Consider the following 57,671-nt stretch of genomic DNA (forward strand, 5'->3'; position numbering starts at 1 on the left):
CCATCAGCAAAAACCACGCAATGATCGTCATTGAAGACTTGAAGGTTGCCAACATGTCAAAGTCGGCAGCGGGTACGGTAAGCCAGCATGGGCGCAACGTCCGTGCAAAATCAGGCTTAAACCGTTCGATATTAGATCAGGGGTGGTACGAACTTCGCCGCCAGCTTGAGTACAAACAGCTCTGGCGCGGTGGTCAGGTTCTGGCAGTACCTCCGGCATATACCAGCCAGCGTTGCGCGTGCTGTGGTCATACAGCGAAAGAAAACCGCCAGTCACAAAGTCGGTTCGAGTGTCTGGAATGTGGATATACAGAGAACGCCGATATAAACGGCGCTCGCAATATTTTAGCGGCGGGGCACGCCGCGTTAGCCTGTGGAGAGATGGCAGCGTTAGGCCGCTCGATGAAGCAGGAACCCACCGAGGCGAGTCAGACTTCGGTCTGAACGCGGTAGGAATCCTCGCCCTTTAGGGCGGGGAGGATGTCAACGCAGATGATAACGCGCCACGCCGGGGTATAATCAGCGCAGGTTTCGGGGGCGGCGCGCGCGGCGCGGCGGCGGATCAATCGCGATGGCGGCGGAGAAAGGGCATGGAGCGGGTAGGCTATGGGCAGGGGCATAATATTGAAACCAAATGGCTGTACGATTTTTTAACGCTGGAGGAATGCCGAAATTTTTCCCAGGCCGCCATGCGGCGCAATGTCTCCCAGTCTGCGTTTAGCCGCCGTATTCAATCGTTGGAGCAGGCCTGTGGCGTCGTGCTGTTTGACCGCAGCATATCGCCGCTGCAGCTGACCGGGCAGGGGAAAATTTTTCATTCACAGGTGCGCAGCCTGCTGCAGCAGCTGGAGAGCAATCTGGCCGGGCTGCGATCGGGAGGGGATCCGGCCCAGCAGCGGATCGCGATCGCGGCGGCCCACTCCCTGTCGCTGGGGCTGCTGCCCTCGCTGGTGAAGCGGCTGCCGACGCCGTTCAGCTATACGGTCGAGGCTATCGACGTGGACAGGGCCGTCGATACGCTGCGCGAGGGAAAGAGCGATTTTATCTTTTCCTATCATGACGATAACCTGCTGCAGACGCCGTTTGCCCACATTCATCTCTTCTCCTCTCAGCTGTTTCCGGTATGCGCCGCCGATCGGCTCGGTCAGCCGCTATACCGGCTGGATCAGGCCGATGCGCCGCTGCTGAATTACACCGCCAACTCCTACATGGGGCGGCAGGTTAATCGGGTGCTGGCGCGCGATACGTCGCTGAACTTTCGTACCGTCTTCGTCTCGTCGATGAGTGAGCTGCTCAAGCAGGTGGCGCTGGATGGCTCGGGGATCGCCTGGCTGCCGGGCTACGGCATTCGTCAGGAGCTGGCGCAGGGGCGTCTGGTCGCCCTCGACAGTCAGGCTCTGCTGATCCCGATCGATGCCTATGCCTACCGCCTGGATACCCGGCTGAGCCAGAGCATGGAGCGTTTCTGGCAGCTGCTGGGTGAGCTGTTCAGCGCCCGGGCGGGGGAGATGGAATAGCTGCGCCCTGGGGCGGGGCAGACGCCGCGGGGCGTACCCAGCCCGCCGCACAGGCCGATGCCGACCCCCAAGAAGATTGCATTCAGCAACGATGATGTCTGGCCATACCATACGGGCTTTCAGAGGCAGTGCAATGCCCTTTAGTGGAGAGGGGGCGACGCTGCGGGTTATTGCGCCAGGAGGTCTGTCTGCCCGACGCGTTTTTCATACCAGCGGATACCGGCCCGTACCAGCGCCCCCGTCGATTCGATATAGCGCTCTGGCTGCTCTCTCAGCGCCTTGGCCAGGATCACCGGCACCTCGGTACAGCCCAGTACGATGATCTGCGCGCCGCGGGCGAACAGCGCGTCGGCCTGCCGCGCCATGAGCCGGCGGGCATGCCCGGCGTCGCCGGCCTTGAGGGCGTAGATGCTTTCCATGACCTGTTCCTGCCCCCCGCGATCGGGGGCGATGCAGCGCAGGCCGTGCGCCTCGATGGCCTGCTGATACAGTCCCATATACAGCGTGGCGTCGGTGGCCAGCAGGCCGATGTGGCGCTGACCGCTGGCGCACACCTCGTTCAGGGTCGCCCCGACGATGTTAAGCAGCTCGACGTGACAGGACTGGCGCAGCTCATCAAACCAAAAGTGGGCGGTATTGCAGGGGATCACGATACACTCGGCCCCGGCCTGCTCCAGACGCTGTAAATAGTCACGCATCGCCGGCAGCGGCGAATGGCCCTCCTGCATCAGCGCGGCGCTTCTGTCTGGAATATCCGGGATGGAGGAGATCAGTAGCGGAATGTGCTGCTGATCGCGGCGCGCGCTGGTAAAAGTGACGAACTTATTGAACATATCCACGGTGGCGGCTGGCCCCATGCCGCCCAATACGCCAATTAACCCTTTCACGCTGTTTCCCCCGCTTGACTGAATACGCTGTCTACGGCCAGGGCGTGCCGGGGCACGTCATGGCGTCTTGACAGAATAGTAGGCGTCGGAGTGCCTCCGGGGGAAATGCAATAAAACGCGTATCAATGCAAATTACACATATGATGGCTGGGTATGGATGGTGTCATAGTGGGCTGTCACCTATTACCATACGGTTTTGATAGGATTTTATTACTTGGTGTGGTGCGGCGGCATCATGCGAAAAAGGCTTGATATATGCAAACAACGCATAATTCGCGGCGCTTGCGCGGGCGCTGTAACCGGGTGCTACCCGGTTACAGCGGCGGGTGCGATAGTGGAGATCGGCATAAAATAATGCTTATGGCTCAGCAGGATGAATGCATTGCATTGTCTTGGGTGAGCTCTTACACTCATGACGGTCCGTTTACCATCTGCCCTTAATGTGAGGAGTCTGTCATGGATATTAAAATCAGTATCGCTGATACCTGCTTTGAACACCTTTCCGCCACGGAGTATGACGCCTACGTTGCAGAGCTGGGAGCGCGGGTGAAAGAGGTATACCCGGAGAGCAGTCTGCTGATCGTGCATGACGGCGATGAAACGACGTTTACCGCAGAGGGCTTTCACGATAACGAGGAAGTGCGCATCGTGCTCCATGAGCTGCAGCAGGATGTGCTGCAGCACGGCCACTGGCGCAGCTGATTGCCCGCGTGATCTCGTAGGGAGCGGCGCTACCGCTCCCCGCCCTTAATCTCTCCTTGCCACGCCGTCCTGTCCGTCTCCCGCCCCTGTCCCCATCTAAAAAGCCCGGTGTGATCACGTTGCCCGCCTTTGGCCGTTGTCGGAGTAGCGTCATATATTTATATATATAGCGATTGGATCGGCCGGGGAGGACGGAGTGAATATGAAATGGCGTGTAGGGTTAGGGATGGCGTTACTGTGGGGCTGGGGGGCACTGGCCGCCGCGGCAGAGCTGCATTTGTACGCCGGCGCCGGCCTGCGGGAGCCGGTAGAGGTGGTGGTCAGCGCCTTTGAGAAGCAGAGCGGCCACCGGGTGACGGTAGAGTACGGCGGATCGGGGCAGCTGCTGACGCGCATTAACCTGACGCGCGCCGGCGATCTGTTTCTGCCCGGTTCGGCCGACTATGTCGAGCGCCTGCGCGCTCAGGGAAGGGTGGCCTTCTCCGCGCCGCTGGTGCTGCATACGCCGGTGATGGTGGTGCGGCGGGATACCGGCGCCCAGGTGGAGACGCTGGCGCAGCTGGCGCAAAGCCCGCTGAGGATCGGGATGGGCGATCCGCACGCCATTGCGCTGGGGCGCAGCGGCGATGCGCTGCTGGAGGCCAGCGGATACGGTCAGGCGCTGCGCAGCAGGGTGGTGGTTCAGGCGACGACGATTAAACAGCTGCTGCTGTATGTGCTCAACGGCGACGTGGATGCCGCGGTGATCGGGCGGGCGGATGCCATGCGCCACCGCGATCGGCTGCGCCTGCTGCCGACGCCGCCCGGGGTGCCGCAGGAGGTGGCGACGATCGCGGTGCTGCAGGGCAGCGATCAGGCCCCGGCGGCCCGGGCGCTGGCGGAGTACTTCGCCTCGCCCCAGGGGATCCGCGCGTTCACCGATCGCGGCTATTTGCCGCTGGCGAAGTAGCGTCCGGTGCGCGCGCTGGCGCTGCTGCCCCTGTTGCTGCTGCTGGCGCTGATCGTCGGTTCGCTGGCCTCCCTGCTGGGGCAGATCGATCTTGCCATGCTGGCGGCGCTGCTGCGCGATCCAGAGATCCGCTTCGCGCTGGGGCTCTCTCTGTCGACGGCGCTGCTGTCGCTGGCGCTGGCCTGTCTGATTGCGCTGCCGGCGGCCTGGGCAATGGTACGGGTGCCGCTGCCGGGAAAACGCTGGCTTAATCTGCTGCTCGATTTGCCGATGGTGACGCCACCGCTGGTGACCGGCATCGGCCTGCTGCTGCTGCTGGGACATCAGGGGCCGCTGGGGGGCTGGCTGCCCGGGCTGGCGCAGCGGCTCTTTTCCCCACTGGGGATCGTGATCGCCCAGACCTATGTCGCCACGGCGATTTTGCTGCGCAGCGCCGGCGCCGCCCTGGCCAGCATCGATCGCGCCTGGCTGGAGACCGCCCATAATCTGGGGCTGGCGCCGCTGGCGACCTTTCTGCTGGTGGAGATCCCGCTGGTGTGGCGCGCCCTGGTCAGCGGGGCGGTGCTGGCCCTGTCGCGGGCGCTGGGGGAGTTTGGCGCCACACTGATGCTGGCGGGGGCGACGCGGATGAAAACGGAAACCCTGCCGATCGCCGTGTATCTGAATATCGCCGGCGGCGACTTCTCCGCCGCGGTCGGCTGCGCCCTGCTGCTGATCCTGCTGGCGTTTGCCCTGCTGCTACTGCTGCACGGCGTGCGCCCGCCGGAGGAAAAGGGGAAATATGCTGCATATTGATGCGCTGCACTGTGCGATCCTGCGCGGCGTCAGCCTGTCCGCCGCCGCCGCGGGCTGTACCGCCGTCTGCGGGGCCTCGGGCAGCGGCAAGAGCACCCTGCTGCGGGCGATCGCCGGCCATCTGCCGTACCGGGGCAGCGTGCGCGTGGCGGGACGCCCTATCGATGGGCTGCCGCCCTGGCGTCGCCCCTGCCGCCACCTGAATCAGCGGCTGTATCTATTTCCGTTTCTCAGCGTAGAGCAGAATCTGGCGCTGGCGCAGTTTGCGACCGGGCGACCGCGCTGCGCAGAGGATCGCCTGTCGCTGCTCCGGGAGCTGGAGGTGGACCATCTGGCGCAGCGCTATCCCCGGCAGCTGTCCGGCGGCGAGCAGCAGCGGGTCGCGCTGGCGCGCGCCCTGGTGAGCGCCCCGCCGCTGCTGCTGCTGGATGAGCCCTTCTCCAGCCTGGACTGGCCCCTGCGTCGGCGGCTGTGGGACTGTCTGCGCCGGGTGCAGCGCCAGCGCGCCATGACGCTGCTGTTGGTTAGCCACGAGCCGCGCGAGGTCGATGCCCTGGCCGATGCCTGCTATCAGCTACAGGCGGGGCAGCTGTGGCGCCTGACCTAGCGCGTCCGCGATGGCGTCCGGACGCCGATCGGCTATGCTGTGGACGGTGTGGACGGTGTGGACGGTGTGGACGGTGTGGACGGTGTGGACGGTGTGGACGGTGCGGTTGGTCTTGAGGGGGCGCGGGATGGATAATCGGATTCGGGTATTGCTGCTGCTGACGCTGGTCGGCGGGTTTGCCGATGCGGGCGCGTTTGTCCTGCTGGGCACCTTTACCGGCCATATCACCGGGAATGCGGTGCTGGCGATGATCTATCTGGCGCAGGGACGCTGGCTGACGCTGGGCTACTGCGCCGTGGCGCTGGTCTGCTTCCTGCTGGGCACCTATTGGGGGAGTCGCTGGCGCCTGCGTCGGATGACGGACAGCGATACGCGGCGCATTGCGCCGCTGCTGTCGGGACTCTGGCGCTGGGGCTGCAGAACGGCGTGATCCAGCGCCTGGATACTACCAAGGTGTACCCGACCTACATCACCGGAATGTCGACATCGCTGATCAACAGCCTGACGGCGGGGCGGGCGGCGCCGGATCGCCCGGCCCGTGCGACGCTGCTCTGCGGTATTTTGGGGTTTGTCGGCAGCGCATTGCTGGGGGGAACCCTGACCGACCGCTTTGGCGCGGTCGGTTTTAGCGCGCTTGGTATACTGCTGCTGGCGGCCGCCCTGCTGAGCCGCCGCATCGCCGGGACGCCGGGCGGCTGACGACGCGGGGGGTTACAGGAACTCGGCGGCGCGGAATTTGGCCAGCGCGTCGGCCTTTTGCTGGGTCGTCATCGGGCGCAGCGGACGGCGCGGATCGCCGACGTCGATGCCGTGCAGCTGCATGGCGACCTTGCCCGCGGCGACGCCGCCGTATTCGACCAGCACCCGGATGATGGCGATCACTTTATCCATGCACTGGGCGACATCCTGCATATCGCCGCGGCGGAAGCTCTCGATCAGGCGCAAGTAGAGCGGTGCGGCGTAGTTGTAGGTGCTGCCGACGGCGCTGGTGGCGCCGCAGGCAAGCCCGGCGGGCATAAACTCATCGACGCCGAACGGAATATCGAAGCGGCCGTTCTCTACCCGCAGGCAGCGCTGGTACTCATACATATCGCTGGCATTGAACTTCATGCCGCTCAGGTTGGGAATGCGCCCGGAGGCACTTTGCAGGAAGCGCTCCATGTCGATGCTCAGGCCGGACATGCTGGAGTGATAGTAATAAAAACCTTTATCCGGCGCGGCCCCGGCCACCAGACGACAGTATTCGACCAGGTCATCCACGCTGGCCGGTTTAAAGAAGCAGGGGCCGATCACGGAGGTCGCCATGATATCCAGGGTGTTGGCATGACGCGCCAGCGTCACGGCGTCGGCAATGCTCAGCGCCCCGGTATGCACGATCAGATCCAGCTTGCCCTGACTGGCGTCGACCCAGCGTTCGGCGATGCGCATACGCTCTTCCACCGAACACTGAATCCCCTCGCCGGTGGTGCCCAAAACATAGGCGCCGGTGACGCCATCAGCGATCAGGTGTTCGGCAATCCGGTCGATGACCGGGTAGTTAACGCTGCCGTCAGCTTTAAACGGGGTATGCGGTGCAGCGATCAAACCGGTTAGCTTTTTCATGCCAGCATCCTTTTGGAGTTGTCTTGTTTTTTGATTTAATTGTATGGAGTCTGGCTCCATTTTAGGGGGTGATCCGGCGGCCCGCAACCGCCGTGGCGCGTGACGAGGGGAGATTTTCGTTAAACTGTGAGCTGCTGCATTTTTTTGCCCGCCGGGTGCGGGCAGCCGCTCACGACAGCGATTTAGCGCTCTGCAGCGCATTCAGCGTCCGCAGCTTTTGCGCGGTAACGCGCTGCGGCTCCGCCTGAACCAGCAGGGTGTAGAGCAGATCCAGTACGAACAGCTGGGCGGTCTTGGTGCCGATGGAGTCCCCCTGCAGCTTCCCCTGCTTATTGCCGTTGATCAGGCTGATATCGGCATGGCGCATCAGCGCCGACCCCAGATTGTGGGTCAGGGCAATGGTGCACGCCCCGGCCTCCTGCGCCAGCTTGAGCGTGTGTACCGTCTCCGGTGAGGCACCGGAGTGGCTGATGGCGATAGCGACATCCCCCGGCTGCAGCAGCGAGGCCTGCATATACATAAAGTGGTTATTGCTGGTGCCGTTAACCCGGTAGCCGATGCGCATCAGCTTGTTTTTCATCTCTTCGGCGGTGATACCGGAGGAGCCGACGCCGCAGATAAACAGGTAGTTGGCCTGACGAATCGCATCGACCGCCGCCTGTACCTGGGCCATGTCCAGCAGGTTCAGGGTCTCTGACAGGACGCTGTTGATGGCGGACTGCAGCTTGCGGCCAATGGTCGGCACGTCGTCGCTGTCGAGGATTTCGGCATCGAGCAGCGGGGTCTCCCCTGCGTCGCTGCGGGCGAGTTCAATCGCCAGATCCAGCTTGAAATCCTGAAATCCTTTATAGCCGAGGGTGCGGCAGAAGCGGATCACCGTCGCCTCGCCGGATTGGGTGGCCTGAGCCAGCTGGGCGATAGAGAGCTGGGTGACCTGCGACGGGGTGCGCAGGATATAGTCGGCAATCCGTTGAGATACGCGGGTCAGACTGTTCTGCATGGCAGAGAGCGTGTCGAGGATTTTTCCGGGCTGTAAGCGAATCTGCTGAGAGTCCTTCATGAGAGGGCGCCTTGATTGATGAACTGCACCGTCCAGCGGCGCGGCGGCATGGGAGCTGGGGTATAGAACGCTAAGCCTAGCAAATAACCGCGTTTAAAAAAAGTCAGCCCGGCAAGGACCGGGCTGGGAGAGGGGCGCGTCAGGCGCGTTCGCGGTCCAGCGTCACCTGCTTGGCCGGTGCAAACAGCGGCGCGGCGAGCACGCCGACCACGACGACCGACATGGCGCCGACGACACCGTAGAAGAAGAAGTTGAGGTCAGAGGCGTAACGCGTCAGCAGTACGGCGACGATGCTGACCAGGATCCCGCAGAAGGCGCTGCCGGCGTTGGCGCGTTTAAAGAAGATCCCCAGCATAAACAGACCGGTCATCGGGCCGCCCATCAGGCCGATCAGGCTGTTGAAGGCATCCCAAATCTCTGACTCATTGGAGAGCACCAGCCAAATGGTGGCCAGGCTGCTCAGCAGACCGGCGAGGATAATCACCAGACGGGCGATCTTCATCTTCTGCGGCGCGCTGCGCTCCTGACGGCTGAGCCGCACATAGATATCGGAGTTAAAGCAGCTGGAGATGCTGTTCAGGCTGCTGGAGATGCTGGACTGGGCCGCGGCGAAAATGGCCGCGATGATCAGTCCGGCGATGCCGCCGGGCATTTCGGTGACCACGAACAGCGGCAGGATCCCGCCGGTGTTAAAGCCCTCCGGCAGCAGCTGCGGGTTCTGCTGATAGTAGACAAACAGCGCGGAGCCGATGGCGAAGAAGAAAATGGGGATAATCGCCACCAGCTTGGCGTTGGTGATCAGCGTCCGCTTGGTCTCCTCGATGGAGTCGGTCACGATGTAGCGCTGGACCACGTCCTGGCTGGCGGTAAATTGCTGAATATTGGCAAACAGAAAGCCTATCATCAGCACTGGAATGGTACTGTTGGTCCAGCTCCAGTGAAATTGGCTGTCGGGGAAGAATTTATCGGCGCCGGCGGTGACGCTGTAGATCTCGCCAATCCCGCCGTTCACCTTCCAACAGATCATGATGAAGATCAGCACGGCACCGCCGGAGAGCAGCAGCCCCTGGATCACGTCGGTCCAGATAACCCCCTCAATCCCCCCCATCCAGGTGTAGATGATGCACAGAATGCTGATCAGCAGCACCAGAACCACCGGATCGATGGCCAGGAAGGGACGCAGAGCCAGCACGGTCAGATAGGTGATGATGGCGATGCGGCCGATGTGGAACAGCATGAACGAGAGGCTGGCGAACAACCGGCTGCGGACGTCGAAGCGCGCCTCCAGATACTCGTAGGCCGAGGTGATCTTCAGCTTGCGGAAAAACGGAATGTAGAAGTAAAACACCAGCGGCAGAATGGCGATAGCCAGATACTGGCCGATGATGAATGTCCAGTCCGAGGTATAGGCCTTGGCCGGAATCGACATAAAGGTGATGGAGCTCAGGGTGGTGGCAAAGACGGAGACCCCGGCGGCCCAGCCGGGAACGCGGCCGCCGCCGCGGAAGTAGTCATCCGCCGTTTTCTGGCGCTTGGCAAAGTACACCCCCACCAGCATCATCGCCAGCAGGTAGCCGAATAGGACGGCATAGTTGAGGAATCCGAAGTCATGAGTCTGCATGTTTAATTCCTGCCATGGGTAAGGTAAGAGGGAGGGCGCTGACAGCGATAGCCCGGCGGGTGCGCGCGTTGCGGGGGGATACTGGATAGTGCATCACGCCGTCCTCCGTTAGGGTCGTTGCATCGGCTCTGTGTCCTGGGGCAAAGCCGTGCTTGTTGGTGTTTTGCTCCGTTATGATTATTTTTTCGGAGCGTTGCTTCATCAAGCGAAAAAATAGGGAAGTGTGAGGCGTCGCATAATGTGGTACAAAAATCGCGCTCTTATGTCGTCCAGCGCACACTTTCCCATTGATGAATTTAAATATTGCTGCCGTTCCACGCCGTGAACAGGGGGCGCAGAGGCGTTAAAAGTGGTACTGAAGCCCGACGCGATAGCGGGTCTGGCGCGCATCGCTGTTGCTGTTGACGGCGACGTTGCCGACTTCGACATAGGGGGTAAAGGACGGGTTTATCCGGTAAGAGAGGGCGACGTTGTGTTCATAATTGGTCTTTTTATTATTATATTTAAGCGCGTCGCTATACATTTGGGTATAATCATACTCAACGCGCCAATCATTAAAACGATAGCCAAGATAACCATCCAGACGGTTTGTCCGTTCGTCATCCCGCGTTTTTCGCACATAGCCAACACGGTAATACCCGGCGCTGTAAACCGGATATATTGCGTGGTTTTTGATTATTGATGGGCACAGCCCACCGTCGCCGCGCTAGAGGGGATCGCGGCTCGGGGGATCGTTATCGGCGTCGGCGCATCAGCGCCCGATGATCAGCCTGCCGGTGCGTCCTCACCGGCCTGCGGCCATCGCCGTGCAGGAGGGGGCGGTTTCCCCCGCCCGCCATGGCCCTGATGCCCTCATCGGCCGATCACCGCCCTGCATACTGTGATCCGTCAATGGATTACCTCTCCACCGCTCTGCAACAACGCAGGCGTCTCTGCTATCATAGCCCGGCATTAATTCCTTCACTCCGGACATACAGTCATGGCCAAAATGCCAACCAAAAACGCCAATAAAAACGCCAATAAGAAAGGCTTTGAAGAGACCCTGTGGGATACCGCCAACCAGCTGCGTGGCAGCGTTGAATCCTCCGAATACAAGCACGTGGTGCTCAGCCTGGTGTTCCTTAAATTTATCACCGATAAGTTTGAGGCTAAGCGGAAACAGCTGATGGCCAACGGGCAGGAAGCCTTTGTCGATATGGATGTGTTCTACCAGCAGGATAACGTGTTTTTCCTGCCGGAGGCGGCGCGCTGGTCCTATGTGAAGGCGCGCGCCAAGCAGGATGACATTGCGGTGATTATTGATAGCGCGCTTGCCACCATTGAAAAAAGCAACAGCGCGCTGACCGGCGCACTGCCGGATAACTACTTCTCCCGCCAGGGATTAGAAGTGAAGAAGCTGGCCTCGCTGATCGATACCATCGAGAATATCGATACGCTGGCCAGCGAATGCCAGCTAAGCGAAGAGGACCTGGTGGGCCGGGTGTATGAATACTTCCTCGGCCGCTTTGCCGCCAGCGAGGGAAAAGGCGGCGGTGAGTTCTACACGCCCAAGTCGGTGGTCACCCTGCTGGCGGAGATGCTGGAGCCCTATGAGGGCAAAATCTATGACCCCTGCTGCGGCTCCGGCGGCATGTTCGTGCAGTCGCTCAAGTTTGTCGAAAGCCATCAGGGCAAGAGCAAAGATATTGCCATCTATGGCCAGGAGCTGACCACCACCACCTACAAGCTGGCCAAGATGAACCTGGCGATCCGCGGGCTGATCGGTAATCTGGGGGAGCGCCCGGCGGATACCTTCTTTGCCGATCAGCACCCCGATCTGAAGGCCGATTTCATCATGGCCAACCCGCCGTTTAACCTCAAGGAGTGGCGCAGTGAATCTGAGCTCACCAATGATCCGCGCTTTGCCGGCTTTCGAACCCCGCCGACCGGCAATGCCAACTATGCCTGGATTTTGCACATGCTCGCCAAGCTGAGTGTTGACGGTACCGCCGGTTTTGTGCTGGCCAACGGCGCAATGAGCTCCAACACCAGCGGCGAAGGGGAAATCCGCCAAAAGCTGATTGAAGATGACCGCATTGAATGCATGATCGCCCTGCCGGGGCAGCTGTTCTACACCACCCAAATTCCGGTGTGCCTGTGGTTTATCAGCAAAAGCAAACAGGCCAACCCCCGCTACGGCTACCGTGCCCGCAGCGGAGAGACCCTGTTTATCGATGCCCGCGAGCTCGGCACCATGGTGAGCCGCACCAACAAAGAGCTGACCGCCGCCGATATCGCCCGTATTGCCGATACCTTCCATGCCTGGCGCTGCTCAGAAAGCGAACTGAAGCGTCGTGTTAAGGCGGGCGAAATCAGCATCAGCGAATACCAGGACCACGCCGGCTTTTGCAAGGTCGCCACCCTGGATGAGATAAAGGCCAATGACTTTGTGCTGACCCCGGGGCGCTATGTGGGCGCCGCCGAGGTGGCAGACGATGGCGTCGCCTTTGAAACCAAGATGCGAGAGCTGACGCAAACCCTGTATCGCCAGATAAACGAGGCGCAGGCACTGGATGCGGCGATCCGCGCCAATATGGAGGCGCTGGGTTATGGGGAGTAAGCTCGCAACAACGAAGCTAGCTGATTTGTGTGAGCTGGTAGTAGATTGTCCTCATTCTACGCCAGAGTGGACAGACTCTGGCTTTATAGTTCTTAGAAATCAAAATATCAGAAATGGTGTTTTAGATTTATCATCACCTAGTTTCACTAATAAAGACGGATTTTTAAACAGAATAAAAAGAGCCAAACCACAAGAGGGTGATCTAGTTATTACTAGGGAAGCACCTATGGGGGAAGTATGTTTGATACCTGCAGGGCTAGAGTGTTGCTTAGGTCAGCGGCAGGTATTATTACGGCCTAGGAAAGGTGTATCTGGTTATTATCTTTTTTGGGCTCTTCAATCTCCGTATGTACAACATCAAATATCATGGAATGAGGGCACTGGTACAACAGTAAGTAATATAAGAATCCCTATACTTAAAGAGCTTAATATTCCAAGGTTATTGGATAGTGAGGATGCTGTTGCTTCGTGTTTAAATAGTCTTGCGAACAAAATCACCCTCAACCGCCAAATCAACCAAACCCTTGAACAAATGGCGCAGGCGCTGTTTAAGTCATGGTTTGTCGATTTTGATCCGGTGGTAGATAACGCACTGGATGCCGGTTTCTTTGAGCAAAACAGCGAACTGTCCGAAGAGCTATTACGCCGCGCCGAGCAGCGCAAAGCCGTGCGCGAGCAGCCTGATTTCAAACCATTACCTGCCGAAACCCGGCAGTTATTCCCCGCCGCCTTTGAAGCGTGCGAAGAGCCATCATTAGGGCTTGGTGGATGGGTGCCGAAGGGGTGGAGCGGATCAAGCGTTGGTGCTGAATTTAATCTAACGATGGGTCAATCCCCAGCTAGCTCAACCTATAACGATATAGGCGATGGTATTCCTTTTTTTCAAGGCAAAACGGATTTTGGTTTTAGATTTCCATCTAATCGTATTTATTGTTCCTCACCAAAAAGGATGGCTAATAAACATGATACGTTGGTTAGTGTCAGGGCTCCGGTTGGTGATATAAATTTAGCTGCTGACAAGTGTGCCATTGGCCGAGGAGTGGCAGCAGCAAGACATGGTTCAGGAAGTGTTTCTTTTACGTACTACACACTAAAAAACCTTTCAAAATATTTCAGTGTTTTTAACGGGGAGGGAACAGTTTTTGGCTCTATTAATCAAAAGGACTTTAAATCTATTCCTGTGGTTTCGGTAACAACTAGATTGGTTGCCGAGTTTGATTTATTTTGCGCTCATTTAGATAGTCGTATTGAGGTTAATGAAAATGAGGTTATTGCATTATCTAACCTCCGCGACACGCTACTCCCTAAACTGATCTCCGGCGAACTGCGCCTTAACGATAAGGACACACTTGCCGACGGCGATACCGACTGTTAACCCTGTCAGACTGCCATCCCCAGCGTATGGCAGCCTTCTGACCTTACGATAGAAAGACAACGCCATGAGCCATATTTTCACGGAAGCAAAACTGGAACAGGCCATTATCGACCTGCTCGGCGAGCACCAGGATGCGCTGGGTAAGGCCTATTACCCGCATCACCTTGGTGAGACGGTGCCGCGCAGCAGCAAGAGAGAGGTACTGATTGAGGCCGACCTGCGCCACTATCTGGCCTGCCGCTATCAGGATGACGGCATCAGCGACAGCGAAATCACCCGCATCCTCAGGCAGCTTAAAAGCCTGTCGGCCAGTGACCTCTACGCCAGTAACAAAACCTTCTGCCAGTGGCTCAGCAATGGCTTTCTGTTCAAGCGCGATGACGCTGAACAAAAAGATCTCTATATCGAACTGCTGGATACCCGCGCGCTGGAGGCCGGGCTGGCGGCGCTGTTCTGCGGCGCCCCCCTGCCCCCCGCCGCCCCCCGCAACCGCTGCCGGCTGGTGAATCAGCTGGAGATTGAGGGCCAGAGCCGCGACGGCGGTGCCCAGACCCGCATCCCCGATGCGATCTTGTATATCAACGGGCTGCCGCTGGTGGTGTTCGAGTTTAAATCGGCGGTGCGTGAAGCGGCGGCCACCCCCCATGATGCGTGGCGGCAGCTGTGCGTACGCTACCGGCGCGATATCCCGCAGCTGTTTGTCTATAACGCCCTGTGTATTGTCAGTGACGGGGTGAACTCCAGGCTGGGTAACCTGTTTGCCCCGTATCCGTTTTTCTACGCCTGGCGCAAAATCAGCGGCAGCGAGTCGAACGAGAAGGAGGGGATTAACGCCCTGTACACCCTGATTCAGGGGCTGTTCCACCCCCTGCGCCTGCTGGATGTGCTGAAAAACTTTATCTTCTTCCCGGATACCACTAAGCGCGAGATTAAAATCTGCTGCCGCTATCCGCAGTATTACGCCGCCCGTAAGCTCTACTACAACATCAGAAAAGAGCGTAAGCAGCTCAATGAGCAAGGCATCAATCTCGGCGGCAGTGGTAAAGGCGGCACCTATTTTGGCGCCACCGGCTGTGGCAAGAGCTACACCATGCTGTTTTTATCGCGCCTGCTGATGAAAAGCGTCGAATTCTCAAGCCCCACCTTAATTCTGATCACCGATCGTACCGATCTGGATGATCAGTTGGCCAGGCAATTCTGCAACGCCAGCGGCTATATCGGTGATGCGCACATCGTGAAGGTGGCAAGCCGTCAGGATCTGCGCGAACAGCTGGCGGGGCGAGCCAGCGGCGGGGTCTTTCTCACCACCATTCATAAGTTTACCGAAGATATCCAACGGCTTTCTGAGCGTAGCAATATCATCTGTATCTCCGATGAGGCGCACCGTAGCCAGGTCAACCTTGATCAGAAAGTGAGTTTTGACCTCAACGCCAATACCTACAAAAAAAGCTACGGCTTTGCCAAATACCTGCACGACTCACTGCCCAATGCCACCTATGTGGGGTTCACCGGCACCCCGATTGATGCCACGCTGGAGGTGTTCGGCCCGGCTATCGACAGCTACACCATGAGCGAATCGGTCAATGATGGCATCACGGTGCGCATTGTCTATGAAGGGCGCGCCGCCAAAGTGGTGCTGGATAACAGCAAGCTGGAAGAGATAGAGCGTTACTACCAGGCGTGTGAGGCGCAGGGGGCCAGCGAGTACCAGATTGAGGAGAGCAAGAAGGCCACCGCCAGTATGCACGCCATTCTAGGCGATCCTGACCGGCTGGCGGCGCTGGCCAATGACTTTGTCGCCCACTACGAGGAGCGGGTGCGCGAAGGGGCCACCGTGACCGGCAAGGCGATGTTTGTCTGCGCCAGCCGGGAAATTGCCTATCACTTCTATCAATGCGTACAGGCGCTGCGCCCGGCGTGGTTTGAAGAGAGACAGGCCATGGACGGGGTTGAGCTTAGCGCCAAAGAGCGGGAAACGCTGCTGGCCTTGCCGATGGTCAACCTGGTGATGACCCGTGGCAAAGATGACGATGCGCCGATGTATAACCTGCTGGGCAGCAAAGAGTACCGCAAGGAGCTGGACAAGCAGTTCAAGAACCCAAAATCCAACTTTAAAATCGCCATTGTGGTGGATATGTGGCTCACCGGCTTTGACGTGCCGGAGCTCGATACCCTTTACATCGATAAACCGCTGCAAAAGCATAACCTGATCCAGACCATCTCACGGGTTAACCGCAAGTTTGAAGGGAAAGAGAAAGGGCTGGTGGTGGATTACATCGGGATTAAATCGCGCATGAACATGGCGCTGGCGATGTACGCGAAGGCGGATGAGGCCAATATCGAAGATATTGGGCAGTCTCTGATTGAAGTGCGTAACCACCTCGACCTGTTGGCCACGCTGTTTCACCCCTTTGATCGCCGCGATTACTTTAGCGGTGAGCCGACACGGCAGTTGGCTTGCCTTAACCGCGCGGCGGAGTTTGTGCTGCAAACCAAACAGCGGGAGCGGCGCTATATGGGGCTGGTGAAGCGCCTTAAAGCCGCTTATGACATTTGTGTCGGCAGTGAGTCGCTTAGCGCAGCGCAGCGTGACCATATTCACTTCTACATTGCGGTGCGCTCCATCGTCTACAAGCTCACCAAGGGCGATGCGCCGGACACCGCACAGATGAACCAGCGGGTACGCGCAATGATTGCCGAGGCGATCCGCGCCGATGGGGTAGCAGAGATTTTTGCCTTAGGGGAGGGTGATGCTGAGGCCATCGATATTTTTGATGACGACTATCTGGCGCGCATCGACAAAATCAAGCTGCCGAATACCAAAATGCAGCTGCTGCAAAAGATGCTGGGCAAGGCCATCAGCGAGTTCAAGAAGGTGAACCAGCTGCAGGGGATTAACTTCTCCAAACGCTTTACCGCGCTGGTGGAGCAGTACAATGAGCGCAAGGAAAATGATGTGCTCAATGGCGCAGAGTTTGATGACTTTACCCAGCAGGTCACCGATATGATCTATGACATTAAAACGGAAATGCTGTCATTTACCGATCTCGGCATCGATATGGAGGAGAAGGCCTTTCTCGATATCTTGAATCACATGTGTGAGAAGTATCAATTCACCTATGATGAAGCAAAGATGTTGGCGCTGGCCAAGGCCATGAAGGTCACCGTCGATGACGCTACCCGGTATCCGGACTGGAGCAACCGCGATGACATCAAAGCCAAGCTGAAGGTGGATTTGATCCTGCTGCTGCATAAGTTCGGCTTCCCGCCGGTGGCCAATGATGAGGTGTATAAAAGCGTGCTGGAGCAGGCGGAGAACTTTAAAAAATATCAGCAGGCGTGATGTGTTACAACGACAGTTATATATTGAGCGCGTAAAATGATAGATATGATCTTCATATTCAACCGCTAATCATCAATGATAGCTTTAAAGGATAAGAACGGTGTCAGCCTATTTATTAGCGTGGAATACAACACAGTCTCCGAAACAGAATGATGGCAGTCAGGACAGCTTGTTACACTGCCAGGTAGGCGATGAAATTCGCTGGCCTTGCCAGAGCAAACAGCCAACATCGGGGGACACGGTTTATGTAATGCGTTTAGGCGATGATCCCCAAGGGATCGTTGCTCAAGGGGTAGTGACGCAGTCAGCGTTGGTCGGCACAAATGAGAACGACGAAGCAAATTCCAGTACGTATATTCAATTCCAAGTACAAAGTATCCGAAAAACAGCCGCAGAGGGTATGTTACCGCTGTTATTACTGAATGCGGCGCTGCCGGAGCAGGAGTGGCACCCGCAATATTCAGGCATATTGATTAAGGCTGACCATGCCAGCACCTTGGCCAGTTTATGGCGTGACGGTGCCAATACACATGCATTGACACAGTTTATGCGCTGGGATCAGCAGCATGATTTTAATCAGCAGTGGTATCACCAGTATCAAGAGGTCTGCCAGTTAGCCGCTGAAATTAAGGGCGGCAAAACGATAACTGATGCTGATGTCAACCGGTTATGGCGCATGAAAGCCAACGGCGTAGCCAGTGCCGGGCAAGGAATCATGTATAATGATGAGTTCAACACCAACCTCGAATTTCTGAAAAAGTTAACACGCGAGATAGTTCTGTCACCTAGTGCCGAGACCTACCAGCATGTTTTTGATATTTGGAAAGTTGACGGAACATTTAAACGCTTTCTGAAAGTGGTCATTAACCGTGTATTTGGCGCCGCCGATCCCGAGCACTATACCAGTATTGCAGATGGTTCTTGCCTGCCCTCCCTGTGCCGCTGTTTACAATCACAGTTTCAACTTGATGTTCAGACAACAGAGCACTGGTTGCATGATAATCAGAATATCCTCAAGGCCGTGAAGCCTCTGATAGCGCCAGAATGGGATGTATTTACCCGTAATATTCTGCTATGGAATTTATACGAGTGGTCTGTGGAAATACCACAGCAGGTTACGCATACCATGAATCAAGTTAATGAAGATGGCGCTGAATATCAGGCCACACCAGCGTCTCAAAACGAGAAGCCAAAACGGACCCCGCGCCCCCAAAATATTATTTTCTATGGCCCGCCGGGCACCGGCAAAACCTATACACTGCAAGCATTACAGAAGCAATATACCAGTACACCGGCACATTCTGATAAGTTGCTGTGGCTGCAGGAAAAAATAGCCCCCCTGAACTGGATGCAGGTGTTGGTGCTGTCATTACTCGACCTTGGCAAGCAGGCCAAGGTCGCAGACATTGTGAATAGCCAATACTTCCAGACAAAAGCCACAATCAATAAACGCGAAGGTAATCTTAGCCAAACCGCTTGGAGCTATTTGCAGAAGTTCACCGTGCCTGAGTCTGAAACGGTCAATTATAAAGGGCGTAGTGAGCCGGCGGTTTTCGACAAAACGGCCGATTCTGTATGGATTTTACTCGATGATAAGTTAGAGCTGGTGGACGATCTGGTTCAACTGTATGCCGAGCTGGAGCGCGGCCCACAATCGGGGATGCAGGTTAAGCGTTACAGCACGGTAACCTTCCATCAGTCATATGGCTATGAAGAGTTTATCGAGGGTTTAAAGGCGGCGACGGATGATGAGGGTAATGTCCATTACTCGCTAGAGGCCGGGGCGTTTTTAACGCTGTGCCGCCGGGCAGAGCAAGATCCAGAGCATCAGTACGCTATCTTCATTGATGAAATTAACCGGGGCAATATCGCCAAAATTTTTGGTGAGCTGATCTCGCTGATTGAGATTGATAAACGGGCACAGGGCAAATACCCGATGGCCATTAATCTGGCCTACAGTAAGCAATCATTCAGCGTGCCATCGAATGTCGATATTATCGGCACGATGAATACCGCCGATCGTTCGTTGGCGCTGATGGATACCGCGCTACGCCGCCGTTTTGAGTTTATCGAGATGATGCCCGACCCCGCGCTGTTCGCCGAATATAGCATTACGTGCAGCAACGGCGTGACGATCAATCTGCAGCAACTGCTCGCCACACTAAACGCACGGATTGCGGCGCTGTATGACCGGGAGCACACCCTGGGCCACGCCTTCTTCTTTCCGGCATATCATGCAGCGCAAAGCGGCGATTATGCTCAGGCGTTCCACGCGCTAAAGGCGGCATTCCAGACCAAAATTTTACCCTTGCTGCAGGAGTACTTCTATGACGATTGGAGCAAGATCCATCTGGTGCTGGGGGATAATCAAAAACCGGAGGCGCTGCAGTTTATCCACCAGCAGAAAGTGGATTATCACGCGTTATTCGGCAGCCATTATCAGGCGGATGACGTTACCCATGAAGGGCAATACGTACTGATGGATAACGCCGCCGCCGTGTGGGATAACGCGCTGGCGTATCTGGCCATCTATACCGCGCAGGAGGCAAAACAACATAGCCAGCAGCCATTCCCCGCCAACCGCAGCCAAACGGATACAGATCAGAGTGAACCGGCCAGTGTATAAAGATATTACGCTGTTTGAGTACGCCCATTTAGTCAGCGAAGAGCATGCTATTACGCCGACCCCGCATCAGGTCGCCGTGATATCAGCGGCGGCCTTTGCCTATTTGAAGAAAATGGCGCTCAGCCCGACAAAAGAGCGCCGATTATTTCGCTTATGCTCAAAAGATGGCGTAGAAGCCCTGCAGACGCAGAACTACGCCGGGGTGATTTTTACCCCTGACGGCACGCAGATTGAAGTGCTGCCCAAGCTGGGTCGCCCCTCGTCCACCGGCGCATCGCCCAACGGTACGTTGGATCACGCCTCCGGCGACAAGGCGGGCTATGCTGATGCGCGTAATGCCCTGCTGATCATGCTGCGGGCCTTAAAAGCGTTTGCGCATATTCAGACTGACTCGGCCAATATCCGCCGTCAGAAGATGCCGTTGCTCGATGTGTTTATCAGCCAGTTTCTGGACTCGGTCAATACGCTGGTCAAAAAGGGGATCCGCAGCGATTACCTGTGCCGCGAAGATAACATTAACTACTTAAAGGGTAAGCTCAACACTACCCAGCACCTGCGCAAAAACATCATCCATAAACAGCGTTTCTTCTGCGAATATGATGCGTTTCTGACCGACAGACCGGCGAATCGTTTGCTGCATTCGGCGCTCAATCGCGTAGTGAGGATCACGCGGCATGCCGCGAATCAAAAGCGCCTGCAAGAGCTACTCCATTTTTTCGACAGTGTGCCACTGAGCCTCGATTACAACAGCGATTTCTCGCGTTTGCGTATTGATAGAGGTATGAACCACTATCAGGCGCCGTTAGCATGGGCAAAGCTGATTTTAGATGGCTTTTCACCCCAAACCATGAAAGGCGATAACCGGGCCTTCTCACTGTTGTTTCCCATGGAGAGGGTATTTGAAAACTACGTGGCGAAGACCCTGCGTGAGCAGTATGCGCCGCAGGTCGCGGTTCACGCGCAGGTGCAGGGCAAGAGCCTGGTCACCCATGCTGATGCGCAGTGGTTCAGGCTTAAACCCGACATGGTGATGATACAGGATAAGCAGGTGATCGCCGTACTGGATACCAAGTGGAAGCTGCTTGATCCCACCCTGGCCAATGGCACTGATAAATATGCGCTACAACAGGGCGATTTCTATCAGATGTTTGCCTATGGTCATCACTATTTTGATCAGCAGATTACTGTGCGGGAGATGTTTCTGGTCTACCCGGCACATGCCAATTTTAGCGCCCCCATCGCACAGCACTTTGCGTTCCCTACGCCAGGTAAACAGCCGTTACGTTTATGGGTGGTCCCTTTTGTGATTGACCGGGAGAAGCCACGTTTAGCATTACCTGAGGCGAGCCGGTTGTATCAGTGCGTTGCCTTGGGGCATTGAGCGAAGTCATGGAGAGCCGGGTGAGAGTGTGATTTGGCAAGGGGGAAATGATTAGCCGTTGTTTATCAAACACTCAGTGGCTTGAATCTGCGATCTACTTAATGCTGGGCCGATCATTCAGCTACCGGAAGGCGATGCATATCAAATACGGTGATAAATAAAGCTCCCAAGCAAATATAATATGTGCTGAGAGCTTTATGAAATTGTTACATGTTCAGGTATGCTTCCCAGTTTTTCTTTGCGCGGCATTCCGCTTTACTAAAAATTTTACTTGTGTTTTTTGCATTCAGATGAAAAAAGGCGACCTTTTTATTGTTGGTGTACACGGTAATTTCTTTGGTGTCTTTTAATGATGTGAAAAAATTTTCCCAAGTGACAGCATCATCGTTTGTGGTGTACGTGTCGGTAGGTATATCAAAAGGGACGTCATCCATGACCAAAGTAAGCTCTTTGCCGATGCTTTTCGAACCCTTAGCTAATTCTACGGAGTTATCTGAACTGCCATAGCCTTCAGCACAGGTGATCGTCAGTGTTAAACCTTGCTGGTCGGTTATTTTATAGACATCAAATCCTTTGGTTGAAAATAAATACCAGTAGTTTGGCGCTGCTGCGTGAGCTGAGGTGGCTAAAGTTAATACAGATGCTAATCCGAGCGATAGGATGTTTCGCATTTTAATTCCATTCATTTCATTTGAGCGATGATTGACATCTATTATCTTATCCTATTGTTAGGATTATACCATCATCAAAATGTTAGTTTTAATGATGAGGTATAGGGAAATAACTTTTATAATGCTTGAAGCAAGGTTGATTTGTATTATGTATGCTGTGATTTTACGGAGGTGTTATGTACAAGGTGATTACGCTAATAGTTGTGTTAGGGCTATGTAATAAGCTTTTCCCAAATGCTGTCAGATTACTACCTGCTGCTGCCATTGATTATAAAGTTGTTGCCCGTCTTGAGAACAGTCCTTTTTATTTCATCGCAGATATCACCAAGGCACATAGAGAAATGTTAGCGTGCCCTAAAAATAAAGGTAGTGAGAGTGAAAATTGTCTAGGTAGGATAGGTTTTACTTACGCAAATAAGCTGTTTTATGTGAATGGGTACTCCTATGTTAAAACGATGATAGATTACTTTGATGTTCTGATTAATTTCAAAAAGAGGGGGGCGGATATGAATATGTTAAATAGGGAGCAGCGCAAAACAATCCGGGCATTCCAAGATGTCAGTGTTAGCCTGGTTATGTGCCTGAAGAGTGAGCCTTGTACGAGTTGGTTGAAAAGTAAGGGGTATGCTACTGCGGCTCAAATTCAACAACTCAATGAGCAGTTTAGCGTTTTAAATTAAAATAGTATGTTACTGGTAGCTCACCACTAAAATATCAGAGCACGACGTGGTATAGCACGGACTCAGGTATTCGCGCTTTATCATCATGTGTGCGAAAAAGAGAGCTGGATTAAACGTTGAGCAAGATGTGTATATCTGCCCTATAGCGTGTTTGTTGTTGGGCCCCTTGCTAAAAGCAGGTGTTCAACAAGGGATGATTATATAATAACAAATTGATTTTAATGATGTTACAGGCTTAATTCGAACCGGTGGCCTTCCCCTTAGAGGTAGCTGGCGCACCTGACGCATACGCTGTTGCATATGAGCGGACTGCCCGGCGCCTATCCTAACCGCTGTGACCGTGATCTGGCCGGGGTGATCCGGCGTTTATATCCTGCCCCGAGTCAGCGGAGGATGACAGCGGATGGGGGACGACTACGCCAGATACCGGCTGCCAGGGCAAACAGCGTGTTGTTCCTGAGGTAAAAAACAGCGGATAAACCGCTGCAGATTGGCTTTTTCGCCGACAGGCATTACCGGCAGGCAGGGGCATCGCTGATGCGCCTGTCGCATCGGGCATCTTTGGTGTTTTTTCGGGCTGCGTTTTACCGTTGCGTAAGGTGCACTGCCCATTCTGTGGCACAATAGCCTGCGGTTTTGCGTCAGGATACGCTGGTTGCAGGGAGCGTTGTCTGCGTATTGCGTCAAACGGGGTCAGGCGGGCGTGTGATGATCATCGCCTCTTTGCCTTCGTATGCCGCGGCGTGGGCGCGCAGGTGGAGTCGGGTGAAAAGTGAGCGACATGAAATACAGTTGGATTTTATTTGATGCGGATGAAACGCTGTTCCGCTTTGATGCCTATCAAGGACTGCGGCTGATGTTTTCCCGCTTTAATATCGATTTCAGCGTAGAGGATTATCAGATCTATGAGGCGGTGAATCAGCCGCTATGGGTGGATTATCAGGAGGGACGGATCACTTCGCGCCAGCTGCAGGAGGTTCGGTTTGAGAGCTGGGCCCGGCGCCTCAATATGACAGCCTGTGCCATCAATGATGCCTTTGTGCAGGCGATGACGGAGATCTGCGAGCCGCTGCCGGGCGCCCGCGAGCTGGTACTCTCCCTGCGTGGACGGGTACGGATGGGTATCATAACCAACGGCTTTACCGCCATGCAGAATGAGCGTCTGCAGCGTACCGGCCTGAGCGATGCCTTTGCTGCCCTGGTGGTATCGGAGGAGGTCGGGGTTGCCAAGCCGGACGTGGCGATTTTTGAGCATGCCTTTACCTTAATGGATAATCCCCCGCGCGAGCAGATCCTGATGGTGGGGGATAACCCACACTCCGATATTCTGGGTGGTATCAATGCCGGTATTGATACCTGCTGGCTGAATACCCGCGATGTGCCGGCTCCGCAGGGGATCACGCCCAGCTATCAGGTCGGGTCGCTGCGCGAGCTGCAGCAGATTTTGCTGGCCTGATCGTGGCTACGGCGCCGTCCCTTGCGGGAGGCGGCGAGCCATGGTCCCGCTCTGACGTGCGGCAATAAGCAATAGCCGATCGCGTGCGTATGGCACGGAGAGTCCCAAACGGATAGGTGTACAGGCAGCCTGCCGAATGATGCCGCAGGTCAGTGAAGCGGGCGCCGCGATGGGTATCGTCGGCGTTGTGCGCAGGAAGAGGGGGCTAGCGCTGGCGCTGGGATTTGGCCCACTGTACTTTTTGCCAGTCTTCGCAGCAGTCGCTGTCGCAGAAGTTTCCTGTCTGGATCGGTGCGTGACAGTTGTAGCAATACCCGGTAGGCGCCATGCTGGGTTTGTGACGGTTGGCCAGCGCCAGATCGCGTTCCAGTTCTTCCAGTGCGCTGGCGTTGTCAAATTCGTCTGCCATAGAAATACCTCGTGTTGATGGATTGGTGATAGACCGGCGCCGATTATACCGATTTCTTGGCGCAGCGTGGAGTAGCGATAGCAGTATTCTCTGCTCCTTTTCGGGTATGGCATCCAATCCTTTACTCGTTGTATATTCTTGTATATACCGAATGGTCGTGCGGACTGGAGGAGAGTATGGGAAAGAACCACTTTGGCGATGGGGTAATGGACGGCGTAAAGTGCTACGAGCCCTGTGGCGCCGGTGAGATGCGGCGGCGCTGCTTTGACTATCGGCGTGGCTATGTGTGCGGATTTTCCTACAGCTTTGCCAGGCGCATCGATAATCGCTATATGGCCGCCTGTCGTGCCGGTGAGCGGGCCCGCCTGTATGGTCTGGAGCGCGACGCCATCGCCGGGTTTTTTCTCAGCGGTGAGGATAGCCAGCTGCAGCGCTATTACTACACCGGTTATGAGCGAATCTGATCCAGATCGTAATCTACTGCAATGAGGACGCACTGATACCGGTGACTCTGTTAGGCTATACCGACATTCATTCTCGGTATTCACGATCTGATAGGAGAAAAAAATGACCGTATCTGCCCGCAATCAGTTGCAGGGAACCATTTCAGCCTTGGCGGAAGGGGCGGTGAATGATGAGGTTGAGCTGACGCTGAGCGGTGGGGAAAAGCTGGTGGCGGTCGTCACCTGCAGCAGCCGCGACGCCATGGGGCTGGCGCAGGGTAAAGAAGCCATTGCGCTGATCAAGGCGCCTTGGGTGATGCTGGCCTCTGAAACCTGCGGTCTGAGGTTTTCGGCGCGTAACCAGTTCCCCTGCGAGGTCATGGCACTGCAGCACGGCGCGGTGAATACCACTGTCGAGCTGAAGAGCGACAGCGGTCTGACGCTGGTCTCTATCGTGACCAACGAGAGTGCGGACAGCATGGATCTGCGCGCCGGTAGCCGGGTTATTGCGCTGGTGAAGGCCTCCAGTGTGCTGCTGGCGGTACGTCAGTAGCGACGCGGTTGCCGTGAGATAAAAAAAGCGCCCCGGGGGCGCTTTTTTACGTTTTACGCAGTGGCTGCGGAGGTAACAGGCTTTACTGTGCGGTCTCTGCATCCTGATACTGCGGTGGCGGCTGACGGAAGCGGCGGGTCAGTACGGCCAGATAGCCAAGGCCGATGGCCGCCCATACCAGGCCCAGCGTCATGGAGCTGGCCTCAAGATTCATCCACAGCACCCCGACGGTTGCCGCGCCGATCAGCGGCAGGATCAGGTAGGCAAAGGTCTCCTTCAGCGTGCGGTTGCGGCGTTCACGGATATAGAACTGCGAGATAACCGACAGGTTGACGAAGGTAAAGGCCACCAGCGCGCCGAAGTTAATCAGTGCGGTGGCCGTGACCAGGTCAAAGGAGACCGCAGACAGCGCGATGGCCCCGACCAGCAGGACGTTAAAGGCCGGTGTACGCCATTTGGGATGAATGTAGCCGAAGAAACGCTCCGGGAATACCCCATCGCGGCCCATCACGTACATCAGGCGCGAGACCCCGGCGTGTGCCGCCATCCCTGAAGCCAATACGGTTACGCAGGAGAAGACCAGAATGATGGACTGGAAGAATTTACCGGCCACGTACAGCATGATCTCTGGCTGTGAGGCATCCGGATCTTTGAAGCGGGAGATATCCGGGAAGTACAGCTGCAGGAAATAAGAGACCACGATAAAGATGATGCCGCCGATCAGCGCCGTCAGGAAGATGGCTTTCGGGATAACGCGTCCGGCGTCCGGGGTCTCTTCCGACAGGGAGCTGATGCCGTCAAAGCCGAGGAACGAGAAGCAGAGTATGGTGGCACCGGTGATCATCGGGATCAGGTGGGCATCCTCTGAGACAAACGGACGGCTGCTGAGCAGGGTGCCGGCACCTTCGCCCTGGGTGATGCCGTGCACCACCAGACCGAGGAAGATAATCATGATAGCGACCTGCACGATCACGATGCCGGTGTTCAGGTTGGCGACCAGGTTAATGCCGCGCAGGTTGAACAGCGTCATCATGGTGACCAGTGCCAGCACGAAAATCCACGACGGCACGCCGGGGAAAATCGCTTCCAGGTAAATTTTGGCCAGCAGGATGTTGATCATCGGCATAAACAGATAATCAAGCAGGGAAGACCAGCCCACCATAAAGCCGACGTGCGGGCTGATCGCCTTCTGCGCGTAGGTATAGGCCGAGCCGGCGGACGGGAAGCGTTTAACCAGCTTTCCGTAACTGATCGCCGTAAACAGGATGGCAATCAGCGCAATAGCATAAGAGGTGGCAACGTGACCGTTGGTCAGTCCACTGACGATACCGAAGGTATCAAAGATGGTCATCGGCTGCAGGTATGCCAGGCCCATCATGACTACCTGTACCAGGGTCAGGGTCTTGCGCAGCTGAACGCGGTTTTGTGAAGCGGCGGAATTAGCAGCCATGACGCAGTCCTCCCATGCTCTCGACGTTTTGATTTGATGAAGCGCAAAGCGGAGAAGTCACAGGAAAACTTCGTGTGAAACGGGATGAAGGATATTCAAAGAGGGGACGGGATAAAGAAGCGCGTGCGGAAAACGGCGCGCCTGCCCCATAGTCGCTGCTGCTGCAGCGCATACCGGTGAAGCCCGGTGCGAAAGCGAATGATTGCCCCATCTAGATTTCCTCAGTCAACATGCGGGGGAACCGCATAAATAGATATTATAATGTCCGGTCGAAGGCCGGCCTCATTCATCTGCTTAATTTTTTGCACGACAAAAAAATAACCGACGTCCATTGGTCTTTACTTAATGACACAACGTAAAACATCGGCTATTCGCAGGGCGCGTATTCTGCCGTACTCCATCTGGGATGACAAGCGATGAATGTGCTTTATTAAATTTATTTTCCACCTGAAAGCTGGTTATTAAATTGTTGTTTTTTATTTAATTTATTTAATAGTATTCCGCTTTAGGTACAGATAGCCGGGTTTAATCGGTTTATCTGAAATAAATTGACATAAAACACTATTAACCTACCGGATTTCCGCCGCCGATATCGGCGGCGGGAAAGCGGTTAGCCGTAGCGCCGCTGCGCCGCGCGTGCCAGTCCGGCGGTCACCGAGCCAAAGTCGTCGCCGCCGGCCAGCGGGATGCCGGGCAGCTGCTGCGCCAGAGCGCGGCGGATCAGCGGGGAGCGGGCGCTGCCGCCGGTCAGATAGATGACGTCCGGGGTGATGGCACTGACCGCCAGCGCCGCGCTGACCTGCTCCTGAATCCGCGCCAGCGGCTGGGTAATGGCGGCCGCCAGCGCCTCGTCGTGCAGGGTCGTCTCCAGTCCCGACGCAATGAAATCCAGTGCGACGCGGCAGTGGGGCTGCTGCGACAGGGCGATTTTCCCCTCTTCGGCGCAGCGTACCAGCCGGTAGCTCAGGCGATCGCGATAGACCTGCAATAGGCGTTCTACCTGCTGCGGCTGGCTGGCATCGCGCACCAGCTCGCGCAGCAGCCGCCCATTGGCTGCGCTGTAAAAGTCGCTCTGCGCCGGAACATCGTTGATGGCGACGGCATTCCAGTAGGGCAGCGATGGCAGGGCGATCCCCTTGAGGGTACTGCTGCCGGCACCCAGCAGCGGCATCAGCTGACGAAAGGCCAGCATGATGTCGAGATCGTTACCGCCGATGCGGCAGCCGCTGTGGCCCAGCAGGCTTTGGCTGCGATCCTGCATGGCGCGCCAGCGTGGCCCCATCAGCAGGACAGAGCAGTCGGTGGTTCCGCCGCCGATATCGACAACCAGCACCCGCCGTTCATCGGTTAGGGTCGCCTCAAAGTCCAGTCCGGCGGCGACCGGCTCGAACTCAAACGCGATGTCGCGCAGTCCGGCGCGGCGCGCGGCGCGCTCCAGTATCCCCTGGGCCTGCGCGTTGGCCTCATCGCCGCCGCTGCCCTGGAAGTTGATCGGACGGCCGATGACGGCCTGCTCGATGGGCCGTTGCAGAGAGGCTTCACCCCGGCGGCGAATGTGCGCCATCATGGCGCAGACCAAATCCTCAAACAGGGCTATCTGCTGCTCTTTAAGCCCATTGGCGCCCAGAAATGACTTGGGCGACTTTACAAAGTACACGTCCTGCGGGTCGCGGTTGTAGCTGTGCAGCGCCTGTAGGCCAAACTGCAGGCTGTCTGCATCGACGTGAATATCCTCTTCGCGATTGGCGGCGACGGCGCGCTGCAGCAGACGCTGATTCTCATCGCTGCCGGTGGGGATGTGCCAGTGCCGGTGCAGGCATTCGCTGACCGCATCGCGCGTCGGTGCGCACAGCATTGATGGCAGGTAGGGTGAGTCCTGCTCCAGCGGCAGCATACGGATCTGCCCGCCGTCCATGACCGCCACAGAACAGTTGGCGGTGCCATAGTCAAAACCAATATACATCGTTGTTTCCCATGCCGGTGAAGGGCGGCGACTTTACTGCATTGTGGCGTTCCCGGCAATGGGGGCGCTGTCGTCGGCCGTCGCTCCACTGTCCAGATATGTCAGCAGCCGGGGCAGCGTGAGCGTGGGATGAACGCTGCTGCCAAACAGCAGATCGATACCCAGTAGGTTCAGGGTGGCCAGTGTGGCGGGCAGCTCGGCGGGGCCGGCGATGGTTTGCAGGCCGCAGCTGCGGGCCTGAGTGTGCAGCCGCGACAGCATGATCCCGTCCATATGGTTGGCGTGGGCAACCCGTTCGCTGCTGATCAGCAGGTACTCTACCGGGCTGTGCTCCAGACCGGCGATATTCTCCAGACGGTGCTCAAAGCCTTCGGCAATCAGCCGACAGCCACAGTGATGCAGGGCGCTCAGCGCCGGGGCGGTTTGAGCCTGATGTTCGATCAGTGCGCTCTCCTCCAGACGCAGCAGCAGCTGGCGGGCGGGCAGCGGGGAGCTGCGCAGCGTGTCGCACAGCCAGCTGACAAACGTTGGCTGACACAGGCTGGCGGTGGAGAGCGAAACGGCCAGCGCCAGCGGCTGTTGGCGTAAGGCGGGGGCGTGGCGGATCAGTAGCTGGCTGAACAGCCAGCGCTCGATATCCTGTTGGCGCTGGTGACGCAGGCAGGCCGTCGCCAGCGCAGGGGGGCTGAGCGGTGAGCCGTCCGGACGGCGCGCTTCGGGATCCAGCAGATAAAATAGGATCTGCCGGGGGGCACTGCGTGGGCAGACGGCGCGCAACAGCAGGGTAATGGGTTGCGCCGCCAACAGCGCGTTGAGCTGGGCGGCATCCGGCTCATGTACGCCGTGAGGAGGGTGGCGGAGAGTGTCGCCCTGGTGGCAGAAAGTCAGCCCACGCCCGCTGCGCTTGGCCATATAACAGGCGGCATCAGCCTGGTTGATAACCTCATCGGCGAGGACGTTGCGGTGCCACAGGAGGGTCAGCCCCGCGCTGGCACCAATGCGATACACTCCCCCCTGCCAGTAAAAGCGGTAGGCGGCGATCTTATGGATCAGCTGCTCGACCATGCGCTTTCCCTGGGCGATATCGCAGTCGTTGAGGATCATGGCAAACTCATCGCCCCCCAGGCGGGCCAGGGTGTCCTGGGGACGCAGCAGGGAGCGCATCATCTGGGCGATGTTTTGCAGCAGGGTATCGCCGGCGGCGTGGCCCACGCTGTCGTTGATGGCCTTAAAATAATCGAGGTCGAGGAAGACCAGGACGTGATGTCGTGGCGAATCGATGGCGGAGCGCAGCGCACGGCGCAGAGCCTGCTCGAAGCTGACCCGGTTTGGCAGGCCGGTCAGCGGATCGTGCTGCGCGCTATAGGAGAGTTGGCGCAGCAGGGTTCGCGTCTCGCTGACGTCCTGAAAAACCACGACATAGCCCAGCATCACGCCGTCGCTGTGGCGCAGTTCGGCAACCCGGCTCTGTATTTCGTAGCGTTGCCCTGTGCGGCTGATCAGGCGCACGCCGTCGCTCTCCGCGCCGCCGCTCCCTTCGTCCGCTGGGCGCAGTACCGGGAGGGCAGCGCCACTGACGCTGTCCTGCAGGGTAACGATCTGCCCCAGGGGCCGTCCGATCGCCCGGCTTTGTGCCCAGCCGGTCATCTTCTCTGCACTGGGGTTCATGAAACGGACTATCTGCTGGGGGTCGGTGCTGATCACCGCTTCGCCAATGGCGCTCAGCGTGATGTGTAAGCGCTCACGCTCTTGATGCAGGGTATCCAGTAGCCGCTGCTTTTGGCGCTCGTTATGCTTGATGTCGTTAATCTCTTTCATCTGCGCCACAAAGTAGAGCACCTCCGCCTGCGGCGGGCGCACCAGCGAGACGGTCAGCAGCGTCCAGATAATCCGCCCGCTGCGGTGCACGTAGCGCTTTTCCAGGGTATAGCTGTCGATATGGCCGGCCAGCAGATCGGCCAGCTGACGTTTATCGCTCAGCCTGTCCGGCGGGTAGATCAGGCTGCGATAGCGCAAACGTTGCAGGATAGCCGCATCGTAGCCCAGCATGCGGCACAGCGCCGGGTTGAACTGTATCCAGCGTCCGCGCAGGTCGATCAGGGCCGTACCGATAGCGGAATACTCCATGACGTTGCGCAGCCGGGTTTCGTTCTCCTCCAGACGCTGGCTCTCGCGGCGGTAGGCATGCGTCTGGATGGCGATGGCATGGGCCGGCAGCAGCACCAGCAGGATCGGTATATACAGCAGCAGGGGGGGGGTGCTGGTGATGGCGACGGCATGGCTGTTCATCTGGGCGCACAGCAGCAGTGCCGTGCAGCAAAAAATCAGGAACGCTGGCCATAGCGGCAGCGCGACGGCGGCCCACAACAGCGGCATAAGAATAAAGGTAAAGGGGTATGGCAGCAGCGGCAGCGCATAGTAACCACTTACCAATGTTATCAACAGAATAAGGATCGTCTTTAGCGGGGAGAGGCGCTTCAGGCCGCCCGCCGGCCTGGCCAGCAGTCCGAGCGGGGTGAGCGCCAGCATCCCCAGCGCGTCAGCCATAAAGGCGAATCCGGCACTGCCGGGGAAGGCATCCCGGTGCAGTAGCGTGGCGAGGCCCGCGGCCAGGGTGGCGCACAGCAGTGGAATGGCCAGCACGGCGATCAGGATAAAGTAAGCCCACTGGACCAGGTTGCCCAAGGGGGAGCTCCCGTGTAGGCAGCGACGCAGCGCCAGCGCACTGAGCAGTGCCTGCAGCTGATCGATCAGGGCGTGGGGGAGGCCATAGTGCAGCGGAGGAAAATAGGTGGGGTGCAGGAGCAGCGGGAGCAGGCTGGCGGGCAGGGCAATGCCCATCAGGAGGGGCCAGTCCCGTCGCCGACAGTGAAACAGGACAGCGGTGGTTGCCGCCGTCGGTAGCCACAGCGACGGCAGTGCCGCGTCACTGCGGATCAGCAACAGGCTTACCAGCGCCAGCAGATAGGTTACAGCGGCAAACAGCATCAGCTGCCACGGGGCGGGGTGTACCTCATCATGGATACACGGTGAATAGCTTGCCATATGACTGCCCCTGATGACCAAAAAGTGTATCCAACGCACGGCCCGTGGAGGTGTTGCCACTGAGGCCGTGAAATGATTTTCCTCAGTATAGTGTCGGGTTGTTGCGCCGACGTAAAATCCAGGCCTCAGCCGATTAAAATCGTACGCAATTTTCTGTTTTCCGCCGGGCTGTCGCCGCGTCGTTGGGCTACACGATGCCCCCTAAAAACAGCCAGGCCAGCAGCAGCAGCAGCAGGCAGGCGAGGCTGCCGCTCAGGGTGCCGATCAGCGCCATGCTGGGCTGTCGCTGTCGCCCCCCCAGCCAGGCCAGCAGGCGCGGCAGCTGAACCCCAAGCAGGGCGGACAGCATCATGGTCACAACGGTGATCAGTACCACCAGGCTGCCTATCTGTACATCCTGGTAGTAGAGTCCGCCGACAACGCCGAGCAGGCTGCCGATGAACAGTCCCTCCAGCAGCGCGACGCCCAGTTCACGCACCACGATCGGCGCCGCGTTGGCGCGCAGCAGGTGTCGCCGGTTTAGGGCGCGCTGGGCAACGGTGGCGCTTTGCCATGCGCCGTTGGCGCACAGGAGCATCAGCAGGGGCAGCAGCAGGGTCAGCATCGGCCACTGGCCCAGCAGTGGGCTGAGGCCGGCGCTGAGCAGGGCGGCGGGCAGCGCCAGCGCGCAGATCCCCGTCAGCGGGAGTGCACGGGCGCGCAGGCTGCGGGTTATCGGGGCGAACAGATCCTCATCGTGGCTCAGGCCAGCCAGGCGGAACAGGTGCTGCCCGTGATGACGCTGCAGGCACTGCGCCGCCTGGATCAGGTTAAACTGCCCCAGCAGCATACCCTTATCGTCGGTGACCGGGACGCAGGCGCGCCTCTCGCGTATCAGCATGGCGGCGGCGTCGGGCGCATTATCATCGGGATGCAGGCTCTGGGGCGGCGGTAGCATGATATCGGCGACGTGGCCATCTGGCGCGGCGGCCAGCAGGGTGGTCAGGGGCAGCTCGCCGCACAGGCGGCCATTGCCGTCAGTGACAAACAGCCGATCGCTGCCAGCGGGCAGTGGCGGTCGCTGGCGTAGCCACTGCAGCAGCAGCAGCAGGGCCATATCCTGACGCACGCTGTGGGCTTCCGTATCCAGCGTCATCTGGGCGCCGACGCTGTGCAGCGCGTAGCTCAGCAGGGTGCGCGCGCGATTACGCTGTTCGCCCTCCATCAGGGTGAGCATGCGCCCCATCAGTGGCTGCGGCAGCTGACGACCGAGTAGGATGCGCTGCTCCAGTGGCAGGGACTGCAGCGTTTGCAGCAGAGCCTTGTCGCTCAGGGTTGCCGTCAGCTCTGGCCATAGGCAGGGATCGCCATTGGCCAGCACCTGCGCCTGTTGGTCCTGGTTCAGCTGCGACCAGAGTGCCAGGCGTCGATCGCAGGGCAGGGCGCAGAGGATATCGCTGAGATCGTCGGCTGGCAGCGTGCGTGCTGCCTGTCGGATCTCGGCACTGGCATCCAGCAGCTGCGGATCGTTGAGCAGATGGGGATCGTCCAGACGGCCGAGCAGACCATCGCTAACGGCCTGTTCCGTCAGCAGGATCTGCAGAATACGCGTACGCGTCTGCGCACGCTGCTCTGCATTGAGGGTAACGGTGGCGGACATCGTGGCTCAATCCTTGTGATGGCTTATCAATGGGGTTAATGGGAGTCCGACGGACAGCGGTAATCTGCCATTATCAGTTCCACCGCCGGGGGATGCAACGGGGAGATCGCGGGGCGTGCGGGAACGTTCAGCGGCGGCTTTCGGTGTTGCTCTGGGTTACGGGTTGCGACTGTTCTACGGGGGAGTTCTGTTGGCTGCGGTGATGGTTCAGCGCACCGATAGAGGCATACAGCAGACGGCCAAACAGAATGATGAAGCTTATCAGCAATACGATCCGGGTCATGCGTATGTTGGTTCGTCGTTTCATCTTGTGGGTCATCATCATTAAAACGTAGGGTCTCTTATTCGGAGTTATAGGATGATTTAGGCACAGTAACGGGCAGGCGTCAATGGCCGACGATATCGGTATTATCTCCCGGTAACCGCGGCCTGAATATGATGAAGTGCTTTATTAGATAAAAATATTGATGATTATTGCGCTGGTGCGGTGAGTTTCGCTGTGGTCTCAAGGCGGTGGGCAGATTTTTCTGCCGTGCTTTTCATGATACCATCGCAGGGTGACTAAATAGAGCGATCGGGGTATGACAGGGCGCGCTATTCGCATCTGTCGGAGAGTAGCGATGAGCGATAAGGGCAGTGATTAAGCCGTTTCCATGAAAGCAGATAAGTGTCGCACCATATCGGGCTGGTCCCGCTGGGGAGAACCGTTGCTGTTCGCCCTGTTGGTTATTCCACTCAGTATTCTGTACTCACCGCGGGTGATCCTGCCAAACGGCCAGGCATACCTTATCGCCCTGCTGCCCGCTGCCGCGCTGGCGCTGAGTTTTCTGTTCGGTAGCCGTATTCTGGCGCCGATGATGATCGTGACGCTGGCGACGCTCTACCTCGCCTATGGTATGACACCGCTGTTGGCGGTTGGGCTGCCCTTCAGCCTGACGCTGCTGCTCTGCTGGTGGGGATATACCCAGCATGCCGGGCTCCGCTGGCGCGCCGGGCTGACCAAACCCCATCTGATGCTGCCGCGCCTGTTCTGGCTCGCGGGCATGTTTCCTCTGCTGTTCATTCTGTTGACCCAGATAGTGGTCACCATGGGGATGTTCTCCGGGCATCCCTTTTTCGCCGAACGGCTCCCCTTTTCGCTGAGTACGTTGACCAACTATCAGGGGATGGTGCTGGGTGCGCTGGTGGGTGCTCCGCTCTATTATCACCTGCTGCGTCTGCTGCGCCGCCCGCGCTACTGGCAGGTGATGCGCAGTCGCTGCCGACGGGAAAAAACGGGCGATGCCACGGGATGGGAGTTCTGTCTCTGGGGCGGTGTCGTTGCTGTGATGATCGCCCTGCTGTGCATCCGTGCGCAGGCGCAGGGCAGCATTCTGTTTACCGACTATACGTTGGCGCTGTTGCTGCCGGTGATGATTTTTGGCGCCATGCGCTATGGCTATCTGCTGAGTACGCAGGTCTGGTCGGTGGCGGTGATGATCCTGCTGTTCAACTATGAAGGCTATGTTGAGCCGGACGATCTGGGCCGCAATATCTGTTTTGTTACCGCCATGCTGATCGTGTTTACCCTGACGGTGATCCTGATGGCGGCGATCAATGGCAGGCAGCGTCGCCTGTACCGCTATATGCGCCGGGCGGCGATGATCGATCCGGTGGTGCAGCTGCCCAACGTCGGCTGCCTGGAGCAGGATCTTCAGCATTATGGCCGTTCGGTACTGTGTTTTATACGCATCTCCAGCCTGGATACCCTGTGCCGAACCTATGGTATGCAGCTGCGCCTGAGCTATAAGCAGCGCCTGGCGGCTGCGTTTCGGGCGGTGCTGCATGCCGATGAGCGGGTGTACCATCTGCCCGGCTATGACCTGTTGATCCGCCTTGAGCCCGGGCGTGCGCAGCAGACGCTGCGCCGTCTGGAGCAGGTGGCGCACGCCTTTCGCCTGCAGTGGAATGGGCTGCCGTTGCAGCGTCAGCTGGGGCTGAGCTACTGCAGCGTTCCGGGGACGGTTGAGGCGCTGTATAGCCTGATAGGTGAGCTGAGCGCCATGGCGGAGCAGTCGCTGGACAGCGGACGGCTGGAGAGTCTGGCGCTGAATCAGCGCCGCCTGCAGCAGGGGATTGACCGGAAGGCCAGCCTGCTGAGAACGCTGCAGCGCGCGTTGGAAAACGATCGCTTTATCCTGTCGGCCCAGCCCATCGAGGGCTTTCGCGGCGAGAGTTATCAGGAGATCCTGCTGAAGATGGTCGATGAGCAGGGGGGATACCTGAGCCCGGAGAGTTTTTTGCCCGTCGCCGAGGAGTTTGGTCTGACGGCCACCCTCGATCGCTGGATCTTGACCCATACGCTCGCCTTTATCGGGCAGCATCGGGCGCAGCTGCCCGGGATCCGGGTGGCCATTCCGCTCTCCTGCGCGGGCCTGAGTCCGCCGACGCTGCCGGCGCTGCTGGAGAGCGTGCTGGGACAGTACCGCATTGAGCCCTGGCAGCTGATCCTGACTTTTCGGGCAGAGCAGCTGGCGGCGCTGGCGCCTGCGCCGTCGGCGCTGAGCGCACTGCGCGCGCAGGGGTGCCACATCGCCCTGAACGGTATCGATTTCGTTCATGCCGGAGGGCAGCCGGAGAGCCTGGATGCCGATATTCTGCAAATGACGCCCGCGCTGAGCCGGCGTCTGGGGGCCCACAGCGCAGAGCAGTATATCGTGACGGCGCTGTGCCAGGTTGCCCATCTCAGGCGCCAGACGGTCGTGGCCCGGGCGGTGGATAGCGATGCCCAGCGCGCGCGCCTGAAGCAGCTGGGGGTGGACGCCATTCAGGGGCGTCTGGTCGGGGCGCCAGTACCGCTGAGTGCGCTATTGACAGCAACGGAGACAGCAAAAGAATAGCGGCTTATCACGCTATTTTATTTGCAATGAGGAAAAGTGCTGACTATTGACAGTTATCAATTTGATTCTTCTATTTTAATGTGTCGACTTTTTCACGATTTCATGGGGGTTGACCACGCTATATACCCCGCGGGGGTGTACAGATGAAAATGCTTTTCATCGGCGTTTTTTTACGCTAACCCCGGCAGGGTGCACCAGCGATGGGGGCAATTTATCTCTGGTCATACTCCAATAACTCCAAATCATTATCTAAGCTGGTGTATTTATCTGGAGAATGATTCCGCAGTTGAATTTAATCCTTGTCTTTTACCGGCGGTAACGTGTTTACTTATTACTGCTATCGCTATATTACGTCGGTCGTGCATGGGGATCGTGAATGCCGTTGCCGTCAGGGCGCGGCAGGGCTGGGCGGCTCTGTACCGGAGCACGTGCACGGTTTCCCCGCGGCGTAGTATGTGTGGATGTAAATGCGGTATAAGGACCTGGGCAATTGCCGTCCTGACGCAATTCTGAGGTAAGCTCCCCCAGAGTAGAGAGAGTACTCTCTGTTGCTATCCGCAAGGATTTTTCCCCCGCGATACCAAATAGTGACGCTTTCCAAGCGCTGCGTGCCACCGGGTCACCGCGCGCTGTGGACAGCGGATATATCCTAAGAATTAAGGCATCACGACATCATATTATGACGCATCGTTTAACCTCTAAAGATATCCTGGCGCTGGGTTTTATGACCTTTGCGCTGTTTGTCGGCGCTGGCAACATTATTTTCCCACCGATGGTGGGGCTGCAGTCCGGCGAACATGTCTGGATTGCTGCGCTGGGCTTCCTGATCACCGCCGTCGGTCTGCCGGTGGCGACCGTGGTGGCGCTGGCCAAGGTCGGGGGTGGCATTGACGCTCTCAGTTCACCGCTCGGCCGTCGTACCGGCTTACTGCTGGCGACAATCGCCTATCTGGCGGTCGGGCCGCTGTTCGCCATCCCGCGGACCACCACCGTCTCCTTTGAGGTCGGGATTGCTCCGTTGACCGGCGAGGGAACGTGGCCGCTGCTGGGTTATAGCGTGATCTATTTTGCGCTGGTGGTCATGATTTCGCTGTACCCGGGAAAACTGCTGGATACGGTGGGCCACTTTCTGGCGCCGCTGAAGATTGCTGCGTTGGCGATCCTGGGGATTGCCGCGTTGATCTGGCCCGCGGGCAACTTGGTTCCGGCGACCGAGGTGTATCGCCAGATTCCATTCTCTACGGGCTTTGTCAGCGGCTATCTGACCATGGATACGTTGGGTGCCATGGTGTTTGGCATCGTCATCGTCAACGCCGCCCGCTCGCGCGGCGTCAGTGATGCCCGTCTGCTGACGCGCTACACCATCTGGGCTGGCCTGATCGCCGGTCTGGGGCTGACGCTGGTATATCTGAGCCTGTTTAAGCTGGGGTCAGACAGCGGCGTATTGGTGCCGGATGCCCAGAACGGCGCGGTGATCCTGCACGCCTATGTACAGCACACCTTCGGCAACATGGGCGCTATCTTCCTGGCGGCGCTGATCTTCATCGCCTGTATGGTGACGGCGATCGGCCTGACCTGTGCCTGTGCCGAATTCTTTGCCGGGCATCTGCCCCTGAGCTACCGCACGCTGGTGTTTATGCTGGGTCTGTTCTCCATGGTGGTCTCCAATCTGGGGCTGAGCCTGCTTATCAAAATTTCGATCCCGGTGCTGACGGCCATTTACCCGCCCTGTATTGCGCTGGTGGTATTGAGCTTTACCCTGCGCTGGTGGCGCCGTGCGCCGCGGGTTTTTGTGCCGGTGATGGCGGTAAGTCTGCTGTTTGGTATTCTGGATGCGCTGACCGGTGCGGGCATGCTTGCGGCCCTGCCGGCATGGGGTAAGCATCTGCCGCTGGCGGATCAGGGGCTGGCATGGCTGCCGCCGTCGCTGGCGATGATGGTGCTGGCCGCTCTGTACGATCGGCTGTTGCCACACGCCCGGCCATGATGTAAAGCGTGGCCGTCATGAAATTGTTACAGTTGATGGCGTGAACTGCGTCGGCGGCCACTCTATAATCATCGGTGTTTTTCAGCACGGGCATCTGCGCCCGTGTTTTTTTGACAGGCGAATGGGTAACTCATCACATGCAACAACAAGCCAATAAGCTAAAGCGGGGGCTCAATGCGCGCCATATCCGCTTTATGGCGTTGGGGTCGGCGATTGGCACCGGCCTTTTCTATGGTTCGGCTGACGCCATTAAGATGGCGGGCCCCAGCGTGCTGCTGGCCTATCTGATCGGCGGCGTGGTGGCGTTTATCATCATGCGCGCCCTGGGTGAGATGTCGGTCAATAACCCACAGGCCAGCTCTTTTTCGCGCTATGCGCAGGATTACCTGGGACCGATGGCAGGTTATATCACCGGCTGGACCTACTGCTTTGAGATCCTGATTGTCGCGATCGCCGATGTGACAGCGTTCGGTATCTATATGGGGGTGTGGTTCCCTGCGGTGCCGCACTGGATCTGGGTGCTGAGCGTGGTGCTGATCATCGGTGCGGTGAACCTGATGAGCGTGCGGGTGTTTGGCGAGCTGGAGTTTTGGTTCTCCTTCTTTAAGGTCGCCACCATCGTGGTGATGATCCTGGCGGGCTTTGGCATCATTATCTGGGGCATCGGCAACGGCGGTCAGCCGACCGGTATTCATAACCTGTGGAGCAACGGCGGCTTTTTCAGCCACGGTGTGACGGGGATGATCCTGTCGCTGCAGCTGGTGATGTTCGCCTATGGCGGGATTGAGATCATCGGTATCACCGCCGGCGAGGCAGCCGATCCCAAGACGGCAATCCCTAAGGCGATCAACTCGGTACCGCTGCGGATTCTGGTGTTTTACGTCGGCACCCTGTTTGTGATCATGTCCATCTACCCATGGAGTGAGGTCGGCACCCAGGGCAGTCCCTTTGTTCTGACCTTCCAGCACCTGGGGATTACCACTGCCGCCGGGATCCTGAACTTTGTGGTGATCACGGCCTCGTTGTCGGCGATTAACAGCGATGTGTTCGGCGTGGGCCGTATGCTGCACGGTATGGCGCAGCAGGGGCATGCGCCGCGTATCTTTGCCCGCCTCTCCCGCCACGGTATTCCGTGGGTTACGGTGGTGGTGATGGTGCTGGCGCTGCTGGTGGCGGTATACCTGAATTACATCATGCCGCAGAATGTCTTTCTGGTGATCGCCTCGCTGGCGACCTTTGCCACGGTGTGGGTGTGGATAATGATCCTGCTGTCGCAGATCGCCTTTCGTCGTCGCCTGACCCCGGAGCAGGCGAAAGGACTGGATTTCCCGCTGCGCGGTGGCGTGTATACCTCCCTGCTGGGGATCCTGTTTCTGGCCTTTATCATCGCGCTGATCGGCTATTTCCCGGATACGCGGATATCGCTGTACGCCGGCGCCATCTGGATCCTGGCCCTGCTGATCGGCTATCGCTTTGTCCGCCAGCCGACGGCACCGGATCTGGTGCACTCTTTGCCGCGGGAGCAGGGGGAGTGATACGCGCTGCGCACCGCTGAACGCGGGAGAAAGAAACGGAGCCTAAGGGCTCCGTTTATCGTTATAGAAGGGCTCCGTTTGTCGTATCAGTGAGGGCGGCGGCGGGCGCGGACTTCGCTCACGCCGGTAAAGGGATCGGCCGGTGCCTCCTCCTGCTCATCGCGCCAGGCGCCGTTGCTGCGCTGGCGCAGCGCATCGCGGACGTCGTGCAGGGTGTTGATCATCTCTTCATAGTGCTGTGCGGCATGCAGGGTGTCGGGTGAGACGCCGTTGCCGCTGGCGCCGTGCAGGCAGCCCATCAGGATCAGGGCTGACAGCAGCGGCAACAGATGTGCGTGCAGTCGTGTAAACAAAGCAAACTCTCCCGGTTAAAAACATGCGTTGTCTTTGTATCTCAGCCACGGCGGGGCGTGAACCCCATATTCATATCGTGAGAGAGATGGGAGAGCTTTGTTACGGCACGAAACATCTGCGTCGGTAACTGTCAGTTGAGGGTAAGGTTACCCACGCCGTCCCGGGACAGATGTGGTGCGATGGCGCGCACGTCCGTACCGGTCGGCGTCTGGTGGATCCGCAGGCCAAACTGCTCGATGACGGCAAAGGTGTGATCGAAGATATCGGCTTGGATACCCTCGTACTCGGCCCAGATCACGGTATTGGTGAAGGCGTAGATCTCAATCGGCAGACCATCGGAGGTTGGCGCCAGCTGACGCACCATCAGGGTCATGTCCTTGCGGATACGGGGGTGCTGCAGCAAATAAGCCTGCAGATAGGCGCGCAGGGTACCCAGATTGGTCATACGCCGACCGTTGAGCGGCGACGCCAAATCGATATGCTGCTGCTGGTTATCGTTGGCAATCTCCAGGCTCTTGTCATGCAGATAGGGCTGTAGCAGCGCACTGCGGCGCAGTCGGGCCAGATCGTCATCGTTGAGAAAGCGAATGCTGGTGGTATCGATATTCAGGCTGCGCTTGATGCGGCGTCCTCCCGACTCCGACATACCACGCCAGTTTTTAAACGAGTCGGACACCAGGGCATAGGTGGGGATGGTGGTGATGGTATTGTCCCAGTTACGCACCTTAACGGTGGTCAGACCGATGTCGGTGACTGCTCCGTCGGCACCGTACTTGGGCATCTCCAGCCAGTCGCCGAGGTGCAGCATATTGTTGGCCGACAACTGGATCCCGGCGACCAGCCCGAGGATCGGATCTTTAAATACCAGCATCAATACCGCCGCCATGGCGCCGAGGCCGCTGATCAGCAGGATCGGCGACTGTCCCATCAGCAGCGAAATCATCAGAATGCCGATAAGGATCGCCGCCAGCAGCTTGGTGCCCTGAAAGATGCCGCGCAGCGGCAGCTGTGTGGCGACGGAGAGCTGGTGGGAGAGATCCAGCAGGATATCCAGCAGGGAGAACAGGGAGAGCAGGGCGAACAGCAGGATCCACAGCTGGGCGGCGACGATCAGCGCATAGCCGGCGTCCGTGCCGGGGTGCAGCCAGAATACGGCCTGAATATTGACGATGATCCCTTGAAACATTGAGGCCAGGCGGTGGAAAAGCTTATGCTGGGTCAGCGCCTTAATCCACATATTTTCACTCTGCAGACCGCGTGCCTGCAGGCGGGTGAGCAACAGACGGTGCAGCAGCAGGTGAATGATCGCTGCCGTCAGAATAATCAGTCCCAGAACAATCACCAGTGAGGTCACATGGGTGAACTCAAAACCGAACTGCTCCAGCCAGCGCATTAATACTTTTTGCATCCAGGCTCCTTCATTTTTCTTGTGATGCATTGCGTGTGGTTACGGGCGCCACGGCGCCACTCCCCGGCGTCGATGCGCAGTGAGGGCAGGTGGCCTAATGATAGGCTAACGGCTGCAGGCGAGCAGTCAACCAGTTTTCTCTTTATTTGACACTGACTTACAAAAAAACAGGCGCAGTATTGTCTCATCCCCCGCACTCATCCCTCTAAAATAGCGCGACAGGGGAGGCGCGGCCATGCCGGGCAGTGTCATGATCGTGGTATCTTGCTGAAAGAGGGATGAGAATCATGTTTAATGCCTGGCACCTGCCGGCCGCGCCCTACGTACGTCGCCGCGGAGACGATCTGGTGGTGACGCTGCTGTTGGCGGGGGAGGATCTGCCGCAGCGGGTGCTGCTGCGCTGTGAACCGGATAATGAAGAGTGGCTGTTGCCGATGCGCCGTCACCGGCACCGCGCAGGCGTGTGCTATCGGGCCCGTCTCTCGCTGCGGGAGGGCGAGCCGCTGCGGCGCTACTGTTTTAAGCTGCTGTGGGACGATCGTCAGCGCTGGCTCACGCCTTTGGGACTGCAGGAGACGCCGCCGGGTCAGGAGGCGCAGTTCGCCGTCAGCGTACCGTCGCCCTATCCCGAGTGGGTTGCCGACCAGGTGTTTTACCAAATTTTTCCCGATCGCTTTGCCCGCAGCGCCGTGGCGGAAAACGCACCGCATCCGCGCTGGCGCGACTGGGTGACGCCGCTGGACGATACGGTGGATGCCAACACGTTCTATGGCGGCGATCTGGACGGCATCACCGCACGGCTGCCCTATCTGCAGGCACTGGGGATCACCGCGCTCTACCTGAATCCCATCTTCAGTGCGCCGAGCAACCATAAATATGATACCGCTGACTATTATCGGGTGGATGCGGGGCTGGGTGGCGATCAGGCGCTGATCCGGCTGCGTCAGGCCACCGCCCGGGTGGGTATCCGCCTGCTGCTGGACGGCGTATTCAATCATACCGGCGATACCCACCGCTGGTTCGATCGTCCGCGGTGCGGTGAGGATGGTGCCTGCCACCACCCCGCCTCGCCGCAGCGTGAACGCTACAGCTTTGACGCCGACGGACGGGCGCTGGGCTGGAAAGGTGAGCCTTCGCTGCCTAAGCTGGACTATGCCAGCGTGCGGGTGATCGACAGTATCTATCGGGCGGATGACAGCGTGATACGCTATTGGCTGCGCCCGCCCTATGCCATTGATGGCTGGCGGCTGGATGTCATCCACATGCTGGGCGAGGGGGGAAGCGCCCGGGGTAATCTGCATCATCTGGCGGAGATGTACCGGGTGGTTAAGGCCGAAAATCCCCAGGCCTATGTGCTGGGCGAGCACTTTGGCGACGCGCGCCGCTGGCTGCAGGCCGGGGTCGAGGACGGCGCCATGAACTATATGGGCTTTGCCCTGCCGCTGCGCGCGTTCCTCGCCGGCGTGGATGTCGCCTGTCAGCCGATACGCCTGCGCGCAGAGGCATGTGCATCGTGGATGGAGTCATACCGCGCCGGGCTCAGTCAGACGCAGCAGCTGTGCCAGTTTAACCAGCTGGACAGTCACGATACCGCCCGTTTTATTACCCTGCTACGGGGAAACCGTCAGCGGATGATGCTGGCATTGACCTGGCTGTTTACCTGGATAGGGGTTCCCTGCCTGTACTATGGCGACGAGATTGGCCTGGCAGGGGAGAACGATCCCTATTGCCGGGCGCCGTTTCCCTGGGAAACGGCACAGTGGGATGGTGTGCTGCACAGCCTGTGCCATCAGCTGGCGCAAATGCGTCGCCGATACGTCGCACTGCGCCGCGGCGCCTGTCAGGTCATCCATGCCGATGGCGAGACGCTGTTGTTTATCCGTCGCCTGGAACGGCAGTCGATTCTGGTGGCTATCCAGCGTACCGGCGAGGGCGAGGTGAGCCTGCCCTGCACGCCGCTGCTGCCGACGGGGGCATGGCGTGCACTGTGCGGCGCCGGGCGCCTGGCGGTCGGCGTGGAAACACTGACGCTGAGGCTTCCCGCCGAGAGCGCCAGCGTGTGGGCGCTGAATGGGTGAGCAGGCATAAAAAAAGCGACCCGTGGGTCGCTTTTTTGTGCAGGATAAACGATTACAGTTTATCGGCGTTTTCAGTCAGGTATGTGGCAACGCCGTCCGGAGAGGCGCCCATACCAGCCTTGCCCTTTTCCCACTGGGCCGGGCAGACATCACCGTGCTCTTCGTGGAACTGCATGGCGTCGACCATACGCAGCATTTCATCAATGTTACGACCCAGTGGCAGATCGTTGACCACCTGGTGACGTACGATACCATTTTTGTCGATCAGGAAAGAGCCGCGCAGCGCTACGCCCTCTTCCGGGTGTTCGATGCCGTAAGCGCGCATGATGTCGTGCTTAACGTCGGCAACCAGCGGGTACTGTACTTCGCCGATACCGCCCTTATCCACCGGGGTCTTGCGCCAGGCGTTGTGGACAAACTCAGAGTCCATGGAGACACCGACCACTTCAACACCGCGTGCTTTGAACTCGCTATAGCGGTGATCGAAGGCGATCAGTTCAGACGGACACACGAAGGTAAAATCCATCGGCCAGAAGAAAACCACGGTCGGTTTACCCTGAGTGAACGCTTTAAGGTTGAATTTGTCAACGATTTCACCGTTACCCATCACGGCGGCAGCGGTAAAGTCGGGGGCTTGACGAGAAACCAGGACCATAATAACTCCCGTTAATAGTATTCAGTAGGTTATCGAATCTTTATCTGGCGCTAACTATACGAAGTTGTCGTTTGTAAATAAAGCGTGAAGCGCCAATCAATATGATAGTCAATGCCAATCAATTGTTACAGAAAATGACCAAAAATAGCCGTTATCGACGATAAGATGTCAAAACCATAGCGTAAAATACGATTTTAGCCACCCTTATATGTGCCCATATTGTTATGAAAATGCGCGTTTGGGAACATATTGCGCAGGCGCTACAGCGCCTTGGCACGCGCCTGGCGCATCATCTGTGGATAGAAGTGCCAGAACTGTGCCTCCAGACGATCGTAGTGACGCTCGATATCGCCGAATGAGCCGCTCAGCGCCGCCAGGCGGGGACGGCGCTGGGCCATGCCGCTGAGTACCCTGGCGATAAATGGCAGCTCGGCATAGCGCTGCAGCCAGCGCTCTTGCCACAGGTGTTGATTCAGCGTATGAAAGCGCGGCGGGGTCCCCTCGAGATGGGGCAGAATGGCGGTGCGGGCGTGGGCGATAAAGTCGGGCAGCGGCCGCTGCGGCTCCAGCGTTGACCAGTGGCGGGCCAGAAAATGGTCCCAGACGATATCCAGGGTAATTGGGGCGACCCGGCGATAGCCGTCGCCAAACCAGGCGCGGGCGGCGCGAACCTGCGGCAGGCTATCGGTCATGCTGTCGACGCGGCGGTGCATGCGGATTCCTGCGCAGACATCGGCATCATAATAGGGCTTTGGATCGCCGCGGACAAAGTCGGCCAGCAGGTTACCGAGCAGCGAGCTGTCTGCCAGCGCGGCCAGGTGAAGATGGGCGAGAAAATTCATCCGCTGAGTATACGGGAGCATGCGGCGCAGAGCCAGTGCCACCGCCGATGCGCCGGCGGCATGATCCTGTCCGCGTTGGGAGCGGCGTACTCCGTCGCCTTCGCATGCGGGAAAGCGCCTAATTTGCCGCCGGGCGGTATCTGCGGTTGCAGCCTCTCGTCGGCGGCTCTAGACTAAGCCGTTTTTCTTCTGCGTATTACCGTCAATCATATAGTGAAACCAAACCATGCGTGTGTCCGACTTTACCTTTGAACTGCCCGATGAACTGATTGCCCGCTATCCCCAGGAACAACGCAGCGGCTGCCGCCTGCTGTCGCTGGATGGCCCGACGGGCGCGCGGCAGCACGGGGTGTTCACGGATATTGTCGATAAGCTCAATCCGGGCGATCTGCTGGTGTTCAACAACACCCGGGTGATCCCGGCGCGCCTGTTTGGCCGCAAGGCCAGCGGTGGTAAGGTCGAGGTGCTGGTCGAACGCGTACTGGATCGCACCCGGGTTCTGGCGCACGTGCGGGCGTCCAAGGCGCCCAAGCCAGGTGCCGGACTGCTGCTGGGGGATAACGAGGATATCCGCGCCACCATGCTGGCCCGCCACGATGCCCTGTTTGAGCTGGGGTTTGACGATCCGCGCGATGTGCTGACCATCCTCAATGCAGCTGGACATATGCCGCTGCCACCCTATATCGATCGGCCGGATGAGGAGGCTGATCGCGAACTGTATCAGACCGTATACAGTTCACGTCCCGGCGCCGTGGCGGCGCCGACCGCGGGTCTGCACTTCGATCAGCCACTGCTGGACAGACTGCGCGACAAGGGGGTTGAGATGGCCTTTGTGACCCTGCACGTCGGCGCAGGCACCTTTCAGCCGGTGCGGGTTGAGAGCATTGAAGATCACGTGATGCACTCCGAATATGCCGAAGTCCCGCAGGAGGTTGTCGATGCCGTTCTGGCCTGTAAGGCGCGCGGTAACCGGGTGATCGCGGTCGGCACCACCTCTGTCCGCTCGCTGGAGAGCGCGGCGGCGGCCAATAAGCAGGCGCTTATTGCGCCCTTCTTTGACGATACGCAAATCTTTATCTATCCGGGCTATCACTATCAGGTGATTGATGCTCTGATTACCAACTTTCACCTGCCGGAGTCCACGCTGATCATGCTGGTCTCCGCGTTTGCCGGGTATCGTCACACGCTGGATGCCTATCGCGACGCCGTGGTACAGCAATACCGTTTCTTTAGCTACGGGGATGCCATGTATATTACCCGTAACCCGCAGGCCGAGCAGGAGCAGGTGGTCTCAGCCTGATTTTTATGCGGCCCGCCGACGCAAGCGGCGGGCTATTTTTCGCCCGACTACGGTGGCTAACGCCGTCGGGGGCCGGTTTCCCGCCGCGTCGGGTGCGCCGGTAGGGCATGACACCATCAGACTGTTTTTCTGATGACGGAGGTTTGAGTGAAGTACGAATTAGTCAGCACCGATGGACGCGCACGGCGCGGCCGCCTGATTTTTGAACGCGGCGTGGTTGAGACGCCGGCGTTTATGCCGGTGGGGACCTACGGCACGGTAAAAGGCATGACGCCGGAAGAGGTGGCCCAGACCGGTGCCCAGATCTTGCTGGGTAATACTTTTCACCTGTGGCTGCGCCCGGGTCAGGAGATCATGAAGCTGCACGGCGATCTGCATGATTTTATGCAGTGGCCGGGGCCGATCCTGACGGACTCCGGCGGTTTCCAGGTATTCAGCCTGGGTGCGATGCGTAAGATCAAGGAGGAGGGGGTCTACTTCCGCAATCCGATCAACGGCTCTCCGGTGTTCCTGAGCCCGGAGAAATCGATGGAGATCCAGTACGATTTGGGATCGGATATCGTGATGATCTTCGATGAGTGCACCCCCTATCCGGCGGACTGGGACTATGCCAAGCGTTCCATGGAGATGTCGCTGCGCTGGGCTAAACGCAGCCGTCAGCGTTTTGATGAGCTGGGTAACCAGAATGCGCTGTTCGGGATTATTCAGGGCAGCGTTTACGAAGATTTACGAGATGTATCATTAAAAGGGCTGGTAGAGATCGGCTTTGATGGTTACGCTGTGGGCGGCCTGGCAGTCGGTGAGCCCAAAGAGGATATGCACCGTATTCTGGAGCATGTCTGCCCGATGATCCCGCAGGATAAGCCGCGTTATCTGATGGGCGTCGGCAAGCCGGAGGATCTGGTGGAAGGGGTGCGTCGTGGTATCGATATGTTCGACTGCGTTATGCCGACGCGCAACGCGCGCAACGGCCATCTTTTCGTCACCGGTGGGGTGGTAAAAATTCGCAATGCGCAATACAAAGAGGATACCACTGCGCTGGATCCCGAGTGCGATTGTTACACCTGTCGCAATTATAGCCGTGCCTATTTGCATCATCTCGACCGTTGTAACGAAATTCTGGGTGCCCGTTTAAACACCATCCACAACCTGCGTTACTATCAGCGTTTGATGGCGGCTTTACGCCAGGCTATCGAGGAAGGTAAATTAGAGCGCTTTGCGGCTGATTTTTATGGTCGCAGAGGTCGTACGGTTCCGCCACTGGGCGCAGCCGATGCCGCGTCCTGATCCCGCTATCGTGCGGTATTAAGGGCAGCAGCGTAGAAAAATTAGGCCGGTCGGGAAATGGATCCTGGCCGGTTTAATGCACTTAGTGTGCTTTGGCAGTGTGTTGTTGCTATCTATAGTAATTAATGAGGGATATTTCGATGAGTTTATTCATTTCTGACGCTGTTGCATCTGCAGGGGCTCCGGCGCAGGGCAGTCCGTACTCTCTGGTGATCATGCTGGTCGTATTCGGCCTGATTTTCTATTTTATGATCCTGCGCCCGCAGCAAAAACGCACCAAGGAACATAAAAAACTGATGGACTCCATCAGCAAGGGTGATGAGGTTCTGACCAACGGTGGCCTGATTGGCCGTGTGGCTAAAGTGGCCGACACCGGCTATATCACCATTGCGCTCAATGACACTACCGAAGTGATCATCAAACGCGATTTCGTGACCGCTGTCCTGCCGAAAGGTACGATGAAAGCGCTGTAATTTTCGATTTTCCCTAAGGGAACTGCCGTGTTAAACCGTTATCCTTTGTGGAAGTACATCATGCTGATCGTGGCGCTGGTCATCGGTCTGCTGTATGCGCTCCCTAACCTTTATGGCGAGGATCCGGCTGTTCAAATCACTGGCGCGCGCGGTGTCGCCGCCAGTGAGTCAACACTGGTCCAAGTCCGTGATGTGCTTGAAAAACAGCATATCCCCAGCAAATCCATTGCGCTGGAAAATGGTGCCATTCTGGCACGCTTTACTGATACCGACATTCAGCTGCGGGCGCGCGAAGCGCTGGTCGATACGCTGGGTGACAAATATGTCGTCGCACTCAACCTGGCGCCTGCTACCCCGAAATGGCTGGCGATGGTCGGCGCCGAGCCGATGAAGCTGGGCCTTGATCTGCGCGGTGGCGTGCATTTCCTGATGCAGGTGGACATGGATACTGCGCTGAGCAAGCTGCAGGAACAGACCATGGATACCCTGCGCAGCGATCTGCGTGACAAAGGCATTCCTTACTCTACCATCCGTAAACTGCCCGATCCCGCCAGCGGAGGCGTGGAGATCAACTTCCGTGACGCCGCCGCCCGCGATGCGGCCAGCGATTACCTCTCTCCGCGCCACCGGGATCTGGTCTTCAGTAACGTGGGTGACACGATGCTGAAGGCGGTGATGACGGACGATCGTCTGCGTGAGGCCCGTGAGTATGCGGTACAGCAGAACATTAATATCCTGCGTAACCGTGTGAACCAACTGGGTGTTGCCGAACCGCTGGTACAGCGTCAGGGCGCCGATCGTATCGTGGTTGAGCTGCCGGGTATCCAGGACACGGCGCGTGCTAAAGAGATTCTGGGTGCGACCGCGACGCTGGAGTTCCGTCTGGTCAACAGCAACGTGGATGCGCAGGCCGCCGCCAGCGGTCGCGTACCGGGTGACTCTGAGGTCAAATATACCCGTGACGGTCGTCCGGTGGTGCTCTACAAGCGGGTGATCCTGACCGGTGACCACATCACTGATTCCACCTCCAGCCAGGATGAGTTTAACCGTCCGCAGGTTAACATCTCCCTCGACAGCGCCGGTGGCAGCGCCATGTCCAACTTCACCAAGGACAATATCGGCAAGCCGATGGCGACCCTGTTTGTGGAATATAAGGACAGCGGCAAGAAAGACGCCAGCGGCAAGCCGATCCTGGAGAAGCAGGAAGAGGTGATCAACGTGGCGACGATCCAGTCGCGCCTGGGTAACAGCTTCCGGATTACCGGTATCGATAACCCGGCTGAGGCCCGTCAGCTCTCCCTGCTGCTGCGCGCCGGTGCGCTGATCGCACCGATCCAGATCGTGGAGGAGCGGACCATCGGCCCAACCCTGGGAATGCAGAACATTGAGCAGGGGCTGGAAGCCTGCCTGTGGGGGCTTATCGCATCGATCATCTTTATGGTGGTGTTCTACAAGAAATTCGGTCTGATCGCGACCACCGCACTGCTGGCTAACCTGGTGATGATCGTCGGGATTATGTCGCTGTTGCCGGGGGCCACACTGACCATGCCGGGTATTGCGGGGATCGTGCTAACCCTTGCGGTAGCGGTTGACGCCAACGTACTGATAAATGAGCGTATCAAGGAGGAGCTGCGCAACGGGCGGACCGTTCAGCAGGCGATCCATGAGGGGTATAAAGGCGCGTTTTCCAGTATTATCGATGCCAACGTGACCACGCTGATTACCGCAGTGATCCTGTACGCCGTGGGCACCGGCTCCATCAAGGGCTTTGCCATCACCACCGCTATCGGTGTGGCAACCTCGATGTTTACCGCCATTGTCGGTACCCGCGCCATTGTCAACCTGCTGTACGGCGGCAAGCGCATCAACAAGCTGTCTATCTGAGGGGTTAGGGAATGGCACAAGAATATACCGTTGAACAACTTAACCATGGGCGTAAAGTCATCGACTTTATGCGCTGGGATTACGTTGCTTTTACGCTTTCCGGGCTGTTGTTGCTGGCCTCCTGTCTGGTGATGTACGTGAAGGGCTTCAACTGGGGTCTGGACTTCACCGGCGGGACGGTGATTGAGCTGACGGTGGAAAAGGCACCGGATCTCAACGCGATGCGTGCCTCTCTGGTGAAGTCAGGCTTTGACGAGCCGGTGGTGCAGAACTTCGGCAGCAGCCGCGACATCATGATCCGCATGGCGCCGATTAGTGGCAATGAGGGGCAGGAGCTGGGTAACCGGATCGTGGCGGTGGTTGAGCAGGTCATCGATGGCAATGCTTCCGTTAAGCGTATTGAGTTCGTCGGTCCGAGCGTGGGCAGCGATCTGGCACAGGCCGGCGGCATGGCGCTGCTGGTGGCGCTGATCAGTATCCTGATCTATGTCGGCTTCCGCTTCGAGTGGCGTCTGGCCCTCGGTGCGGTGCTGGCGCTGGCGCACGACGTGGTGATCACGCTCGGGGTGCTGTCGTTGTTCCATATCGAGATCGATCTGACCATCGTGGCGTCGCTGATGTCGGTTATCGGCTACTCGCTTAACGACAGTATCGTGGTCTCTGACCGTATCCGCGAAAACTTCCGTAAGATCCGCCGCGGTACGCCGTATGAGATCGTGAACGTTTCGCTGACGCAGACCCTGAGCCGTACCATCATGACCTCCGCCACCACGCTGGTGGTGGTGCTGTGTCTGTACATCTTTGGCGGCGCGATGCTGAAAGGCTTCTCGCTGACCATGCTGATCGGGGTCTCTATCGGTACCGTGTCGTCTATCTATGTCGCCTCGGCACTGGCGTTGAAGCTGGGTATGAAGCGTGAGCACATGCTGCAGCAGAAAGTGGAGAAAGAGGGCGCCGATCAGCCTTCGCTGCTGCCATAAGCGATGCGCATGGCTGCCTGGGCGGCCAGCGCAGAGGGAATAATCCGCCATTACAGTCCGTAATGGCGGATTTTTTTATACAGCGTACCGCGAGAGATCCCCAGCACCTGGGCGATGCGGGTCTTATTAGCGCGGTAGCGCTGCATCAGGGCCCATATTTGGCGCCGCTCCCAGGCGGCATAGCTATCTGCCTGTCCGTCTGCAGGCGGTGTATCCGGCAGGTCAAGGTCAGGGGGAAGATCAGCGCAGCGTAGGATATTGCCATCCGCAAAGTTAATTCCCCACTCAATAACATTGCGCAACTGACGGATATTGCCCGGCCACTGGCTGGCACAGAGGCGGGCCATGGCCTCCGCCTCGATGGCGGTCATGCGGCTGCCCCCCAGCGAGGTCAGAAAAAAGTGGGCCAGCAGCGGGATATCCTGCGGGCGCTGGCGCAGTGGCGGCAGCGTGATGGGAATGACATTCAGCCGGTAATAGAGATCCTGGCGGAAGGTGTGTTCCCGTACCATCTGTGCCAGATCACGGTTGGTTGCAGTGATGATGCGGACATCGATGGGTATCCCCCGGGTATCGCCCAGACGTACCACTGTGCGCTCCTCCAGTACCCGCAGCAGAATGGCCTGGGCATCCAATGGCAGCTCCCCGACCTCATCCAGCAGGAGTGTCCCGCCATGGGCGGATTCGAAGACACCGCTGGCACCCCCGCGCCGTGCGCCGGTAAAGGCTCCATCGCGGTAACCGAAGAGCTCACTGCTGATGAGCCCTGCCGGTATGGCGCTGCAGTTAATGGCAATAAAGGGGTGCCCTGCGCGTGGGCTGTGGCGGTGAATGGCCCGGGCAAACAGCTCCTTACCTGTGCCGCTTTCACCGTTCAGCATGATGGAACTGTTACCTCCCGCCACACGCAGCATGATATCCCGGGCACGCAAGAAGGCAGGAGACTGTCCTATCAGTCCATCCTGTATCGCCGGGGTGTCCGGGGATAAGGTGTGCCGCACCGGAGAAAGACGGCGCCGAAAGTGGTGCATCATCAGTAAAAATACCGGGGAGTACAGATGCGCCGGCAACAGAATGCACAGAATATAGGCCCCGCCTTGGGAAGGCGTATGCAGCCAGGCATAACTGGCCCAGTCCCGCAGGCAGGCAAGATGATGCTCTTCCGGGCTGAGCCAGGCAACCGGATGACCGGGAACCACCCGGGCGGCTGCGGTGGCTGCGGTGGTTTCCGGCAGCCATGCTCCGGGCTGAAAGTCGATGCCTACCGTATGAAGCAGGTGTAAATCAGGGCACATAATCGCGATGCCGGCTCCCATGGCGCTCATCTGCGCCAGCCATTCGCGCAGCAGGCTATCGGTCAGCAACGACGACAGAGCCGTCGCATTTTTACAGGAGCTGAATGCGTGGTCGGTGGTGGTATCAGGCATGGGGTCTGCTCCAGGAAATTATCCTAGGCAGCAGAGTAGCAAAGGCATTGTGGGGAGCAGTAGTGCTTTTTGGCTGCTTTATGATCGCCGCTACGCAGAGGGCGATCATAAATTTTGCAATAAAATATAATGTATTGAATGCATTCTTGCGGTCTATTCAATCACGGAGTCCGCTGCCGCTTTTGCAGCCATAGCATACCGGCAATGCTGATCAGGGCGATAATGATGATGGCGTAGTAGGCCTGGGCGTAGGAGCCGGATCGTTCGTAGGCCTGCGCCGCAATGCGTGGAAAAATCAGGCTGCCGCTCGCCGGTCCCAGCAGGTACAGAATGCCGTAGTTGACGCCCAGATGCTTACTGCCCCACAGCTCGGAGATCATGGCCGGATAGACGGCGTAGGAGCCGCCCCAGCACAGGGCAAAGGTGGCGCAGCCGCCCATGAAGAGCAGCCAGGTATCGGCGCGCATCAGCGCCAGGGCGCCGAGGCAGTAGAGGGCAAAGATGGCAGCCTGACAGGTAAACCGGCCGAAGCGGTCAGAGAGCGCCCCCCATAGCAGGCGCCCGGCCAGATTGAAAAAGGCGAAGACGGTGACCGTTGAGGCGGCATCGGTCACGTCCCACCCCAGCTGATTGACTGCGATAGCGACTGAGTGGCCCACCATCACCGCGCCGGAACCGACGGCCAGGCTAAAGGTAGGGAACACTACGTAGAACGCTGGGTCGCGTACCATTCCCCGGGGAGGAATCTCGGGAGCGCTGAGAGGGACAGGGGTATTCTCTCGCCCTCTCCCCGACGGTTGATAGCCGACGGGAGGCGCGGAGAGAAACAGCGCCAGCAGTACCATGGTCAGCAGGAAGATCAGGGCCGACAGCGCATAGAATGCGGTGGGGTGGCTCGGGTCGAAGTAGGCCATGGCGATTGGCTTCCAGAGGAAGGGGCCCAGCGATGCAAAGGCGACGATCGTACCACCGGCCAGCCCCTTTTTATCCGGAAACCAGCGTACTACGTTGACCACGCAATTGGTGTAGATAAAGCCATCGGCAATTCCTGCCAGGATCCCTGCGGTGAGATACAGGTGCCACATCTGGGTTGCGAAGGAGGCCAGATACCAGGCCAGTGCCCACAGCGCGCAGCCAGCGCCGATGACGATACGCGGCCCGAACCTGTCCATCATGCGCCCGGCGAAGGGGGCCGTAAGGCCAATAAAGATCAGCAGCAGCGAATAGACCAGCACAACCTGGGATATGGTGGCACCAGGGATGTAGGCTAACAGCGGCTGCTGGAACAGACTCCAGATATTGATATAGGACACCTGGCACAGAATAACCCCTGAGGCCAGTAAAATAAGCCAGCGTTGCATAGCACCTCCCTGTCGGTGTGTCGTACGGTGGATCCAGTTAGGGAATGATCCGCTCTTGTTCTACGAGATAGGTCGAGACGGCCTGTAGGAAGCTGTGGGCATGGCGCTGCGCCCGTTGTCCGGCTTCTGATGCGAAATCGGCCTCTAGGGCCGCCAGGTCATCGAAGTAGAGTTCGACAATGCCGTCAATGGCGACCTCATCGTAGGCACAGGGACGTCCTGCGACGCAGCGCCCCAGGATCAGGCTTTGCTGATAGCCCCGTACCCCCTTAAAATTACGGACATAATCACCGTGTATATCCCACCACTCATGGCGGAACTGTTGGGGCGTCATCTCCGGGCGCCGCTGAATAAAAGAGATGCGTTTGAGCAGTGAGGGGATATTGCTTGGCATGGGGATAATGCTGTTTTTGAGCGTGATCAGGCGGATTGGTTGGTGGGCCGGGCCGATCTCACCCATTAGCGATTGCAGTGCCGGGGTGTCGTAAGCCTGCATCACTTGAAACAGATCATCGCACGCCATCTCCATAAAAAGATCGGCATCAATGGGGCAGCGTGGGAAGTCGACGCCGCGCTGCGCGGCGTCTATCACGCGGTGGCGAATCAGATGACGTAGCTTAGGAAGAGGCTGCACGGGGATCTCAAGGTTAAGATGATCGGGTGTTGACAGATGGCTGCTCGTGATCAATTCCCAGCAGGTAATCATTTTGTGTTCTCCAGAGGGAGGCTGTCTAAGATAGATGCGGTTTCGACGAGGAAGGTGGTCATGGTGGCGATAAAGGTCTGTCCATGGGCGGCGGTCAACGCATAGGCAGGTGAGGCAAAACTGGCTTCCAGACTGGCCAGATCGGCAAACCAAAATTCAACAATCCCGTCATAGGGGTAGCCGTCATAAGGAACGGATACGCCATCCATCAGGCGATCCAGAATGATGTTCTGGTTATAGCCGACCACGCCGGGCATCTGTTTGACCATTTCTGCATGGGGGCCAAACCATTCTTTTTGAAAGGTTTCGGCGCTTATTCCCGTCTTGCGGCGCAGAAAGGTGATGCGTTTGAGCAAGGGGGGGGTGGGATGTCCGTCAGGCAGGGGGATGACCTCGCGTTTGAGTAAAATCAGCACCGGGCAGAATTGCGTAAACAGCGCCAGATCGCCCTGGGCGGCATCTGCTTGTGAGGTGATTCCGCGCTGCATGGCATATAAATCGTCAAACCACAGTTCGGAAAAACCGTCGGCTTTTAGCGTTTCATGCTCGTCATGGGCGAATTGGATACCGTGTTGGCGGTAATCGACGACCCGGTTTTGCTGATAGCGGCGGATCCCCGTCATGGCGCAGACGATTGGGGCGTGTACCTCACGCCAGTGGTGAAGAAACTGTTCATGGCTGAGATCCTGCCGCCGCGAAACGATCCCCATGCGTGTAATCATGATGCGATCTCCATCGTTGAGGGTCAGTGGGTGGTATAGCCGCTGTCAACGATGTAGCTATCACCGTGGACATAGGCAGCGTGATCCGAGGCGAGAAACAGCATCACGGCGGTGATCTCCTCCGGATGGGCAAAGCGGCCAACGCTGTACTTTTGCAGCATGCGCTGGTACTTCTCGGGGTTGCTGCGCGTGGCTTCGGTCAGCGGCGTAATGGCAGAGCCGGGACATACGGCATTGACCCGAATGCCGTGGGGGGCCAGCTCCAGCGACATCAGGCGGGTCAGTTGCACGACGCCAGCTTTGCTGGGGCCATAGGCGGCGGAGTATGGCGTGGCGCGCAGAGCGCCTATCGACGCCGTGTTGACGATGGTGCCGCGGATCCCCAGGCGTATCATTTCGCGGGCTACCGCCTGCCCGACCCAAAAGCAGCCGTTCAGATTGACGTCGATAACCTTGCGCCATGCCGCCTCGGTGATCTCCATCAATGGGGTAAAAATACCGATGCCTGCGTGGTTAAACAAAATATCGATGCGACCGAAATGTGCGACCACGTCGCTGACCATGTGGATTACCGCCGCCCGATCGCTGACGTCGCAGGGGAAGGGAAAGGCGCGCTCGGGCAGGCTATCGCACAGCGCCTGCGTCGCCAGCGCATCGCTATCGGCGATGGCGATTCGGGCACCTTCGTCTGCCAGGCGGCGAACCAGGTTTTCCCCCAGCCCGCTGGCGCCACCGGTGACCAGTACAATCTTATCGTTAAAGCGTGTCATGAAATGACTCTCCTCAGCGTAGGGGGCTTATTGAACGCGGTAGCCGCCGTCGACGTAATAGATCGCGCCGTTGATAAAGCTGGCTTCATCGCTGGCCAGGAACAGCGCCACGGCGGCGATTTCGTCCGGCTCGCCATAGCGCTGATCCACCAGTTTGGACATGAACATGGCCCTGCGCTGCGGATTAGCGCGGCTTTGTGCAGTCATGTCGGTCCGCGTGGCGCCCGGACCAAAGGCATTAACACGAATACCATGCTGAGCCAGCTCCAGTGCCATGACCCGCGTTAACTGCATCACCGCGCCCTTGGATGCGGCATAGGCGGCGGTGGTGGGGGAGACCAGTTCACAGGCGATCGAGGCCGTATTGACGATGGCGCCACGGGTGCCACGCTCCACCATGGCGCGAGCGACGGCCTGGCCAAGCAGAAACATGCCCTTGACGTTGACGTTGAAGGTGGTTTCCCAGTTTTGCTCGCTCTCTTCTAAAAACAGGTTGTAACGGCAGATCCCAGCGTTGTTGAACAGCAGATCGATATGGCCGTAGCGCTCCAGCGTCAGTGCGATCAGCTGTGCGACGTCCTGCTGACGACTGACGTCCGTTGGAACGGTGAGCACCCTTTCTCCCAGCGTTGCCTGTGCGGCAGCGAGTGCCTCTGCTGGCTGCCAGTCGGCGATCACCACCGCCTCGGCGCCCTCCTGTAGCAAGCCGCAGACGATCGCTTTGCCAATGCCCTGTGCGCCGCCGGAGACAATGGCGACCTTCCCTGCAAAACGCGACATAGCACACCTCCTGTGCGGTAAGCGCGGGGTTCCGGCGGCGCGTCTGCGCCGCTGCGGAGCCCGCCATACACGGTAAGCAAGGTCTGTACCAGCCGGACTATGTTGTGAGGGGCCGCCGACGGCGGCGATAGCGCGAAAGAAGGGGGGCGGGCTTTTGTGCTGCATGTCTAAAAGCGTCCATATTCGTCGATCATCTACTGGTCAAAACGCGACGCTTGGAGGTTCGTGCTGACGACGGGTACGGCGGTGGTCAGCGGGGCCGACGCTCAGGAGAGGGCGGCCCCGCTGGCGTGGCGTATATATTGCATTCGTCTTAGCGCTGTCCGTGCGGGGTGGCACTCATATCGCCCGCTGTTTACCGTAAGGGGAATTCCATGGCCGAATACTCACACCTGCTCTCACCGCTGGCGCTGACGCCGACGCTGTCGCTGAAAAACCGCATCATGAAGTCACCGCAGTCCACCATGTACTGGGGAGAGGAGTATGCGATGAGCGATCGGGTGGTTGATTTTTATGAAAGTATTGCCCAGGGCGGCGCGGGGATGATCGTGATCGCCGGGATCCTGTGGTATCCGGCCCACCCCGGAGGGGTCTATGGCGCGCTGTTTGACGATCGGTATATCGCCGGGATGAGGCGGCTGGTGGAGACCCTGCACCGCCACGACTGCGTGGTGTTTTGTCAGTTTCACCACACCGGCCCTTCGGCTCCCAGCGATGAGCACGGTGGGCGCCCCTTTGGCTCCTCCACGCTGGAACAGGCAGAGTTGTCCTCACCCACTCCCTATCTGCACGCCACCCGTGGCGTCACCCGAGAGGAGATCGCCCTGCATCGCGAGCGCTACATTGAGGCGGCGGTACGCGCCTACCAGGC

47 protein-coding genes and 2 pseudogenes (1 of these 49 running past the window's edge) are annotated in these 57,671 nt (G+C 58.2%); 26 read left to right on the forward strand and 23 right to left on the reverse strand.

The window, feature by feature from the left end; all coding sequences use genetic code 11:
• Both EIEH_RS16060 and hypT read left to right on the forward strand, forming a co-directional pair.
• Positions 1-443, forward strand: a 443-nt coding sequence (locus EIEH_RS16060; protein ID WP_035610331.1) for an RNA-guided endonuclease InsQ/TnpB family protein, incomplete at its 5' end; no start/stop codon positions are given.
• Between the two features lie 146 nt (positions 444-589).
• A complete protein-coding gene (gene hypT, locus EIEH_RS16065) occupies positions 590-1,516 on the forward strand; it encodes a hypochlorite stress DNA-binding transcriptional regulator HypT (RefSeq protein ID WP_015870392.1) in 927 nt (308 codons plus the stop codon).
• Between the two features lie 167 nt (positions 1,517-1,683).
• Here hypT and cuyB read toward each other — a convergent pair whose 3' ends face one another.
• Entirely contained in the window at positions 1,684-2,403 is a 720-nt protein-coding gene (gene cuyB, locus EIEH_RS16070; RefSeq protein ID WP_015870393.1) for a cysteate racemase, read from the reverse strand.
• 456 nt (positions 2,404-2,859) lie between these two features.
• Between cuyB and EIEH_RS16075 the strand changes: the two genes are divergently transcribed.
• From EIEH_RS16075 to EIEH_RS16095, 5 genes and pseudogenes are all read left to right on the forward strand, one after another.
• A complete protein-coding gene (locus EIEH_RS16075) occupies positions 2,860-3,105 on the forward strand; it encodes a DinI family protein (RefSeq protein WP_015870394.1) in 246 nt (81 codons plus the stop codon).
• Between the two features lie 202 nt (positions 3,106-3,307).
• A complete protein-coding gene (modA, locus tag EIEH_RS16080) occupies positions 3,308-4,054 on the forward strand; it encodes a molybdate ABC transporter substrate-binding protein (RefSeq protein ID WP_035610335.1) in 747 nt (248 codons plus the stop codon).
• A 6-nt stretch (positions 4,055-4,060) separates the two neighbouring features.
• Positions 4,061-4,849, forward strand: a complete 789-nt coding sequence (locus EIEH_RS16085; RefSeq protein ID WP_015870396.1) for an ABC transporter permease — start codon at positions 4,061-4,063, stop codon at positions 4,847-4,849.
• On the forward strand, positions 4,836-5,456 hold the full coding sequence (locus EIEH_RS16090) for an ABC transporter ATP-binding protein (RefSeq protein WP_015870397.1): 621 nt from the start codon (positions 4,836-4,838) through the stop codon (positions 5,454-5,456). Before EIEH_RS16085 ends, EIEH_RS16090 begins: the two co-directional genes overlap by 14 nt.
• Positions 5,457-5,583: 127 nt before the next feature.
• Positions 5,584-6,155 (forward strand): annotated as a pseudogene (locus tag EIEH_RS16095) (DUF1275 family protein).
• A 12-nt stretch (positions 6,156-6,167) separates the two neighbouring features.
• On the opposite strand, the gene EIEH_RS16100 reads toward EIEH_RS16095, so the two are convergent.
• The 4 genes and pseudogenes from EIEH_RS16100 to EIEH_RS18205 form a co-directional block, all read right to left on the reverse strand.
• Entirely contained in the window at positions 6,168-7,058 is an 891-nt protein-coding gene (locus EIEH_RS16100) for a dihydrodipicolinate synthase family protein (RefSeq protein WP_015870400.1), read from the reverse strand.
• A gap of 169 nt (positions 7,059-7,227) precedes the next feature.
• Positions 7,228-8,118 (reverse strand): MurR/RpiR family transcriptional regulator, encoded by an 891-nt coding sequence (locus EIEH_RS16105; protein WP_015870401.1) that lies wholly within the window; start codon positions 8,116-8,118, stop codon positions 7,228-7,230.
• 139 nt (positions 8,119-8,257) lie between these two features.
• A complete protein-coding gene (locus EIEH_RS16110; protein WP_015870402.1) occupies positions 8,258-9,739 on the reverse strand; it encodes a sodium:solute symporter family protein in 1,482 nt (493 codons plus the stop codon).
• A 343-nt stretch (positions 9,740-10,082) separates the two neighbouring features.
• Positions 10,083-10,391: pseudogene (locus EIEH_RS18205) on the reverse strand (oligogalacturonate-specific porin KdgM family protein); the annotation flags it as partial.
• A gap of 327 nt (positions 10,392-10,718) precedes the next feature.
• On the opposite strand from EIEH_RS18205, the gene EIEH_RS16120 reads away from it, so the two are divergent.
• The 5 genes from EIEH_RS16120 to EIEH_RS16140 all read left to right on the forward strand — a co-directional run bounded on the left by EIEH_RS16120 (position 10,719) and on the right by EIEH_RS16140 (position 21,063).
• Entirely contained in the window at positions 10,719-12,338 is a 1,620-nt protein-coding gene (locus EIEH_RS16120; protein ID WP_015870405.1) for a class I SAM-dependent DNA methyltransferase, read from the forward strand.
• A complete protein-coding gene (locus EIEH_RS16985; RefSeq protein ID WP_015870406.1) occupies positions 12,328-13,713 on the forward strand; it encodes a restriction endonuclease subunit S in 1,386 nt (461 codons plus the stop codon). Before EIEH_RS16120 ends, EIEH_RS16985 begins: the two co-directional genes overlap by 11 nt.
• Before the next feature lie 64 nt (positions 13,714-13,777).
• Positions 13,778-17,056: a type I restriction endonuclease subunit R gene (locus tag EIEH_RS16130; protein ID WP_015870407.1), complete on the forward strand. Its 3,279-nt coding sequence runs from the start codon at positions 13,778-13,780 to the stop codon at positions 17,054-17,056.
• Positions 17,057-17,156: 100 nt separating this feature from the next.
• Positions 17,157-19,682, forward strand: a complete 2,526-nt coding sequence (locus EIEH_RS16135; protein WP_226092390.1) for an McrB family protein — start codon at positions 17,157-17,159, stop codon at positions 19,680-19,682.
• On the forward strand, positions 19,675-21,063 hold the full coding sequence (locus EIEH_RS16140; protein ID WP_107775182.1) for an McrC family protein: 1,389 nt from the start codon (positions 19,675-19,677) through the stop codon (positions 21,061-21,063). The genes EIEH_RS16135 and EIEH_RS16140 overlap by 8 nt, the downstream gene beginning before the upstream one ends.
• Before the next feature lie 206 nt (positions 21,064-21,269).
• Here the strand turns inward: EIEH_RS16140 and EIEH_RS16145 are convergent, their stop codons facing one another.
• Positions 21,270-21,734, reverse strand: coding sequence for a hypothetical protein (locus EIEH_RS16145; RefSeq protein ID WP_049640840.1), 465 nt, complete (start codon positions 21,732-21,734; stop codon positions 21,270-21,272).
• Positions 21,735-21,910: 176 nt separating this feature from the next.
• Between EIEH_RS16145 and EIEH_RS16150 the strand changes: the two genes are divergently transcribed.
• Positions 21,911-22,414 (forward strand): hypothetical protein, encoded by a 504-nt coding sequence (locus tag EIEH_RS16150; protein ID WP_035610345.1) that lies wholly within the window; start codon positions 21,911-21,913, stop codon positions 22,412-22,414.
• 9 nt (positions 22,415-22,423) lie between these two features.
• On the opposite strand, the gene EIEH_RS20175 is transcribed toward EIEH_RS16150, so the two are convergent.
• Entirely contained in the window at positions 22,424-22,501 is a 78-nt protein-coding gene (locus tag EIEH_RS20175) for a DUF4113 domain-containing protein (RefSeq protein ID WP_071525767.1), read from the reverse strand.
• Positions 22,502-23,195: 694 nt separating this feature from the next.
• Here EIEH_RS20175 and yjjG point away from each other — a divergent pair.
• On the forward strand, positions 23,196-23,870 hold the full coding sequence (gene yjjG, locus EIEH_RS16155) for a pyrimidine 5'-nucleotidase (protein ID WP_035610348.1): 675 nt from the start codon (positions 23,196-23,198) through the stop codon (positions 23,868-23,870).
• A 205-nt stretch (positions 23,871-24,075) separates the two neighbouring features.
• Here yjjG and EIEH_RS16160 read toward each other — a convergent pair whose 3' ends face one another.
• Positions 24,076-24,279 carry a hypothetical protein gene (locus EIEH_RS16160; RefSeq protein ID WP_035610351.1) on the reverse strand — a complete coding sequence of 68 codons (204 nt, stop codon included), beginning with the start codon at positions 24,277-24,279 and terminating at the stop codon, positions 24,076-24,078.
• A gap of 176 nt (positions 24,280-24,455) precedes the next feature.
• Between EIEH_RS16160 and EIEH_RS16165 the strand changes: the two genes are divergently transcribed.
• Positions 24,456-24,743, forward strand: coding sequence for a DUF2623 family protein (locus EIEH_RS16165; protein WP_015870414.1), 288 nt, complete (start codon positions 24,456-24,458; stop codon positions 24,741-24,743).
• Between the two features lie 103 nt (positions 24,744-24,846).
• Positions 24,847-25,275, forward strand: coding sequence for a TOBE domain-containing protein (locus EIEH_RS16170; protein WP_015870415.1), 429 nt, complete (start codon positions 24,847-24,849; stop codon positions 25,273-25,275).
• A gap of 82 nt (positions 25,276-25,357) precedes the next feature.
• Here EIEH_RS16170 and EIEH_RS16175 read toward each other — a convergent pair whose 3' ends face one another.
• The 5 genes from EIEH_RS16175 to EIEH_RS16195 form a co-directional block, all read right to left on the reverse strand.
• On the reverse strand, positions 25,358-26,725 hold the full coding sequence (locus EIEH_RS16175) for an APC family permease (protein ID WP_015870416.1): 1,368 nt from the start codon (positions 26,723-26,725) through the stop codon (positions 25,358-25,360).
• Positions 26,726-27,335: 610 nt separating this feature from the next.
• Entirely contained in the window at positions 27,336-28,688 is a 1,353-nt protein-coding gene (yegD, locus tag EIEH_RS16180; protein ID WP_015870417.1) for a molecular chaperone, read from the reverse strand.
• A gap of 33 nt (positions 28,689-28,721) precedes the next feature.
• Complete coding sequence (locus EIEH_RS16185) at positions 28,722-31,733, reverse strand: diguanylate cyclase domain-containing protein (protein WP_035610356.1); 3,012 nt, start codon at positions 31,731-31,733, stop codon at positions 28,722-28,724.
• 187 nt (positions 31,734-31,920) lie between these two features.
• Positions 31,921-33,372, reverse strand: a complete 1,452-nt coding sequence (locus EIEH_RS16190; protein ID WP_015870419.1) for a magnesium transporter — start codon at positions 33,370-33,372, stop codon at positions 31,921-31,923.
• Between the two features lie 127 nt (positions 33,373-33,499).
• Positions 33,500-33,679 (reverse strand): YfgG family protein, encoded by a 180-nt coding sequence (locus tag EIEH_RS16195; protein WP_081168412.1) that lies wholly within the window; start codon positions 33,677-33,679, stop codon positions 33,500-33,502.
• Positions 33,680-34,025: 346 nt separating this feature from the next.
• Here EIEH_RS16195 and EIEH_RS16200 point away from each other — a divergent pair, with 346 nt between their 5' ends.
• From EIEH_RS16200 to proY, 3 genes are all read left to right on the forward strand, one after another.
• The gene (locus EIEH_RS16200; RefSeq protein ID WP_071525765.1) at positions 34,026-36,251 is read left to right on the forward strand and encodes an EAL domain-containing protein; all 2,226 of its coding nucleotides are present in this window, start codon (positions 34,026-34,028) and stop codon (positions 36,249-36,251) included.
• 679 nt (positions 36,252-36,930) lie between these two features.
• Positions 36,931-38,238 (forward strand): branched-chain amino acid transport system II carrier protein, encoded by a 1,308-nt coding sequence (brnQ, locus tag EIEH_RS16205; protein ID WP_015870423.1) that lies wholly within the window; start codon positions 36,931-36,933, stop codon positions 38,236-38,238.
• Positions 38,239-38,375: 137 nt separating this feature from the next.
• Entirely contained in the window at positions 38,376-39,773 is a 1,398-nt protein-coding gene (gene proY, locus EIEH_RS16210) for a proline-specific permease ProY (protein ID WP_015870424.1), read from the forward strand.
• Between the two features lie 86 nt (positions 39,774-39,859).
• Here the strand turns inward: proY and EIEH_RS16215 are convergent, their stop codons facing one another.
• A complete protein-coding gene (locus tag EIEH_RS16215; RefSeq protein WP_015870425.1) occupies positions 39,860-40,126 on the reverse strand; it encodes a hypothetical protein in 267 nt (88 codons plus the stop codon).
• 131 nt (positions 40,127-40,257) lie between these two features.
• Entirely contained in the window at positions 40,258-41,535 is a 1,278-nt protein-coding gene (locus EIEH_RS16220; protein ID WP_015870426.1) for a mechanosensitive ion channel family protein, read from the reverse strand.
• A gap of 287 nt (positions 41,536-41,822) precedes the next feature.
• Here EIEH_RS16220 and malZ point away from each other — a divergent pair, with 287 nt between their 5' ends.
• The gene (gene malZ / locus EIEH_RS16225) at positions 41,823-43,613 is read left to right on the forward strand and encodes a maltodextrin glucosidase (RefSeq protein WP_015870428.1); all 1,791 of its coding nucleotides are present in this window, start codon (positions 41,823-41,825) and stop codon (positions 43,611-43,613) included.
• A 52-nt stretch (positions 43,614-43,665) separates the two neighbouring features.
• Here malZ and EIEH_RS16230 read toward each other — a convergent pair whose 3' ends face one another.
• Together EIEH_RS16230 and EIEH_RS16235 are read right to left on the reverse strand one after the other, a co-directional pair.
• The gene (locus tag EIEH_RS16230; RefSeq protein ID WP_015870429.1) at positions 43,666-44,268 is read right to left on the reverse strand and encodes a peroxiredoxin C; all 603 of its coding nucleotides are present in this window, start codon (positions 44,266-44,268) and stop codon (positions 43,666-43,668) included.
• A gap of 260 nt (positions 44,269-44,528) precedes the next feature.
• Positions 44,529-45,110: an ACP phosphodiesterase gene (locus EIEH_RS16235; RefSeq protein ID WP_015870430.1), complete on the reverse strand. Its 582-nt coding sequence runs from the start codon at positions 45,108-45,110 to the stop codon at positions 44,529-44,531.
• Positions 45,111-45,336: 226 nt separating this feature from the next.
• Between EIEH_RS16235 and queA the strand changes: the two genes are divergently transcribed.
• The 5 genes from queA (at position 45,337) to secF (ending at position 51,034) form a co-directional block, all read left to right on the forward strand.
• On the forward strand, positions 45,337-46,410 hold the full coding sequence (gene queA, locus EIEH_RS16240) for a tRNA preQ1(34) S-adenosylmethionine ribosyltransferase-isomerase QueA (protein WP_015870431.1): 1,074 nt from the start codon (positions 45,337-45,339) through the stop codon (positions 46,408-46,410).
• A gap of 147 nt (positions 46,411-46,557) precedes the next feature.
• Positions 46,558-47,697 carry a tRNA guanosine(34) transglycosylase Tgt gene (gene tgt / locus EIEH_RS16245; RefSeq protein ID WP_015870432.1) on the forward strand — a complete coding sequence of 380 codons (1,140 nt, stop codon included), beginning with the start codon at positions 46,558-46,560 and terminating at the stop codon, positions 47,695-47,697.
• 140 nt (positions 47,698-47,837) lie between these two features.
• Complete coding sequence (gene yajC / locus EIEH_RS16250) at positions 47,838-48,170, forward strand: preprotein translocase subunit YajC (RefSeq protein WP_015870433.1); 333 nt, start codon at positions 47,838-47,840, stop codon at positions 48,168-48,170.
• A 27-nt stretch (positions 48,171-48,197) separates the two neighbouring features.
• On the forward strand, positions 48,198-50,054 hold the full coding sequence (gene secD, locus EIEH_RS16255) for a protein translocase subunit SecD (protein WP_015870434.1): 1,857 nt from the start codon (positions 48,198-48,200) through the stop codon (positions 50,052-50,054).
• Between the two features lie 11 nt (positions 50,055-50,065).
• Positions 50,066-51,034 (forward strand): protein translocase subunit SecF, encoded by a 969-nt coding sequence (gene secF, locus EIEH_RS16260; RefSeq protein ID WP_015870435.1) that lies wholly within the window; start codon positions 50,066-50,068, stop codon positions 51,032-51,034.
• 50 nt (positions 51,035-51,084) lie between these two features.
• Here secF and EIEH_RS16265 read toward each other — a convergent pair whose 3' ends face one another.
• The 6 genes from EIEH_RS16265 to EIEH_RS16290 form a co-directional block, all read right to left on the reverse strand.
• Positions 51,085-52,461 (reverse strand): sigma-54 interaction domain-containing protein, encoded by a 1,377-nt coding sequence (locus EIEH_RS16265; protein WP_015870436.1) that lies wholly within the window; start codon positions 52,459-52,461, stop codon positions 51,085-51,087.
• A gap of 161 nt (positions 52,462-52,622) precedes the next feature.
• On the reverse strand, positions 52,623-53,822 hold the full coding sequence (locus EIEH_RS16270) for an OFA family MFS transporter (protein WP_015870437.1): 1,200 nt from the start codon (positions 53,820-53,822) through the stop codon (positions 52,623-52,625).
• Between the two features lie 37 nt (positions 53,823-53,859).
• Positions 53,860-54,528, reverse strand: coding sequence for an EthD family reductase (locus tag EIEH_RS16275; RefSeq protein WP_035610365.1), 669 nt, complete (start codon positions 54,526-54,528; stop codon positions 53,860-53,862).
• A complete protein-coding gene (locus EIEH_RS16280) occupies positions 54,525-55,250 on the reverse strand; it encodes an EthD domain-containing protein (protein ID WP_015870440.1) in 726 nt (241 codons plus the stop codon). Before EIEH_RS16280 ends, EIEH_RS16275 begins: the two co-directional genes overlap by 4 nt.
• Before the next feature lie 23 nt (positions 55,251-55,273).
• Complete coding sequence (locus EIEH_RS16285) at positions 55,274-56,020, reverse strand: SDR family NAD(P)-dependent oxidoreductase (RefSeq protein ID WP_015870441.1); 747 nt, start codon at positions 56,018-56,020, stop codon at positions 55,274-55,276.
• 27 nt (positions 56,021-56,047) lie between these two features.
• The gene (locus EIEH_RS16290; RefSeq protein ID WP_015870442.1) at positions 56,048-56,800 is read right to left on the reverse strand and encodes an SDR family NAD(P)-dependent oxidoreductase; all 753 of its coding nucleotides are present in this window, start codon (positions 56,798-56,800) and stop codon (positions 56,048-56,050) included.
• Positions 56,801-57,174: 374 nt separating this feature from the next.
• Between EIEH_RS16290 and EIEH_RS16295 the strand changes: the two genes are divergently transcribed.
• Positions 57,175-57,671, forward strand: partial view of an oxidoreductase gene (locus EIEH_RS16295; RefSeq protein WP_015870443.1) — the beginning only. 1,570 nt of this gene lie beyond the right edge of the window; the window shows 497 of its 2,067 coding nt (coding positions 1-497); it begins with the start codon at positions 57,175-57,177; the stop codon falls past the right edge of the window.

It is taken from the genome of Edwardsiella ictaluri ATCC 33202 (assembly GCF_000264785.1).
Lineage (GTDB): Bacteria > Pseudomonadota > Gammaproteobacteria > Enterobacterales > Enterobacteriaceae > Edwardsiella > Edwardsiella ictaluri.

What these genes read in the sequence shown, in the direction of transcription:
- hypT (WP_015870392.1), top strand. Translation starts at nt 590, where the DNA reads ATGGAGCGGGTAGGCTATGGGCAGGGGCATAATATTGAAACCAAATGG.
- EIEH_RS16075 (WP_015870394.1), top strand. Translation starts at nt 2,860, where the DNA reads ATGGATATTAAAATCAGTATCGCTGATACCTGCTTTGAACACCTTTCC.
- modA (WP_035610335.1), top strand. Translation starts at nt 3,308, where the DNA reads ATGAAATGGCGTGTAGGGTTAGGGATGGCGTTACTGTGGGGCTGGGGG.
- EIEH_RS16090 (WP_015870397.1), top strand. Translation starts at nt 4,836, where the DNA reads ATGCTGCATATTGATGCGCTGCACTGTGCGATCCTGCGCGGCGTCAGC.
- EIEH_RS16100 (WP_015870400.1), bottom strand. Translation starts at nt 7,058, where the DNA reads ATGAAAAAGCTAACCGGTTTGATCGCTGCACCGCATACCCCGTTTAAA.
- EIEH_RS16105 (WP_015870401.1), bottom strand. Translation starts at nt 8,118, where the DNA reads ATGAAGGACTCTCAGCAGATTCGCTTACAGCCCGGAAAAATCCTCGAC.
- EIEH_RS16110 (WP_015870402.1), bottom strand. Translation starts at nt 9,739, where the DNA reads ATGCAGACTCATGACTTCGGATTCCTCAACTATGCCGTCCTATTCGGC.
- EIEH_RS16120 (WP_015870405.1), top strand. Translation starts at nt 10,719, where the DNA reads ATGGCCAAAATGCCAACCAAAAACGCCAATAAAAACGCCAATAAGAAA.
- EIEH_RS16985 (WP_015870406.1), top strand. Translation starts at nt 12,328, where the DNA reads ATGGGGAGTAAGCTCGCAACAACGAAGCTAGCTGATTTGTGTGAGCTG.
- EIEH_RS16130 (WP_015870407.1), top strand. Translation starts at nt 13,778, where the DNA reads ATGAGCCATATTTTCACGGAAGCAAAACTGGAACAGGCCATTATCGAC.
- EIEH_RS16145 (WP_049640840.1), bottom strand. Translation starts at nt 21,734, where the DNA reads ATGCGAAACATCCTATCGCTCGGATTAGCATCTGTATTAACTTTAGCC.
- EIEH_RS16150 (WP_035610345.1), top strand. Translation starts at nt 21,911, where the DNA reads ATGTACAAGGTGATTACGCTAATAGTTGTGTTAGGGCTATGTAATAAG.
- EIEH_RS20175 (WP_071525767.1), bottom strand. Translation starts at nt 22,501, where the DNA reads ATGATGATAAAGCGCGAATACCTGAGTCCGTGCTATACCACGTCGTGC.
- yjjG (WP_035610348.1), top strand. Translation starts at nt 23,196, where the DNA reads ATGAAATACAGTTGGATTTTATTTGATGCGGATGAAACGCTGTTCCGC.
- EIEH_RS16160 (WP_035610351.1), bottom strand. Translation starts at nt 24,279, where the DNA reads ATGGCAGACGAATTTGACAACGCCAGCGCACTGGAAGAACTGGAACGC.
- EIEH_RS16165 (WP_015870414.1), top strand. Translation starts at nt 24,456, where the DNA reads ATGGGAAAGAACCACTTTGGCGATGGGGTAATGGACGGCGTAAAGTGC.
- EIEH_RS16170 (WP_015870415.1), top strand. Translation starts at nt 24,847, where the DNA reads ATGACCGTATCTGCCCGCAATCAGTTGCAGGGAACCATTTCAGCCTTG.
- EIEH_RS16175 (WP_015870416.1), bottom strand. Translation starts at nt 26,725, where the DNA reads ATGGCTGCTAATTCCGCCGCTTCACAAAACCGCGTTCAGCTGCGCAAG.
- yegD (WP_015870417.1), bottom strand. Translation starts at nt 28,688, where the DNA reads ATGTATATTGGTTTTGACTATGGCACCGCCAACTGTTCTGTGGCGGTC.
- EIEH_RS16185 (WP_035610356.1), bottom strand. Translation starts at nt 31,733, where the DNA reads ATGGCAAGCTATTCACCGTGTATCCATGATGAGGTACACCCCGCCCCG.
- EIEH_RS16190 (WP_015870419.1), bottom strand. Translation starts at nt 33,372, where the DNA reads ATGTCCGCCACCGTTACCCTCAATGCAGAGCAGCGTGCGCAGACGCGT.
- EIEH_RS16195 (WP_081168412.1), bottom strand. Translation starts at nt 33,679, where the DNA reads ATGAAACGACGAACCAACATACGCATGACCCGGATCGTATTGCTGATA.
- EIEH_RS16200 (WP_071525765.1), top strand. Translation starts at nt 34,026, where the DNA reads ATGAAAGCAGATAAGTGTCGCACCATATCGGGCTGGTCCCGCTGGGGA.
- brnQ (WP_015870423.1), top strand. Translation starts at nt 36,931, where the DNA reads ATGACGCATCGTTTAACCTCTAAAGATATCCTGGCGCTGGGTTTTATG.
- proY (WP_015870424.1), top strand. Translation starts at nt 38,376, where the DNA reads ATGCAACAACAAGCCAATAAGCTAAAGCGGGGGCTCAATGCGCGCCAT.
- EIEH_RS16220 (WP_015870426.1), bottom strand. Translation starts at nt 41,535, where the DNA reads ATGCAAAAAGTATTAATGCGCTGGCTGGAGCAGTTCGGTTTTGAGTTC.
- malZ (WP_015870428.1), top strand. Translation starts at nt 41,823, where the DNA reads ATGTTTAATGCCTGGCACCTGCCGGCCGCGCCCTACGTACGTCGCCGC.
- EIEH_RS16230 (WP_015870429.1), bottom strand. Translation starts at nt 44,268, where the DNA reads ATGGTCCTGGTTTCTCGTCAAGCCCCCGACTTTACCGCTGCCGCCGTG.
- EIEH_RS16235 (WP_015870430.1), bottom strand. Translation starts at nt 45,110, where the DNA reads ATGAATTTTCTCGCCCATCTTCACCTGGCCGCGCTGGCAGACAGCTCG.
- queA (WP_015870431.1), top strand. Translation starts at nt 45,337, where the DNA reads ATGCGTGTGTCCGACTTTACCTTTGAACTGCCCGATGAACTGATTGCC.
- yajC (WP_015870433.1), top strand. Translation starts at nt 47,838, where the DNA reads ATGAGTTTATTCATTTCTGACGCTGTTGCATCTGCAGGGGCTCCGGCG.
- secF (WP_015870435.1), top strand. Translation starts at nt 50,066, where the DNA reads ATGGCACAAGAATATACCGTTGAACAACTTAACCATGGGCGTAAAGTC.
- EIEH_RS16265 (WP_015870436.1), bottom strand. Translation starts at nt 52,461, where the DNA reads ATGCCTGATACCACCACCGACCACGCATTCAGCTCCTGTAAAAATGCG.
- EIEH_RS16270 (WP_015870437.1), bottom strand. Translation starts at nt 53,822, where the DNA reads ATGCAACGCTGGCTTATTTTACTGGCCTCAGGGGTTATTCTGTGCCAG.
- EIEH_RS16275 (WP_035610365.1), bottom strand. Translation starts at nt 54,528, where the DNA reads ATGATTACCTGCTGGGAATTGATCACGAGCAGCCATCTGTCAACACCC.
- EIEH_RS16280 (WP_015870440.1), bottom strand. Translation starts at nt 55,250, where the DNA reads ATGATTACACGCATGGGGATCGTTTCGCGGCGGCAGGATCTCAGCCAT.
- EIEH_RS16285 (WP_015870441.1), bottom strand. Translation starts at nt 56,020, where the DNA reads ATGACACGCTTTAACGATAAGATTGTACTGGTCACCGGTGGCGCCAGC.
- EIEH_RS16290 (WP_015870442.1), bottom strand. Translation starts at nt 56,800, where the DNA reads ATGTCGCGTTTTGCAGGGAAGGTCGCCATTGTCTCCGGCGGCGCACAG.